The organism is Nonomuraea sp. NPDC003754 (assembly GCF_053605785.1).
The window spans coordinates 1-55,573 of record NZ_JBSGJX010000036.1 but is presented as its reverse complement, the minus strand read 5'-3'; the positions used below and the strand labels follow the sequence as shown (position 1 = coordinate 55,573).

55 protein-coding genes (1 of these 55 cut by a window edge) are annotated in these 55,573 nt (G+C 72.0%); 27 read left to right on the top strand and 28 right to left on the bottom strand.

Translation table 11 applies throughout. The features are described 5' to 3' along the window. On the bottom strand, positions 1-1,016 hold the 5' portion of the coding sequence (locus tag ACWEVS_RS34355; protein WP_452554833.1) for a sensor histidine kinase. Its footprint begins 175 nt before the window's first position; the window shows 1,016 of its 1,191 coding nt (coding positions 1-1,016); its start codon is at positions 1,014-1,016; the stop codon falls past the left edge of the window. 128 nt (positions 1,017-1,144) lie between these two features. On the opposite strand from ACWEVS_RS34355, the gene ACWEVS_RS34350 reads away from it, so the two are divergent. From ACWEVS_RS34350 to ACWEVS_RS34340, 3 genes are all read left to right on the top strand, one after another. Further along, positions 1,145-1,723, top strand: a complete 579-nt coding sequence (locus tag ACWEVS_RS34350; RefSeq protein WP_354906922.1) for a ClpP family protease — start codon at positions 1,145-1,147, stop codon at positions 1,721-1,723. Continuing rightward, a complete protein-coding gene (locus ACWEVS_RS34345; RefSeq protein ID WP_354906923.1) occupies positions 1,720-2,337 on the top strand; it encodes an ATP-dependent Clp protease proteolytic subunit in 618 nt (205 codons plus the stop codon). Before ACWEVS_RS34350 ends, ACWEVS_RS34345 begins: the two co-directional genes overlap by 4 nt. Before the next feature lie 290 nt (positions 2,338-2,627). Next, entirely contained in the window at positions 2,628-3,389 is a 762-nt protein-coding gene (locus ACWEVS_RS34340; protein ID WP_449925267.1) for a TSUP family transporter, read from the top strand. Positions 3,390-3,391: 2 nt separating this feature from the next. Here ACWEVS_RS34340 and ACWEVS_RS34335 read toward each other — a convergent pair whose 3' ends face one another. Next, positions 3,392-4,132, bottom strand: coding sequence for a hypothetical protein (locus ACWEVS_RS34335; protein ID WP_449925270.1), 741 nt, complete (start codon positions 4,130-4,132; stop codon positions 3,392-3,394). Positions 4,133-4,206: 74 nt separating this feature from the next. Between ACWEVS_RS34335 and ACWEVS_RS34330 the strand changes: the two genes are divergently transcribed. From ACWEVS_RS34330 to ACWEVS_RS34300, 7 genes are read left to right on the top strand one after another with little or no spacing between them, the layout of a single operon-like run. Continuing rightward, on the top strand, positions 4,207-5,208 hold the full coding sequence (locus ACWEVS_RS34330) for an AAA family ATPase (RefSeq protein ID WP_354906926.1): 1,002 nt from the start codon (positions 4,207-4,209) through the stop codon (positions 5,206-5,208). Between the two features lie 7 nt (positions 5,209-5,215). Further along, on the top strand, positions 5,216-6,154 hold the full coding sequence (locus ACWEVS_RS34325) for a DUF58 domain-containing protein (RefSeq protein WP_449925273.1): 939 nt from the start codon (positions 5,216-5,218) through the stop codon (positions 6,152-6,154). 40 nt (positions 6,155-6,194) lie between these two features. Beyond that, positions 6,195-7,142 (top strand): VWA domain-containing protein, encoded by a 948-nt coding sequence (locus tag ACWEVS_RS34320; RefSeq protein ID WP_449925276.1) that lies wholly within the window; start codon positions 6,195-6,197, stop codon positions 7,140-7,142. A 20-nt stretch (positions 7,143-7,162) separates the two neighbouring features. Further along, positions 7,163-7,753, top strand: a complete 591-nt coding sequence (locus ACWEVS_RS34315; RefSeq protein WP_449925279.1) for a class I SAM-dependent methyltransferase — start codon at positions 7,163-7,165, stop codon at positions 7,751-7,753. Then, positions 7,750-8,289 (top strand): TrmH family RNA methyltransferase, encoded by a 540-nt coding sequence (locus ACWEVS_RS34310; RefSeq protein WP_449925282.1) that lies wholly within the window; start codon positions 7,750-7,752, stop codon positions 8,287-8,289. Before ACWEVS_RS34315 ends, ACWEVS_RS34310 begins: the two co-directional genes overlap by 4 nt. Before the next feature lie 46 nt (positions 8,290-8,335). Continuing rightward, positions 8,336-9,136 (top strand): glycerophosphodiester phosphodiesterase, encoded by an 801-nt coding sequence (locus ACWEVS_RS34305; protein WP_452417371.1) that lies wholly within the window; start codon positions 8,336-8,338, stop codon positions 9,134-9,136. A gap of 10 nt (positions 9,137-9,146) precedes the next feature. After that, the gene (locus tag ACWEVS_RS34300) at positions 9,147-10,511 is read left to right on the top strand and encodes an MFS transporter (RefSeq protein ID WP_452417370.1); all 1,365 of its coding nucleotides are present in this window, start codon (positions 9,147-9,149) and stop codon (positions 10,509-10,511) included. Positions 10,512-10,548: 37 nt separating this feature from the next. On the opposite strand, the gene ACWEVS_RS34295 is transcribed toward ACWEVS_RS34300, so the two are convergent. Next, the gene (locus tag ACWEVS_RS34295) at positions 10,549-11,091 is read right to left on the bottom strand and encodes a winged helix-turn-helix transcriptional regulator (RefSeq protein ID WP_449925290.1); all 543 of its coding nucleotides are present in this window, start codon (positions 11,089-11,091) and stop codon (positions 10,549-10,551) included. 74 nt (positions 11,092-11,165) lie between these two features. Between ACWEVS_RS34295 and ACWEVS_RS34290 the strand changes: the two genes are divergently transcribed. The 4 genes from ACWEVS_RS34290 to ACWEVS_RS34275 all read left to right on the top strand — a co-directional run bounded on the left by ACWEVS_RS34290 (position 11,166) and on the right by ACWEVS_RS34275 (position 13,678). Continuing rightward, on the top strand, positions 11,166-11,666 hold the full coding sequence (locus tag ACWEVS_RS34290; protein ID WP_354906934.1) for a nuclear transport factor 2 family protein: 501 nt from the start codon (positions 11,166-11,168) through the stop codon (positions 11,664-11,666). Between the two features lie 4 nt (positions 11,667-11,670). Further along, the gene (locus ACWEVS_RS34285; RefSeq protein ID WP_452554830.1) at positions 11,671-11,799 is read left to right on the top strand and encodes a hypothetical protein; all 129 of its coding nucleotides are present in this window, start codon (positions 11,671-11,673) and stop codon (positions 11,797-11,799) included. A 606-nt stretch (positions 11,800-12,405) separates the two neighbouring features. Further along, positions 12,406-13,029, top strand: coding sequence for a hypothetical protein (locus ACWEVS_RS34280; protein WP_449925296.1), 624 nt, complete (start codon positions 12,406-12,408; stop codon positions 13,027-13,029). A 304-nt stretch (positions 13,030-13,333) separates the two neighbouring features. Next, a complete protein-coding gene (locus ACWEVS_RS34275; protein ID WP_183661557.1) occupies positions 13,334-13,678 on the top strand; it encodes an RNA polymerase-binding protein RbpA in 345 nt (114 codons plus the stop codon). A gap of 157 nt (positions 13,679-13,835) precedes the next feature. On the opposite strand, the gene ACWEVS_RS34270 is transcribed toward ACWEVS_RS34275, so the two are convergent. The 4 genes from ACWEVS_RS34270 to ACWEVS_RS34255 all read right to left on the bottom strand — a co-directional run bounded on the left by ACWEVS_RS34270 (position 13,836) and on the right by ACWEVS_RS34255 (position 19,502). Further along, positions 13,836-14,330, bottom strand: coding sequence for an FxsA family protein (locus ACWEVS_RS34270; RefSeq protein WP_449925300.1), 495 nt, complete (start codon positions 14,328-14,330; stop codon positions 13,836-13,838). 151 nt (positions 14,331-14,481) lie between these two features. Beyond that, the gene (locus ACWEVS_RS34265) at positions 14,482-15,225 is read right to left on the bottom strand and encodes a polyprenol monophosphomannose synthase (RefSeq protein WP_449925806.1); all 744 of its coding nucleotides are present in this window, start codon (positions 15,223-15,225) and stop codon (positions 14,482-14,484) included. Then, positions 15,225-16,775 (bottom strand): apolipoprotein N-acyltransferase, encoded by a 1,551-nt coding sequence (lnt, locus tag ACWEVS_RS34260; RefSeq protein ID WP_449925302.1) that lies wholly within the window; start codon positions 16,773-16,775, stop codon positions 15,225-15,227. The genes ACWEVS_RS34265 and lnt overlap by 1 nt, the downstream gene beginning before the upstream one ends. A gap of 498 nt (positions 16,776-17,273) precedes the next feature. Then, the gene (locus tag ACWEVS_RS34255; RefSeq protein WP_452554828.1) at positions 17,274-19,502 is read right to left on the bottom strand and encodes a HelD family protein; all 2,229 of its coding nucleotides are present in this window, start codon (positions 19,500-19,502) and stop codon (positions 17,274-17,276) included. A gap of 189 nt (positions 19,503-19,691) precedes the next feature. Between ACWEVS_RS34255 and ACWEVS_RS34250 the strand changes: the two genes are divergently transcribed. From ACWEVS_RS34250 to ACWEVS_RS34220, 7 genes are read left to right on the top strand one after another with little or no spacing between them, the layout of a single operon-like run. After that, on the top strand, positions 19,692-20,891 hold the full coding sequence (locus ACWEVS_RS34250) for an ROK family transcriptional regulator (RefSeq protein WP_354906941.1): 1,200 nt from the start codon (positions 19,692-19,694) through the stop codon (positions 20,889-20,891). 48 nt (positions 20,892-20,939) lie between these two features. Then, positions 20,940-22,283 (top strand): extracellular solute-binding protein, encoded by a 1,344-nt coding sequence (locus ACWEVS_RS34245; RefSeq protein ID WP_449925308.1) that lies wholly within the window; start codon positions 20,940-20,942, stop codon positions 22,281-22,283. Continuing rightward, the gene (locus tag ACWEVS_RS34240) at positions 22,280-23,200 is read left to right on the top strand and encodes a carbohydrate ABC transporter permease (protein ID WP_449925311.1); all 921 of its coding nucleotides are present in this window, start codon (positions 22,280-22,282) and stop codon (positions 23,198-23,200) included. Before ACWEVS_RS34245 ends, ACWEVS_RS34240 begins: the two co-directional genes overlap by 4 nt. Then, entirely contained in the window at positions 23,197-24,084 is an 888-nt protein-coding gene (locus tag ACWEVS_RS34235; RefSeq protein ID WP_449925314.1) for a carbohydrate ABC transporter permease, read from the top strand. The genes ACWEVS_RS34240 and ACWEVS_RS34235 overlap by 4 nt, the downstream gene beginning before the upstream one ends. Then, positions 24,081-25,340 (top strand): 6-phospho-beta-glucosidase, encoded by a 1,260-nt coding sequence (locus ACWEVS_RS34230; RefSeq protein ID WP_452554826.1) that lies wholly within the window; start codon positions 24,081-24,083, stop codon positions 25,338-25,340. Before ACWEVS_RS34235 ends, ACWEVS_RS34230 begins: the two co-directional genes overlap by 4 nt. Beyond that, entirely contained in the window at positions 25,337-26,308 is a 972-nt protein-coding gene (locus ACWEVS_RS34225; RefSeq protein ID WP_452554824.1) for an N-acetylglucosamine kinase, read from the top strand. The genes ACWEVS_RS34230 and ACWEVS_RS34225 overlap by 4 nt, the downstream gene beginning before the upstream one ends. Positions 26,309-26,352: 44 nt before the next feature. Further along, positions 26,353-27,174 (top strand): PIG-L deacetylase family protein, encoded by an 822-nt coding sequence (locus tag ACWEVS_RS34220; protein WP_449925322.1) that lies wholly within the window; start codon positions 26,353-26,355, stop codon positions 27,172-27,174. Positions 27,175-27,211: 37 nt separating this feature from the next. Here ACWEVS_RS34220 and ACWEVS_RS34215 read toward each other — a convergent pair whose 3' ends face one another. Genes ACWEVS_RS34215 through ACWEVS_RS34200 form a run of 4 tightly spaced genes read right to left on the bottom strand, consistent with a single transcriptional unit; the run spans position 27,212 to position 29,017 of the window. Then, a complete protein-coding gene (locus ACWEVS_RS34215) occupies positions 27,212-27,661 on the bottom strand; it encodes an Lrp/AsnC family transcriptional regulator (protein ID WP_354906948.1) in 450 nt (149 codons plus the stop codon). Positions 27,662-27,685: 24 nt separating this feature from the next. Further along, on the bottom strand, positions 27,686-28,276 hold the full coding sequence (locus ACWEVS_RS34210) for a GTP-binding protein (RefSeq protein ID WP_354906949.1): 591 nt from the start codon (positions 28,274-28,276) through the stop codon (positions 27,686-27,688). Further along, positions 28,257-28,616: a DUF742 domain-containing protein gene (locus tag ACWEVS_RS34205; protein WP_354906950.1), complete on the bottom strand. Its 360-nt coding sequence runs from the start codon at positions 28,614-28,616 to the stop codon at positions 28,257-28,259. Before ACWEVS_RS34205 ends, ACWEVS_RS34210 begins: the two co-directional genes overlap by 20 nt. Then, positions 28,613-29,017: a roadblock/LC7 domain-containing protein gene (locus ACWEVS_RS34200; protein WP_354906951.1), complete on the bottom strand. Its 405-nt coding sequence runs from the start codon at positions 29,015-29,017 to the stop codon at positions 28,613-28,615. Before ACWEVS_RS34200 ends, ACWEVS_RS34205 begins: the two co-directional genes overlap by 4 nt. A 1,532-nt stretch (positions 29,018-30,549) precedes the next feature. Between ACWEVS_RS34200 and ACWEVS_RS34195 the strand changes: the two genes are divergently transcribed. After that, the gene (locus ACWEVS_RS34195; RefSeq protein ID WP_452554822.1) at positions 30,550-31,569 is read left to right on the top strand and encodes a polyprenyl synthetase family protein; all 1,020 of its coding nucleotides are present in this window, start codon (positions 30,550-30,552) and stop codon (positions 31,567-31,569) included. A 164-nt stretch (positions 31,570-31,733) separates the two neighbouring features. Here the strand turns inward: ACWEVS_RS34195 and recQ are convergent, their stop codons facing one another. From recQ to ACWEVS_RS34180, 3 genes are all read right to left on the bottom strand, one after another. Further along, entirely contained in the window at positions 31,734-33,566 is a 1,833-nt protein-coding gene (gene recQ / locus ACWEVS_RS34190) for a DNA helicase RecQ (RefSeq protein WP_452554820.1), read from the bottom strand. 146 nt (positions 33,567-33,712) lie between these two features. Further along, positions 33,713-34,162 carry an N-acetyltransferase family protein gene (locus tag ACWEVS_RS34185; RefSeq protein WP_452554818.1) on the bottom strand — a complete coding sequence of 150 codons (450 nt, stop codon included), beginning with the start codon at positions 34,160-34,162 and terminating at the stop codon, positions 33,713-33,715. Continuing rightward, a complete protein-coding gene (locus ACWEVS_RS34180; protein ID WP_452554816.1) occupies positions 34,159-34,998 on the bottom strand; it encodes a class I SAM-dependent methyltransferase in 840 nt (279 codons plus the stop codon). Before ACWEVS_RS34180 ends, ACWEVS_RS34185 begins: the two co-directional genes overlap by 4 nt. Before the next feature lie 56 nt (positions 34,999-35,054). Between ACWEVS_RS34180 and ACWEVS_RS34175 the strand changes: the two genes are divergently transcribed. Further along, positions 35,055-35,606, top strand: a complete 552-nt coding sequence (locus ACWEVS_RS34175) for a DUF4291 domain-containing protein (RefSeq protein ID WP_452554814.1) — start codon at positions 35,055-35,057, stop codon at positions 35,604-35,606. Here the strand turns inward: ACWEVS_RS34175 and ACWEVS_RS34170 are convergent. Beyond that, entirely contained in the window at positions 35,584-36,738 is a 1,155-nt protein-coding gene (locus ACWEVS_RS34170) for an acyl-CoA dehydrogenase family protein (protein WP_449925340.1), read from the bottom strand. The genes ACWEVS_RS34175 and ACWEVS_RS34170 overlap by 23 nt on opposite strands. A 391-nt stretch (positions 36,739-37,129) precedes the next feature. Continuing rightward, positions 37,130-38,284 carry a M24 family metallopeptidase gene (locus ACWEVS_RS34165; protein WP_452417569.1) on the bottom strand — a complete coding sequence of 385 codons (1,155 nt, stop codon included), beginning with the start codon at positions 38,282-38,284 and terminating at the stop codon, positions 37,130-37,132. A gap of 58 nt (positions 38,285-38,342) precedes the next feature. On the opposite strand from ACWEVS_RS34165, the gene ACWEVS_RS34160 reads away from it, so the two are divergent. Next, entirely contained in the window at positions 38,343-39,236 is an 894-nt protein-coding gene (locus ACWEVS_RS34160) for a 5'-3' exonuclease (RefSeq protein ID WP_354907170.1), read from the top strand. 561 nt (positions 39,237-39,797) lie between these two features. Here the strand turns inward: ACWEVS_RS34160 and ACWEVS_RS34155 are convergent. Both ACWEVS_RS34155 and ACWEVS_RS34150 read right to left on the bottom strand, forming a co-directional pair. Continuing rightward, positions 39,798-40,160 carry a DUF5335 family protein gene (locus tag ACWEVS_RS34155; protein ID WP_449925345.1) on the bottom strand — a complete coding sequence of 121 codons (363 nt, stop codon included), beginning with the start codon at positions 40,158-40,160 and terminating at the stop codon, positions 39,798-39,800. Positions 40,161-40,465: 305 nt separating this feature from the next. Further along, positions 40,466-41,482, bottom strand: a complete 1,017-nt coding sequence (locus tag ACWEVS_RS34150) for a LacI family DNA-binding transcriptional regulator (RefSeq protein ID WP_452554812.1) — start codon at positions 41,480-41,482, stop codon at positions 40,466-40,468. A gap of 117 nt (positions 41,483-41,599) precedes the next feature. On the opposite strand from ACWEVS_RS34150, the gene ACWEVS_RS34145 reads away from it, so the two are divergent. Further along, positions 41,600-43,027 (top strand): RNB domain-containing ribonuclease, encoded by a 1,428-nt coding sequence (locus ACWEVS_RS34145; RefSeq protein ID WP_452554810.1) that lies wholly within the window; start codon positions 41,600-41,602, stop codon positions 43,025-43,027. Positions 43,028-43,437: 410 nt separating this feature from the next. Here ACWEVS_RS34145 and ACWEVS_RS34140 read toward each other — a convergent pair whose 3' ends face one another. The 8 genes from ACWEVS_RS34140 to ACWEVS_RS34105 form a co-directional block, all read right to left on the bottom strand. Then, complete coding sequence (locus ACWEVS_RS34140; RefSeq protein ID WP_354906963.1) at positions 43,438-43,608, bottom strand: hypothetical protein; 171 nt, start codon at positions 43,606-43,608, stop codon at positions 43,438-43,440. Positions 43,609-44,204: 596 nt separating this feature from the next. Beyond that, a complete protein-coding gene (locus ACWEVS_RS34135) occupies positions 44,205-46,934 on the bottom strand; it encodes a DEAD/DEAH box helicase (protein ID WP_354906964.1) in 2,730 nt (909 codons plus the stop codon). Between the two features lie 179 nt (positions 46,935-47,113). Beyond that, complete coding sequence (locus ACWEVS_RS34130; protein WP_452554808.1) at positions 47,114-47,368, bottom strand: hypothetical protein; 255 nt, start codon at positions 47,366-47,368, stop codon at positions 47,114-47,116. Positions 47,369-47,697: 329 nt separating this feature from the next. Continuing rightward, positions 47,698-48,558 carry a diacylglycerol/lipid kinase family protein gene (locus tag ACWEVS_RS34125; protein WP_452554806.1) on the bottom strand — a complete coding sequence of 287 codons (861 nt, stop codon included), beginning with the start codon at positions 48,556-48,558 and terminating at the stop codon, positions 47,698-47,700. Positions 48,559-48,561: 3 nt separating this feature from the next. After that, a complete protein-coding gene (gene tatC / locus ACWEVS_RS34120; protein WP_449925361.1) occupies positions 48,562-49,395 on the bottom strand; it encodes a twin-arginine translocase subunit TatC in 834 nt (277 codons plus the stop codon). Positions 49,396-49,425: 30 nt separating this feature from the next. Then, positions 49,426-49,755 (bottom strand): Sec-independent protein translocase subunit TatA, encoded by a 330-nt coding sequence (gene tatA / locus ACWEVS_RS34115; protein WP_452554804.1) that lies wholly within the window; start codon positions 49,753-49,755, stop codon positions 49,426-49,428. Positions 49,756-50,011: 256 nt separating this feature from the next. Further along, positions 50,012-50,980, bottom strand: coding sequence for a helix-turn-helix transcriptional regulator (locus ACWEVS_RS34110; RefSeq protein WP_449925365.1), 969 nt, complete (start codon positions 50,978-50,980; stop codon positions 50,012-50,014). Further along, a complete protein-coding gene (locus ACWEVS_RS34105) occupies positions 50,977-51,924 on the bottom strand; it encodes a helix-turn-helix transcriptional regulator (RefSeq protein ID WP_449925368.1) in 948 nt (315 codons plus the stop codon). Before ACWEVS_RS34105 ends, ACWEVS_RS34110 begins: the two co-directional genes overlap by 4 nt. A gap of 39 nt (positions 51,925-51,963) precedes the next feature. Between ACWEVS_RS34105 and ACWEVS_RS34100 the strand changes: the two genes are divergently transcribed. After that, a complete protein-coding gene (locus ACWEVS_RS34100) occupies positions 51,964-53,022 on the top strand; it encodes a DUF3866 family protein (RefSeq protein WP_449925371.1) in 1,059 nt (352 codons plus the stop codon). A 58-nt stretch (positions 53,023-53,080) separates the two neighbouring features. Then, positions 53,081-54,250 (top strand): monooxygenase, encoded by a 1,170-nt coding sequence (locus tag ACWEVS_RS34095; RefSeq protein ID WP_452554802.1) that lies wholly within the window; start codon positions 53,081-53,083, stop codon positions 54,248-54,250. Here ACWEVS_RS34095 and ACWEVS_RS34090 read toward each other — a convergent pair. Together ACWEVS_RS34090 and ACWEVS_RS34085 are read right to left on the bottom strand one after the other, a co-directional pair. Beyond that, the gene (locus tag ACWEVS_RS34090) at positions 54,187-54,675 is read right to left on the bottom strand and encodes a DUF3291 domain-containing protein (protein WP_452554800.1); all 489 of its coding nucleotides are present in this window, start codon (positions 54,673-54,675) and stop codon (positions 54,187-54,189) included. The two genes, ACWEVS_RS34095 and ACWEVS_RS34090, sit on opposite strands and share 64 nt — an antisense overlap. Before the next feature lie 13 nt (positions 54,676-54,688). Next, positions 54,689-55,321: a helix-turn-helix transcriptional regulator gene (locus tag ACWEVS_RS34085; protein WP_449925378.1), complete on the bottom strand. Its 633-nt coding sequence runs from the start codon at positions 55,319-55,321 to the stop codon at positions 54,689-54,691. Between the last annotated feature and the right edge of the window lie 252 nt (positions 55,322-55,573).

Here is a 55,573-nt window from a genome sequence, read left to right as displayed (position 1 = left end):
TCGTCGTCCTGGACGGCGGCGGCCAGCCGGACCGCGCCCTGCCCGTGCTTGATGGCGTTGGTCAGCGCCTCCTGGACGATCCGGTAGGCCTCGCGCGAGACCACGGCGGGCACCGAGGACAGGTCGCCCACCTCGCGCCTGACGTCGGCGCCCGAGGCGCGGATCAGCTCGTCGAGGTCGGCGAGCGTGGCCTGCGGGGCGCGGCCCTGCGCGTCCTCGCGCAGCACGCCGAGCACGTGGTCGAGATCCTCCAGCGCGGCCCGCGCCGACTGCTCGATGGCCTCGAGCGCGGTCCTCGCGGTGGCCGGGTCGCGCTCGATGACCCTGCTCGCGGCGGCGGCCTGGAGGGTGACCACGCTCAGCGCGTGGCCGACCGAGTCGTGCAGCTCGCGGGCCAGCCGGTTGCGCTCGGCGAGCCCGCGGGCCTGCTGCTCGGCGACGGCGAGCCGATCGGCGGGCGACGGGCCGAGCAGCCTGGGCGCCAGCCGGGCCAGCAGCGCGCCCGCGCCGGCCACCACGGCGACCAGGACCACCGCGATCGCCACCGCCGCCACGGGCATCCACGCCAGCGGCGCATCGCGGCCGAGCAGTCCGGCGGGGTCACCGGTGAGCGGCGCGGCGAGCAGCCACACCACGAACGGCACGATCGCCAGCGTGATCCCGCTCATCAACCCGCCGACCGCCAGGTGCAGCGTGAACCACAGCGCGGTGCGCCGCCGTTCCCCCCAGGTGCGCCGCCCGCCCGGCAGCGGGTCGACCTTCGCGCCGAGCAGCCCCTCGGCCGCCGACACCTCGAACGCCCGCAGCGGCAGGAACAGCCCGGTCACCGCGACCAGCGGCAGCACCGCCACGTAGACCAGCACGTCGACGGGGAAGAGCAGCTGCGAGGCGTTGCCGCGGCCGCCGACCGTGCCGCTGACCAGCACGCCGAGCATCATGTACGGCATCAGCAGCGCCCCGCCGAGGATCAGGCAGGCCCACCTGCGGGCGACGAGTCTCCATCTCACAGATCGCATTATATGTCGCGGTAATTCACTCCCAGCATAATGCGCTTTTAGCGGAATATGCTCACGGAGAACCGCGACACCACAATTCCGGCTCTCTCGATAACGTCTTATGCGTAACGCGAGAGAAAGGTGGACGCATGACGGAGACCCCTCGCCCGGCCTGGCCGGAGCAGCTTGGCCAGCGGCTGCTGAAGGAACGGATTATCGTCCTCGGCCAGGAGGTCGACGACGATATTTGCAATCGCCTGTGCGGCGAACTGCTTTTGCTGGCGGCTGAAGACCCGGTCAGCGACGTCACTCTTTACATCAATTCGCCCGGCGGTTCGATTTCGGCCGGGATGGCGCTTTACGACATGATGCAGTTCGTCCCCTGCGACGTGGCGACGGTCGCGATGGGGTTCGCCGCCTCCATGGGGCAGTTCCTGCTGAGCGGCGGCGCGCCGGGCAAGCGCTACGCGCTCCCCCACGCCCGGATCGTCATGCACCAGCCGCTCGGCGGCATCGGCGGCACCGCGGCCGACATCCAGATCCAGGCCGAGAACCTGCTCTACACCAAGCGGCTGATGGCCGAGCTGATCGCGCAGCACACCGGCCAGCCGCTGGAGCGCATCCAGGCCGACTCCGACAGGGACCGGTGGTTCACCGCGCAGGAGGCCAAGGAGTACGGCTTCGTCGACCATGTCGTCACGCACGCGGACGGGGTGATCAAGGTATGAACGCGCGCTATGTGCTGCCCTCCTTCACGGAGCGCACCAGCTACGGCATCAAGGAGATGAACCCGTACAACAAGCTGTTCGAGGACCGGATCATCTTCATCGGCACGCCGATCGACGACACCCTGGCCAACGACGTGATGGCGCAGCTGCTGACGCTGGAGTCGCTCGATCCTGACCAGGACATCCAGCTCTACATCAACTCGCCGGGCGGGTCGTTCACCTCGATGAGCGCGATCTACGACACGATGCAGTTCGTCAGGCCGCAGGTCCAGACGGTGTGCATCGGCGAGGCGAGCTCGGCGGCGGCCGTGCTGCTGGCGGCGGGGGCGCCGGGCAAGCGGGCGGCGCTGCCGCACGCGCGCATCCTGCTCCACCAGCCGGCCACCGAGGGGGCCAGCCGCGGGCAGTCGAGCGACCTGGAGATCCACGCGCGGGAGATCCTGCGGATGCGCGACCAGCAGGAGGAGATCCTGGCCAAGCACACGGGGCGGTCGACCCTCGACATCCGCAGGGACATCGAACGCGACCGCTTCATGACGGCCGAGCAGGCCAGGACCTACGGGCTGATCGACGACATCTTCGCCGGCCGCAAGAAGACCCTGACGCCGGCCTGACCCTCCGGCGAACCGCCGGAACGACATCCGGCGGCTCGGCCGGCTTCCCGGCGGGTCGGCCTCCCGGCGGGTCGGCTTGATCGGCCCGCTTGATCGGCCGGCTTGATCGGCCGGCTTGATCGGGGGGACACAGCGGGGCGTTCGCGGGTCACAGCGGGCGCCCACGCCGGTCCCGGCGCTGACGATGGGCTCGCGCCGGGGCCGGACCCGCCCCTACCCCAGCAATTCTGGAAATGTCGTGACATGTAGCCTGCTCTGCGTTCTGTGACGCAAGCGGGGGGAGTGGCGGCGTGTCGCTGGAGCAGGTCATCGTGCTGCTGGTGGCCGCCGCGGGAGCCGGCTGGATCGACGCCGTCGTCGGCGGCGGCGGGCTGCTCCAGCTTCCCGCCCTCATGGTGGCGGGCGTCCCCACCGTCCAGGCGATCGCCACCAACAAGCTGGCCGCCATCTTCGGCACCGCCTCCGCCGCCGTCACCTACGCCCGCACCACCAAGCTCGACCGCGAGGTGGCGGTGCCGGCGGGCGCGCTGGCCGTCCTCAGTGCGGGGCTCGGGGCGACGGCGGCCGCGGCCATCTCCTCTGGCGTCCTGCGCCCGCTGGTGATGGTCGTCCTGCTGGGCGTGGCGGCGTTCGTGACCCTGCGCCCCTCCTTCGGCGCGCTCCCCCAGCCGCACCTGCGCACCCGCGCGCGGGTCGGGGCGGCCATCGTGGCGGCGGGGGTCGTGATCGCCTTCTACGACGGCATCATGGGTCCCGGCACGGGCACCTTCCTGATCATCGCGTTCACCACCATCCTCGGTCTGGACTTCGTGCACGCCTCGGCCACCGCGAAGATCATCAACACCGGCACGAACTTCGGCGCGCTGCTGGTCTTCGGCTTCCAGGGCCACCTGCTGTGGGGGCTGGGGCTGGGGATGGCGGCCTGCAACATCGCCGGCGCCCAGCTCGGCGCCCGCATGGCGCTCAGGCGCGGCGCCGGGTTCGTGCGGGTCGTGCTGCTGTGCGTGGTGGTGGCGATGGTGGCCAGGCTCGCCTGGCAGCAGTTCGCCTGAGCTCAGATCGGGTTGCCCTCGCCGTTCTCGTCGCCGGGCGTCTGCCCTGGCGTGTTGCCGCCCGTGTCGCCGGGAGAGGGGCTCGGTCGCGGGTTCTGCGGCTCCGGCGAAGCCGGCACCGGGGGCGGGCTCGGCACGAACTCCGTCGGCGGCAGCGGCCGCGGCAGCGGCGCGCTGTCGTCGTCCCCGCCGAACAGCAGCAGCGCGATCACCGCGCCCAGCACCACGAGCAGCGCCAGCACCCCGGCCGCGACCAGCACCCTGGCGCGCGTCTCGGTCAGCGGCGCGCGCGGGCGCGGCGGCGCGGGCAGCGCCGGCGCCCTGTCGGCCAGCCAGTAGGGCACGAAGTCGGGCCCGTGCACCTCGCCGATCAGCGTGCCGCCGACCAGCACGGGCTCGAGGAAACGTTCGGCTCCCGGCCGTCCGGGGACGTACGGCACCGCCACCCACGGCGCCTGCCCCAGGTCGGCCGCGACGACGGGCGGCCCGTCGGCCACGGCCCCCCTGTTCCGGGCGCGGGCGACCCAGCCGCGCCGTCCCGAGGCCGCGCGGATCGCCGTCACGAACCGCTCGCGCGCCGAGGGGTCGAGCGCCGCTCCCCTGGTGAGCAGGGCGATCGACACCGCCCGGCCGTCGGCGGCCTGCCCGAGGTAGACCAGACCCGCCGGAGCGGTCGACAGCCGCGCCTGCACGGCGAAGCCCCCGAGGCGCGGCGGGTCACCGTACTGCAGCGGAACGGCCATGCGAGTCATCAAAGCACGTATACCCGGCGCGCCGGGGCGTGCACCCATAAGCCTTGTTTGGTGGAATAGCACTCATGAGCACTGCCGAAGAGCTGTCGACGGGTACCGACGCGGCCGTGCTGCGTCAGACCCTTGAGGAGGTCCGGCGGGTCATCGTCGGCCAGGACCACATGGTCGAACGCCTGGTGGTCGCGCTGCTGGCCCGTGGCCACTGCCTGCTCGAGGGTGTGCCAGGGGTGGCCAAGACGTTGGCCGCCGCCACCCTGGCCACCGTGGTGGGCGGCACGTTCGCCCGCATCCAGTTCACCCCGGACCTGGTGCCCAGCGACATCGTCGGAACCCGCGTCTACCATCCCTCCAGCGAGCAGTTCGACATCGAGCTCGGCCCCGTCTTCGTCAACTTCCTGCTGGCCGACGAGATCAACCGCGCGCCCGCGAAGGTGCAGTCCGCGCTGCTCGAGGTGATGGCCGAGCGCCAGGTCACGCTGGCGGGCATCACGCATCCGCTGCCGAAGCCGTTCATCGTGCTGGCCACCCAGAACCCGATCGAGTCGGAGGGCGTCTACCCGCTGCCCGAGGTGCAGCGCGACCGGTTCCTGTTCAGGGTCAAGGTGCCGCACCCGAGCGCGCAGGAGGAGCTGGAGATCCTGCACCGGATGAGCGTCACCCCTCCGGTGCCCGAGCGGATCCTCGATCCCGAGCGGCTGCTCGCCCTGCAGCACCAGGCCGAGCTGGTCTCGGTGCACCAGCTGGTCGCCGACTACGTGGTGCGCCTGGTCATGGCCACCCGCTCGCCCGCCGAGTACGGCATGCCGGAGCTGGCCGACACCATCGAGGTGGGCGTCAGCCCGCGCGCCACGCTCGGCCTGGTCTCGGCCGGCCGGGCGCTGGCGGTGCTGCGCGGGCGCGACTACCTGCTGCCCGACGACGTGCGCGACGTGGCGGTGGACGTGATGGGCCACCGGCTCATGCTCACCTTCGACGCCCTGGCCGACGGCGTCGACCCCGAGCAGGTGATCAGGCAGATCCTGCACGCCGTACCGCCTCCGCTGGTCGTGTGGAACCAGAACAGGTGACCGCGCCGTGACGAACCAGGCCGAGCAGGCGCTGCGCAGGCTCGAGCTGACGGTCATCAGGAAGCTCGACGGCCTGCTGCACGGCCAGCACGCCGGCCTGCTGCCGGGTCCGGGCAGCGAGGCCGGCGACAGCCGCGTGTACGTGCCGGGCGAGGACGACGTGCGGCGCATGGACTGGGCGGTGACGGCCCGCACGACGATCCCGCACGTGCGCGACCTGATCGCCGACCGGGAGCTGGAGACGTGGGCGCTGGCCGACCTGTCGCCCAGCATGGACTTCGGCACCGCCGGGACCGACAAGCGCGAGCTGGTGGTCGCGGCGATCGGCGCGATCGGGTTCCTGACCAGCCGGATGGGCGACAGGTTCGGGGCGCTGGTGCTGCACGACGACGCGCTGCACCGGATGCCCGCCAGGACGGGCCGCCCCGCCCTGTACGGCCTGCTGCACTCGCTGGCCGGCGCGCCGCGCGGCCGGGCCGTACCGGACGCCCCCGACCTGGCGGAGGGCATCGACGTGCTGGCGGCCATGCGCAGGCGGCACGGGCTGCGGGTGGTGGTCTCCGACTTCCTCGACGCGCACCCGAGCCTCGACCCGGACGCCGAGCGGGTGTGGGAGCGGCCGATGAGACGGCTGGCCGCCCGCCACCAGGTACTCGCGGTCGAGGTGATGGATCCCCGCGAGCTGGAGCTTCCGGACGTCGGCACGGTGGCGTTCACCGACCCGGAGACTGGGCACGTAAGCGACGTACACCTCTCGCCGCGGGTACGCGCCGCCTACGCCGAGGCGGCCGCCCTGCAGCGGGAGGGCACCCGGGCCGCGCTGCGCAGGGCCGGGGTGGCCCACCTGGTGCTGCGCACCGACCGGGACTGGGTCTTCGACATCGCGCAGTTCACGCTGCGCCAGCGGCGCATGGCGCACCTGGCACACCGGAGGGCGGGTACGTGAGCGAGCATCACGCGGCAGGCGGCAGGGAGCAGGAGGGTCCGTGACGTTCCTCGCGCCGGCTTATCTGTGGCTGTTCGCCCTGGTGGCGCTGGTGGTCGCGGCGTACGTGGCCGCGCAGTTCGGCAGGCGCCGCTACACGGTGCGCTTCACCAACCTGGCGCTGCTGTCGCTGGTGGCCCCGCGCGCGCCGGGATGGCGGCGGCACGTGGCCCCGCTGCTGTTCCTGCTCATGATGAGCCTGCTGGTGGTGGGCGCGGCCAGGCCCGCCGACCAGGTCCGGGTGCCGCGCGACCGGGCCACCATCATCGTCGCGCTGGACGTGTCGCTGTCGATGGACGCCAACGACGTGCAGCCCAGCCGCATCGCGGCCGCCAAGGTCGCCGCGCAGTCGTTCGTCCGCGGGCTGCCCGAGCGCTTCAACGTGGGCCTGGTCTCCTTCGCCCGCTCCGCCAACGTGGTCATCTCCCCCACCACCGACCGCCCCGCCGTCGTCACCGCGCTGGCGAACCTGTCCACCAGGCCGGGCACCGCGATCGGCGAGGCGGTCTTCAACTCGCTGGAGTCGATCCGCTCCTTCGACCAGCGCGCGGTCACCGACCCGCCGCCGGCCGCGGTCGTGCTGCTGTCCGACGGCGACAACACCTCGGGCCGCTCGGTGAACGAGGCCATCGACGCCGCCAAGCAGGCCAGGGTGCCGGTCTCCACCATCGCGTACGGCACGCAGGACGGCACCGTCATGATCGACGGGCGGCCGGTGACCGTACCGGTGAACAAGGCGACCCTGCAGTCGCTGTCGGAGGGCACCGCGGGCCGCGCCTACTCCGCCGAGTCGGGCAACGAACTGCGCGAGGTCTACGAGCAGATCGGCACCTCGCTCGGTTTCAAGACCGTCAGCCAGGAGATCAGCCAGTACTTCATCGTCGCGGCGATCGTCGTCGGCCTGCTGGTGGCGGCCGCGGCCATCCTGCTGGGCCATCGCATTCCCTGAGGGCGGTAACGTTTTCCCACGTGGCCCACTACTTCGAGGAGCAGCCGCAGGCGGCGAGCAGACCCGCGTCCGTCGACCTGGTCCTGCCCGACCTGCACCTGCGGCTGGAGACCGACAGGGGCGTCTTCTCCCCCGACCGGATCGACCTCGGCACCCGCATCCTGCTGGAGAGCGTGCCGAAGCCGCCGCAGGAGGGCGACCTGCTCGACCTGGGCTGCGGCTACGGCCCCATCGCGCTGACCATGGCCACCCGCGCGCCGGGGGCGACCGTCTGGGCCGTCGACGTCAACCGCCGCTCGCTGGAGCTCACCCAGCGCAACGCCGAGGCCGCCGGCCTGGCCGGGGTGCGGCCGGCGCACGTCGACGAGGTCCCCGAGGAGCCGCGTTTCGCCGCGATCTGGTCCAACCCGGCCATCCGCATCGGCAAGCAGGCGCTGCACGAGATGCTGACCCGCTGGCTGACCAGGCTGACTCCCGACGGGGTGGCCTACCTCGTGGTGCAGAAGCACCTCGGCTCCGACTCGCTGCAGCGCTGGCTGTCCGAGCAGGGCTGGCAGGCCACCCGCCACACCTCCCGCGCCGCGTACCGAATCCTGAAGGTGACCCGATGAGAAAGCAGCTGCGCCCGACCGACGTCAAGCGGCTCAACCGCACGTGGCGTCGCAGCACGGAGAACCGTCTGTCGATGATCATCGAGTCGGTGACGGGGCCGTTCAACATCGGCTCGATCTTCCGCAGCGCGGCCGCGTTCGGCGTCGACCAGATCTGGCTGGCCGGCAACGCGACCCCGCCCACCAACCCGAAGGCGGGCAAGACCGCGCTCGGCACCGACCGGCTGGTGGCCTGGAAGGACGCCGTGCCCGTGCTCGACGCGGTGCGCGAGGCCAAGGACGGCGGCTACACCGTCGTCGCCATCGAGCTGACCGGCGAGGCGCGGCCGCTGCACAGGACCAACCTCGACCGCGACGTGTGCCTGGTGGTCGGCAGCGAGGACCACGGCTGCTCGCCTGCCCTGCTGGAGGCCGCCGACCTGGCCGCCTACATCCCGCAGGTCGGCAGGGTCGGCTCCTTCAACGTCGGCGTGGCCGCCGCCATCGCGCTGTCGGAGGCGCGCCGGCAGGAATGGAGTAAATTGCCCGAGTCGTAACCAGGGTGACATGACGGGCCGGGCTCACAACCGGCATACTCGCCGTGTGTTCAGCCGTCGCTTCGCCTTCCTTGATCATCCCGGCCCGCTGGCCTTCGCGCACCGCGGCGGCGCCCTCGAGGGGCACGAGAACACCGCCGCGGCCTTCGAGCGGGCGGTCGAGCTCGGCTACACCTACCTGGAGACCGACGCCCACGCCACCTCCGACGGCGTGCTGCTGGCCTTCCACGACCACACCCTCGACCGGGTGACCAGCCATCGGGGGAAGATCGCCGAGCTGCCGTACCGGGTCGTCAGGCACGCCCGCATCGGCGGCGTCCACGACATCCCGCTGATGGAGGACCTGATCGGCTCCTTCCCCGAGGCGCGCTTCAACATCGACGTCAAGGAGGCGGGCACGATCGAGCCGCTGGCCGCGATGGTCAGGCGGACGAACGCCTACGACAGGATCTGCCTGACCTCCTTCTCCGACGAGCGGCTGGCCAGGGCGCGCGCCGCGATGGGCCGCGAGGTCTGCTCGGCGCTCGGCCCCCGCGGCGTGGCCGCCCTGCGCGCCGCGGCCACCACCTCCGGCTACGGCCGCGTGCTGGCCAGGCTGGCCCGCTCCGGCGTGCCCTGCGCGCAGGTGCCGGTCGGCTTCCGCGGGCTGCGCGTCACCACCCGCTCCCTGGTGCGTACGGCGCACGCCCTCGGCATGCAGGTCCACGTGTGGACCATCAACGACACCCTGCGCATGGACCAGCTCCTCGACCTGGGTGTCGACGGCATCATGACCGACAACATCTCCGGCCTGCGCGAGGTCCTCGACCGGCGCGGCCTCTGGCACCCCGGCCAGCTCGCAGCCTAGGAGTTCTCCCTTGGCAGTCCCCTCCTCCCCTGCCGTCTCCGACGACTCCCCCGCCGCCCGCCGCCGAGAGCAGCGCGGCTGGTACTGGTACGACTGGGCGAACTCCGCCTTCCCCACCACCGTGCTGACGGTCTTCCTCGGGCCGTACCTGACCGACATCGCCGAGACGGCGGCGGCCGGCGCGCCGTACGTGGACGTGCTCGGCATGGACGTGCGGCCCAGCGCCTACTACTCCTTCGTGGTCGGGGTGGCGGCGGTGCTGCAGATCGTGCTGATGCCGATCGCGGGCGCGCTGGCCGACCACACGGGGCGCAAGAAGGAGCTGATGGGCTTCTTCGCCATGCTGGGCGCGGCGGCGACGGTCTGCTTCTGGTTCGTCAGCGACGGGCGCTACCTGCTGGGCGGCGCGCTGTTCCTGATCGCCAACGTCGGGTTCGCGTGCGCGTTCGTCATCTACAACTCCTTCCTGCCGGAGATCGCCACGCCCGCCGAGCGCGACCGGGTCTCGGGCATGGGCTGGGGCTTCGGCTACCTGGGGGGCGGGTTGCTGCTGGCCGTCCACCTGGTGCTGTTCCTGCGGGCCGAGTCCTTCGGCCTGGACGGGGCCACCGCGGCGCGCATCGCGCTGAGCTCGGCCGGGCTGTGGTGGGGCGGCTTCACGATCATCCCCTTGCTGCGGCTGCGCAACAGGCGCGGCGAGATCGCCACGGGAGAGACGGCGGGGCAGGCGGTCGTGGGCAGCTTCCGCCAGCTCGGCAGGACCGTGATGGGCCTGCACCGCTACCCGCTCACGCTGGCCTTCCTGGTGGCCTACCTGCTCTACAACGACGGCGTGCAGACCGTCATCTCCTTCTCGGCGACGTACGCCGACAAGGAGCTGGGCCTGGACAAGACCGTGCAGATCGCCGCGATCCTCATGGTGCAGTTCGTGGCGTTCGGCGGCGCCCTGCTGCTCAGCCGCCTGGCGACGCTGCTCGGCGCCAAGCGGGTGGTGCTGGCCGCGCTGGTGGCCTGGACGGCGGTCGTGTGCGTGGCCTACTTCCTGCCCAGGGGCTCGGCCACGGCCTTCTTCGCGCTGGGCTTCGCCATCGCGATCGTCATGGGCGGCACCCAGGCGCTGTCGCGCTCGCTGTTCTCGCACGTGATCCCGCGCGGCAAGGAGGCCGAGTACTACAGCCTCTACGAGATCAGCGACAAGGGCTCGACCTTCCTCGGCTCGTTCACCCTCGGCCTGGCGCTGCAGCTGACCGACAGCTACCGCCTCGGCATCGTCTCGCTGGTCGTCTTCTTCGTGCTCGGCGGCGCGCTGCTGGCGGCCGTCAACCTGCCCCAGGCGATCCGCGCGGCGGGCAACGAGGTGCCCGAGCGGGTCTGAACCCCCGCCCGCCACAACCCTGGTCCGACCTGCCGGACTAGCCGCGCTCCGGCTCGCCGGACGACCTCGGGTCCGGCCCGCCGGGGCGCCGCCGGCCCAGGCCCGCCGGGGTGGCCAGCACCATCGTGCCGGGGCCCTGGGCGGCGCCCGGGCCCGGCAGGACCGTGATCGTCTCGGCGGTCGCCTCGCCGCCGCAGTGGGGGCAGGTGACCACGGGCGTGAACAGCTCCCCGCAGGAGTGGCGCAGCAGCGCGGGCGGACCGCCGGGCGGGGTGGACCACTTGTCTCCCCAGGCCATCAGCGTGACCAGTGCGGGCACGATCTCGCGCCCCGCCTCGCTCAGGTGGTACTCGTGGCGCACCGGCCGTTCCTGGTAGGGCCGTCGCTCGACCACGCCCGCCTCGACCAGCCGCTCCAGCCTGGCGGTCAGCAGGTTGCGGGAGATGCCCAGATCCTGCGCGAGCTCGTCGAACCTGCGCACGCCGAGGAACAGGTCACGCAGGATCAGCGGCGTCCACGGCTCGCCGACGACCCCCACCGCCTGCGCGATCGAGCAGTGCATGTCCCCGAACCTGTTCATGACCCCAGCATAGTCAGTTGCTAAAGTGAACCTTAGCAAGTTCACATTCAGGACTAACCTGACCGGAGGTCACGATGAGCATCGCACTCCCCTACCGGGAAGCAGGAGAGAAGAAGGACCTCGACGCGCTCATGGCCACCCTCGCCCCCGAGGTGGTCTTCCACTCCCCGCTCAGCGCCCGCGCCGGCTTCCACCGCCGCGACGAGGTGCGCGCCCTGTTCGGTGTCGTGTTCTCCGTGATCGACGGGCTCCGCTACCACACCGACGTGGGCGACGACCGGACCCGCATGCTCGCCGCCACCGCCTCGCTCGGCGCGACCACGATGGAGGAGGCGGCCCTACTCAGATTCGGCGACGACGGGCTGATCACCGAGATCACTATGTTCGTCCGGCCACTGCCCGCCCTCACCAGGCTCATGGCCGCGCTCGGGCCTGGACTGGCCAGGGCCAAGGGCAGGAACGGCCTGGCCGCGCTGGTCGGCGCGGCGACGGGGCCGCTGGTGTTCATGACCGAGAGCGGCGACAGGACGCTGGTACCGCTCGTCACCAGGGCGTCGCGGCGCAGGCCACAATGAGGACATGCCGCTGAAGGCCCTTCTCGCCGAGGACATGCACATCCTGCGCGAGGCCCTGGCCGAGCTGCTCTCGCACGAGGACGACCTCGAGGTGGTGGCCGGCGTCGCGCCGCCCTCGGCGACTCCACGGTAAGGGCCACACCGGGCGCGGGCCGCCCGCCGGCCGCCTGCCCCTGCGCCCTGGAGCCGCCTGCGCCGGGATCCGTCTCCGGCCGGATGCCCGGCACCCGGACCGTGGCCGGCGCGCTCCTGGCGAGCTCGACGGCGCCGTCCACGTCGCCGTTCCTGAGCAGGAAGCCGATCGCCGTCAGGTCGTCGCGAAGGCGCCGCCCCAGCTGCCTGTGGACCCGGTCCCGCTCGGCCGCCAGCGCCTGGGCGGCCAGGTCGCCCCTGGCCCCGTGGAGGTGTTCGACCGTGGCCGCCAGCGAGGCCAGCCCGAAGACGATCAGGCCGTTGTCGACGGTCACCGACACGTACCACAGCGCGACCAGGGGGCCGGCGCCCAGCGCGATCCCGGCACCGGCCGCTGCGGCCACCCCCGACGCCAGGAGCCAGCCGTACCGGCCGGGCCAGCAGATTGTGGCACTACTGCATGACGTCTTCATGGGCGACCCTGAGAGCACATCCCCATATGCAGAGCGTCAATCACTGAAGAGAGCACCGCTCTTGACAGCGTCGCTCCCAAACGAGAGCATTGCTCTCACAGGAGAGCACCTCCCCCTTCACCTTTGGAGTCCCCGTGAAGCTCACCCAGGCGGCCTATGCCGTCACCGGCGTTCTCTTCCTCGTGTATCCGGCCGTGCGCCCGTCAGGGGACGACGCCGCGGCCATGTCGGCCACCGCGTGGGTGCTCGGCCACCTGGCGGCCATGATCGGATTCGTCCTGCTCGGCCTGGCCGCGCTCGGCCTGCACCGGATCCTGAAGGACCGCCTCTCCTTCCGGGCCGCGGTGGTGACCTGGACCGGGGCGGGCCTCACGCTCCCCTACTACGGCGCCGAGGACTTCGGCCTCCACGTGATCGCCCGGCGGGCGCTGCGGGACAACACGCCCGCGCTGATGGAACTGGCGGGCGAGTTCCGCTACGACCCGCTGGCGGCGACGATGTTCGCGCTCGGTCTCGCGCTGCTGGGCGTCGGAGCGATCATGACGGCGGTGTCCGTGTGGCGGTCGGGAACGCTGCCCGCGTGGAGCGGCGTGCCGCTGGCCGCGGGGTTCGCGCTGTTCATCCCCCAGTTCTTCGCGCCGCTCTACGCGCTGCGCATCGCGCATGGCGCGCTGATCGCGGTCGGCGGGCTGTGGCTGGCGATCGCGCTGGCCAAGGGCCGTTCCGCGGCGCCCGTCGAGGCGGCCGTGCCGGCCTGAGGCGGCCACGCCGCGACGGCAGGAGGGCGGAGGAGCGAGTACGGCACCGCGCGGATCCGTCCACCGCGTCGCGCGGCGCGTGAGACAGCAGGGGCGACGGTGTCCGACGCGCTTGACGAGGCCAGGGCTACGACAGCCGGGATCGGCGTGCCCACCGACGATCTCGCCGGGCGCCGGTGAAACCCCTCATCGCAAAAAGCGCGATTGGATCACCCCTTGGGTGGGAATCCACTCACGGTATCAAGCGTTAGACACCGTGGGAGACAGACCCCCCCGACGGGGGCCCTGTAGGAGGCATTAAAACATGGGCGAGCGCGCACTTCGTGGCACCAGGCTCGGGGCAACCAGCTACGAGAACGACCGTAACACGGATCTGGCCCCGCGCCAGGAGGTGTCCTACACCTGTTCGAAGGGGCATCGCTTCGAGGTTCCGCTTGCAGCCGAGGCAGAGATCCCCGCGACCTGGGAGTGCCGCATGTGCGGCGCGACCGCGGTCCGCGTGGACGGCGAGCTACCCGAGGCCAAGAAGGCGAAGCCACCGCGGACGCACTGGGACATGCTGCTGGAGCGGCGGTCCATCGAAGACCTGGAAGAGGTGCTCAACGAGAGGCTGGCGATCCTTCGCGCGCAGCGACGCAAGAGCGCCTGACCTCCTCACGGTGACGCTGGAACGCCCCGGACCGCAACGGTCCGGGGCGTTTTCCATGCCCACCGGTTCGTCAGCCAGGGGCCGGCCAGGGCCCGCCGAGTGGCCCCCAGGCCGCCGCACCCACGGCTTGCGGTGGGGCGAGCGGCCCGCGGTGCGGTCAGTCCTCGCGCAGCACCTCGCCGTGCACGACCTTGCCGTCGGGCGTGCCCGTGCCGCCGCCGGCGAAGCCGTCGGTACGCGGGAACGGCACCCCGAGGTTCGCGTACGGCGAAGCGGCCGCCATCGCCTTGACCCGCCGCGCGAAGAACCACGAGCCGAACCGCCGCATCGCCGGCCGCGTGAACGGCAGCACGCACAGGAACCCGAACACGTCGGTGAGGAAGCCGGGCGTCAGCAGCAGCGCGCCGCCGACCAGGATGAGACCGCCGTCGGCCAGCTCCTTGTCGGGCATCCGTCCCGACTGGAGCGACTCCTGCAGGCTGCGCCACGCCCTGCGGCCCTCGCGGCGCACGAGCCAGGCGCCGAACAGGCTGTCGGCGATCAGCAACGCGACCGTGGCCCAGCCACCGATCACCGATCCGACCTGGATGAGCAGCCAGATCTCCAGGACAGGGACGACCAGGAAGGCCAGGAAGAGCAGGAGCCGGACCATCGTTTCCTCATTCGCGCGAGCGGAAGGCGTTCACCTGGTAGTAACGCCCGTCGCCCCGTGGACGTTCCACGGCCACCGAAGGCCCAGGGAAGCCCGGGGGGACTTCAGGGACGCCCCGGGGACTCAGGGGACGCCCCGGGGGGAAACGTCGTCAGCGGTGGCGGCGCAGGCGGGCGGGCAGGCCGGTGACGCCCCAGACGCCGACGCGCCAGAACGCCTCGTACATGACCTTGCCGCTCATCTTGCTGGTGCCGTGGGTCCGCTCGACGAACGTGATCGGCACCTCCACGACCCGCAGCCCGTGCCTGGCCGTCCGGAGGGTGAGGTCGACCTGGAAGCAGTAGCCCTGCGACTCCACGTCGGCCAGCCCGATCTTCTCCAGCGCCGCGGCCCGGTAGGCGCGGAAGCCGGCCGTGGCGTCGCGGACCGGCAGCCCGAGCATGAGCCGCACGTAGACGTTGGCGCCCCTGGACAGCAGCTCGCGGTGGCTCGGCCAGTTGAGCACCTTCCCGCCCGGCACCCAGCGCGACCCGATCACCAGGTCGGCGCCGTCGGCGAGGGCGGCGAGCAGCTTGTGCAGCTCCTCCGGCTGGTGGGAGCCGTCGGCGTCCATCTCGACCAGCACGTCGAAGCCCTGGGCCATGCCCCAGTGGAAGGCGTCGATGTAGGCGGCGCCGAGGCCCTGCTTCTCGGGCCGGTGCAGGACGTGGATGTGGTCGTCGGCGGCGGCCAGCTCGTCGGCGACCTCGGAGGTGCCGTCGGGGCTGTTGTCGTCGGCGATCAGCAGGTGCGCGTCGGGCAGCGCCGTGCGGAGCCGTCCGGCGATCAGGGGGAGGTTCTCCCGCTCGTTGTAGGTGGGGACGACGACGAGCACCCGGCCGAGCGTCTGCTCCATCATCGATCCTCTCCCCTGCGGCGCCAGGCGGCCACGCCGATCGCGACCGCTCCTACTATCAACAGTGCCCACTCAGGTGCGGCGCCCACGCGCGTGGCGATCGTCGCCCGCGTGCGCACGGGAACCTTGACGACGTTCGTGGCGGCGACGCGCTCCTTCGTCTGCCAGGCGACCTTACCGTCAGGAGTGACATATGCGGAGATTCCGGTGGTCGCCGCGGTGACCACCGCCCTGTTGTGCTCGACGGCGCGCAGCTGCGACATGGCCAGCTGCTGGGGCGGCAGGTTCGACAGCGCGTAGGTGGCGTTGTTGGTCTGGACGACGAGCGGGGTGCCGCCGGCCCGGACGGTGTCGCGCACCACCCCGTCGAAGGCGACCTCGTAGCAGTTGACGGCGCCGATGGTCACCGGGCCCATCCGCAGGTCGCCCGGCCTGTCGCCGGCCACGGACTGCCTGCCGACCAGGTTGGCCCGCTCGAACAGGGCCAGGAAGATCTCCTTGAACGGCGTGTACTCGCCGAACGGCACCAGCTGCTGTTTGTCGTAGTAGGCGCCGGGCCCGGTGACCGGGTCCCACACGAGGCTGCGGGTGGCGCGGTTCTCGTCGCCGATCGCCACGACCGCGCCCACGAGGGTCGGCACGCCGACGTCCTTGACGGAGGCGTCGATGATCTGGCGGGCCGTCGCGTCGCGGTAGGGGTCGATGTCGGTGGAGTTCTCCGGCAGGACGACCAGGTCGGGCTTGGGCAGCCGGCCCTCGCGCACGGCCCGCGCGAGCTCGTGCGTGCCGTTGGCGTGGTTGCGCAGCACGATGGCCGGCTCGTCGCCGAGCGCGTACATCCCCTGCCCCGGCACGTTGCCCTGCACGATGCCGATGTTGACGCTCCTGCCCTCGTCGGCGGGGCGCGGGACGGCCGGCCCCAGCAGAGGTACGGCCAGCGCCAGCGCCACGGGCACGACCCGCCTGGCCCGCCCGGCCCGCCCGGCCCGCACGACGGCGCAGGCCAGCAGCGCCCCGCACAGCGCCACCGCGAACGAGACGAGCGGCACGCCGCCCAGCGCGGCGAACCCGGTGAACGGCGTCTCGCCCTGGCTGAAGGCCACCCGCGCCCACGGGAACCCGCCGACGGGGAACAGGCTGCGCGCCCACTCCATGGCCACCCACAGGGCGGCGAACCACAGCGGCCACAGCGGCAGCCGCATCACCAGGGCGGCGGCCGCGGCCATGGCTGCGTAGAAGAGGCTCTCGACGGCCACCAGAGCAAGCCAGGCGTCCAGGCCGATCGGCCTGACCCAGGCCAGCGCCGGCAGCAGGAAGACGAGCGCGGCCACGTAGCCGAGCCAGGCGGCGCGGCGGGGGCGGCAGCCGTACAGGCTGAGGGCGACCAGGCCGATGCCGAGTGGCGCGCACGGCCACCAGCTGAGCGGCGGGAAGGCCAGGAACAACAGCAGGCCGCCGAGAGCCGCCGCGGCGAGCCTGCCCCACAGCAGCCGTCGGGGGGCGCCGTCCGGCCCGGTGGGCGCCGTGACGCCCTGCTTCTCCTGCACCACGGCCGGGGTTCTCCTCGCCAGTCGCATCCTGATGCGGGAAACGCTACCGCCCGAGGCGGCCGACCCCCAAAGGAAGGCACTGGCAGGGTGATCCCGTGGCAGACGGATGCCATGGGATCACCCGCTAGCGGTGTGATCCGAGCACACGGGAGCGGGAAGAGGGCCCGGAAACCCTTCGGACCGGATCCGTCTCGTCGGCGGCGAGCGCGGGGTTCCGTTGTCTACTGGGCGACCGGGCCCGTCCCGGGTCCAACCCCCCGCCCGGTTGGGGTGCCCCGACTCGACGGACCGACGGCCCTGCACCTGGCTGTATGGACGGAGTCACGCTCCGTCACGGACGCAGGGTCCGACGATGTCAGAGACGGCCAACCGGCCAAGTCCCGTGCTGGACTGGGCAGCAAACTACCGACTCCAACTCAGATGTCAACCGTGTCCCGATCAGCGGAAACCTCAAGTTTTCGCAGCTAGGACATGCTCGGCGAGCTCAGTCTAATGCGCTCATCTCCCCGCGAGTCCGCGAAGCGGCTCGGGCAGCGGGCCCTCGTGGACGACGCCGAGGCGCTGGGTGGCCCGCGTGAGCGCCACGTACAGGTCGCTGGCGCCGCGCGGCGACTGGCCGAGGATCTGGCCGGGCTCGGCGACGATCACCGAGTCGAACTCCAGGCCCTTGGCCTCGGTGACGCCGAGCACGGCCACGGCGGCGTCGAGCGCGTCCCTGCCGGTGGCGCCGCCGGCCATCTCGGCCACCTTGTCCAGCAGCGCGTCGGGGGCGAGCACGGCGACCCTGCCGCCGTCGCCGGCCTCCTGGCGCGCCAGCTCGGGCAGGTCGGACAGCGGCGCGGACCACGGCCGCGCGCCGCTGTCCCGCACGGAGGTGGGAGCGCGCAGCGCGGGGTCGATGGTGGCCAGCACCCGCGAGGCGACCTCCATCAGCTCCACGGGGGTGCGGTAGTTGATGGTGAGGGTCTCCTCCCGCCAGCGGCCCGCGACATACGGGTCGAGCACCTGGCCCCACGAGCGGGCGCCGGCGCTGGAGCCGGTCTGGGCGATGTCGCCGACGATGGTCATCGACCTGGTGGGGCAGCGCCGCATGACCGCCCGCCACGCCATCGGCGACAGTTCCTGCGCCTCGTCGACGATCACGTGGCCGTAGGCCCAGGTGCGGTCGGCGGCGGCCCGCTCGGCCGTCGTCAGGTACGGCTGGTCGCCGCGCTGGCGCTCGGCCAGCCGCTCGGCGTCCATGACGTCGGACAGCCCGGTCAGCTCGAGCACCTCGCGCGCGTAGGCGAGCTCGGCCTCCCGCTCGCTCTCCTGGGCGGCGCGGGCGGCGGCCAGCTCCTCCTCCGCCTGCAGGGCGCTGGCGCGCAGCACCTGCTCGTCGATCTCGCCGAGCAGTTCGGCGGCCTCGTCGAGCAGCGGCACGTCCGACTCGGTCCACTCGGTGGACGAGCGGCGCAGCAGGGCGCGTTCCTCACGGCTGAGGCCGGCGGCGGCGTAGTCGAGGCGTTCGGCCGAGCCGTACAGGCCGAGCAGCAGCCGCTGCGGGGTCAGGTAGGGCCACAGCCGGTTGAGCGCGCTCTTGACCACGGGCTCGGTGCGCAGGTCCTCGCGCAGGTCGGCCAGTTCGTCGTCGTCGATGAGGCCCTTGCCGAGCTTCTTGGCCAGCTGCCTGGCCAGCGCGTTGAGGATCGTGCGGACGAACACCGCGCGCGCCTGGTTGTGGCTGCGCCGCGAGCGGATCGCCTTGTTCCTGGCGTTGTCCAGCATGCGCTGGTCGAGGGTGAGCGTCTGGCGGCCGAGAGGCAGCTCGATCGGCTGGCGCGGCACCCGCTGCCGGTCGCGGACGGCACGCGCGATGACCTCGGCCATCCGCACGTCCCCCTTGACGGCGGCGACCTCGGGCCGCTCCCTGGCGGTGGCGCTGACGCCGGGGAAGAGCTCGCCGACCGTCGACAGCAGCACGTCGGTCTCGCCGAGCGAGGGCAGCACCTGCTCGATGTAGCGCAGGAAGGTCAGGCCGGGGCCGAGAATGAGCACGCCGCGCCGTTCGAGCCGCTCGCGGTGGGTGTAGAGCAGGTAGGCGGCCCGGTGCAGGGCGACGACGGTCTTGCCGGTGCCCGGCCCGCCCTGGACCACCAGCACCCCGTTGAGGTCGGCGCGGATGACGCGGTCCTGCTCGGCCTGGATGGTGGCCACGATGTCGCGCATCCGTCCGGTGCGCTTCTCGTCGAGGGCGGCCAGCAGGGCGGCCTCGCCGTTCAGCGTGGCCCGGTCGTCGTCGCTGAGGCCGTCGAGGTCGAGCAGGTCGTCGTCGACGCCGACCACCGTGCGGCCGCGCGTCTGCAGGTGGCGCCGGCGCGTCACGCCCATCGGGGAGGTGGGGGTCGCCCGGTAGAAGGGCTGGGCGACGGGGGCGCGCCAGTCGATCAGCATCCGGTCCTGCTCGTCGTCGCTCAGGCCGAGCTTGCCGATGTAGAGGCGGCCCTCCTCGACGTGGTCGAGCCGGCCGAAGACCAGGCCCCGCTCGACCGCCCACAGCCGGGCCAGCCTGGCGGCGTACATGCCCGCGAAGGAGTCGCGTTCGGACCTGTTCTGCTGGGTGCCGACCGCCCCGGTTGCCAGCACGTCCTTGAGCTGCTGCTGCGTTCGCTCGCGGAGGACGTCCAGACGTCCGTACAGCCGGGAGACGTACTCCTGCTCTCTGGCCACCTCGGTTTGACGAGTCATGGCCGTACCGTTAATGTTGGTAGTAATGGGACGCTCCGGGCCTTTCTTACTGTTGTGGCAACAAATCGCTACCTTATCAGGTCCGTTGAGCCGCTGACATCACGTCTTCATCTCACCGCTTGACTGTATGGCTTCTTCACGTCCATTGTGAGTTAGGAAAGTTTCCTAACTCCAATGGGGTGACAACGCGTGAGCGGTCCGGTTCCTGGAACTCCCAGCCTGTTGCGCGCGATCAACGACCGCGCCGCGCTCCAGGCGTTGCTGGACCGCGGGCCGCTGACCAGGCCCGAGATCGGCACGCTCACCGGGCTGTCCAAGCCGACCGCCTCGCAGCTGCTGTCACGGCTGCAGGAGGCCGGCCTCGTGGTGCTCGACGGCATCAGGGAGGGTCTGCCGGGCCGTACGGCCGAGCTGTACCGGATCAACCCGGCCGCGGCGTACGTGGCCGCGCTCGACGTCGCCCCCGACCGCATCGAGGCCCGCGTCGCCGACATCACCGGTGAGATCGTCGGCTCGCACGTCCTGCCCACCTCCCGCCGCCCCGCCGACAGCCTCATCGACCGGCTGCGCGCCGCCCTCGAGGGGGCCGGCTCGCCGGGACCGCTGCGCAGGGTCGTCATCGGCGTCCAGGCCGCGATCGACCCCACCACGGGCCGCCTCGGCTACGCCACCGCCAAGGACATGCCGGGCTGGCAGATCCCCAACCTGGTGCCGACCCTCAACGCGGGCCTCGGCGTGCCCGTCGACGTGGAGAACAACGTCAACCTGGTGGCCGTGGCCGAGCAGGCCCACGGGGCCGCGCGCGACCACCAGGACTTCGTACTGCTGTGGGCCGACGAGGGCATCGGCTCGGCCGTCGTGCTCGGCGGGCGGATGCACCGCGGGGCGACGGGCGGCGCGGGCGAGGTCGGTTACATGCCCGCCCCCGGCGCGCCGACCGCGCGCGAGGCGGGACACTACGCCAACCACGGCTACCAGGCGCTCACCGGCGGCCCCGCCGTGCTCAGGCTGCTGCGCTCGTACGGCGTGCGCGGCACCGACTTCCGGCAGGCCGTCACGGCGGCGGTGCGCGCGGCCGCCGGCACCGGCAAGAAGGCCGACGACGCCCGCGCGGGCCTGCGCGACATCGCCGCCCGCCTGGCCGTGGGCCTGGCGGCCATCACCAGCGTGCTCGACCCCGGGCTCATCGTGATGACCGGCGGCATCGTGCTGGCCGGCGGCGAGACGCTGCGCGAGCTCATCGAGCACGAGCTGCACGCGCTGACCATCCCCCGCCCCGCCGTACGGCTGTCGAGCGTCGAGGGCAACCCGGTGCTGGCCGGCGCCCTCGACCTCGCCCTCGACACCACACGTGAAGAGGTCTTCAGCTCCACCGTTCCCACCGCATAGAAGCAGCTCCACCGTTCCTACCGCAGAGAAGCAGGGAGGCACCCCCCAGTGCGTTTCGTCCCAGTTGCGGCCGCAGGGCTCACCGCTCTCGCGCTGACCGCGTGTACGGCGGGCAAGGAGGCGCCGCCCTCGCTCGGCGCCCAGCCGAAGCCCTCGGGCGCCGCCTCGCAGGCACTTCCCCCGGCCACCATCGAGCTCTGGCACGGGTTCCAGACCGACGCCGAGGTCAAGGCCTTCGACGAGGCGATCGCCGGCTTCAACAAGAAGTTCCCGCAGATCACCGTCAAGGTCACCAAGGCCGTCCAGGACGACCAGATCACCCAGGCCATCCGCAGCGGCAAGGCGCCCGACGTGGCCGCCTCCTTCACCACCGACAACGTGGCCCTGTGGTGCAAGACCGGCGCCTTCCAGGACCTCACGCCGGTCATCAAGCAGGACGGCATCGACCTGACCGTGCTGCCGGAGGCCTCGCGCTCCTACACCGAGTTCGGGGGCAGGCGCTGCACGATGCCGCTGCTGGCCGACGCCTACGGCCTCTACTACAACAAGGCCCTCATGAAGGGCAACGAGCCGCCCAGGACGCTGTCGGAGCTGACCAGGCTCACCAAGGAGCTGACCGTCAGGAACGCCGACGGCACCATCAAGGTGGCCGGCTTCGTCCCCAGCTTCCAGTACTACGAGAACTCCCCCTCCCACCTCGGCCCGATGGTCGGCGCGAAGTGGTACAACGAGGACGGCACCTCGGCCATCGGCACCGATCCCGCCTGGAAGCAGCTGCTGACCTGGCAGAAGGAACTGGTCGACTGGTACGGCTACGCCAACCTCGAGAAGTTCCGGCGCAGCCTCGGCGACGAGTGGGGCTCGGCTCACCCGTTCTTCAAGGGCCAGGTCGCGATGATCCTCGACGGCGAGTGGCGCAACGCCATGATCGCCAACGACTCCAAGGCCAAGTCGCTCGACTACGGCACGGCCCCGCTGCCCGTCGCCGACGACAAGCCCGAGCTGTACGGCAGCGGCTTCACCGCCGGCACCGTGATCGGCGTGCCGAAGGGCGCCAAGAACCCGCAGCACGCCTGGGAGCTGATCAAGCACCTCACCACCGACACCGACAGTCTGGTGACGCTATCCAACGCGCTGCGCAACGTGCCGACCACCAAGGCGGCGATGGAGTCGCCGCGGCTGGCGGCCGACGCCAACTTCAAGACCTTCCTCGGCATCTTCGCCCACCCGAAGACCAGCACGCTGCCCGCGTCGGTCAACAGCGTCTTCAACCAGGACGCCTTCTCCACCTTCCTGACCAGCTGGGAGAAGGGCGCGGTCACGGACCTCGACGCCGGGCTGAAGGGCGTCGACAAGCGCATCAACGACAAGCTGAAGCTGTCAGGCGGATGAGAGCCAGGCCGAAGCGGCGGGAGGGCCTGCGCGCCCTCCTGTGGCTCTCCCCGTGGATCGCGGGCTTCTCGATCTTCTTCGTCTACCCGCTGATCTCTGTCGTGTACTTCTCCTTCACCGACTACGACCTGTTCACGCTGAAGTGGGCAGGCCTGGACAACTGGCGCTACCTCCTGCAGGACGAGCGGGTGTGGATCTCGGCCAAGAACACGCTGTGGCTGGTCGTCTTCATGGTGCCCGCGCAGGTGCTCTTCTCGCTGGCCGTCGCCCAGTTGCTCACCAAGGTGAAGGCGGGGGCGGGCTTCTTCCGCACCGTCTTCTACCTGCCGACGCTGGTGCCGATGGTGGCGGGCACGGTGGCGTTCGTCTTCCTGCTGAACCCGCTCGGCCCGACGAACCAGATCCTGTCGTGGATCGGGATCAGCGGCCCCGACTGGTTCGGCGACCCGTCGTGGTCCAAGCCGAGCCTCACCATGCTGGCCCTCTGGGGCTGCGGCAACACCATGGTGATCTTCCTGGCGGCGCTGCTCGACGTGCCCAGGCACCTGTACGAGGCGGCGGCGATCGACGGCGCCGGCTCCTGGCGGCAGTTCCGCAGCATCACGCTGCCGACGATCTCGCCGGTGCTGATGTTCTCGGCCGTCACCGCCGTCATCTACGCCCTGCAGTACTTCACGCAGGCGATGATCGCCTCCAGGGTCGCCTCGGGCGCCACCGACTCGGCCGGCAGCACGTTCACCCCCGGCTATCCCGAGCAGTCGCTGCTGACGCTGCCGCAGTGGCTGTTCCACGTGGGCTTCCGCGACTTCAGCATGGGCTACGCCTCGGTGCTCGCGCTGGTGCTGTTCGGCACGTCCATGATCTTCACCCTGATCCTGCTGCGCCAGTTCCGCAAGGCCGAGGAGGTCCTCTCGTGAGCACCACGCTGACCGCCCGGCAGCCGGCCGGGACGATACGGCCGGCGCGGGTGCGGGCCGGCCGGCGCAAGGCGCTGAGCTGGATCGCCACCCACGCGATCGCGGTGGCGCTGGCGGTGATGTTCCTGGGGCCGCTCGTGCTGGTGGGCCTGACCGCGCTGATGAGCGACGAGCAGGCGCTGACCGGCAACCTGTGGCCCGAGTCGTTCGCCTGGTCCAACTTCGCCGACGTCTTCGCCCGCTCGCACCTGCTGGGCTGGACGCTCAACACGCTCATGTACGCCGGGCTCGGGACGCTGTTCATGCTGCTGTCGTCGGTGCCGGTGGCCTACGCGCTGGCCAGGTTCCGCTTCCGCGGCAGGCGGCTGGCCTTCCTGCTGGTGATCGCCACGATGATGCTGCCGCCGCAGGTCGTCGCGGTGCCGATCTACCTGGTGTGGGCCAGGGTCGGGCTCACCGACACGCTGTGGCCGCTCATCCTGCCGATGCTGCTGGGCGACGCCTTCTCCATCTTCCTGCTGCGGCAGTTCCTCATCACGATCCCGCGTGACTACACCGACGCGGCCAGGGTCGACGGCTGCTCGGACCTCCGCACGCTGGTCAGGGTGATCCTGCCCATGGCCAGGCCCGCGATCGCCGCGGTGGCGCTGTTCCAGTTCTTCTACTGCTGGAACGACTACTACGGCCCGCTGCTCTACACCGGCATCAACCAGGACAACTGGACACTGTCTCTCGGCCTGGCGACGTTCAAGGCCTTCCACAGCGTGCAGTGGAACCTGACCATGGCCGCCACCCTCCTGGTGACCATGCCGGTGATCATCGTGTTCTTCTTCGCCCAGAGAGTCTTCATCGAGGGCGTCACATTGACAGGAGTGAAGGGTTGAAACTCGCCGTTGTCGGGGGCGGCTCGACGTACACACCGGAGCTGATCGACGGTTTCGCCCGGCTGCGCGACGAGCTGCCGCTCACCGAGATCGCGCTCGTCGATCCGGACGTCGCCCGCCTGGAGCTGGTCGCGGGGGTCTCGCGCAGGATGCTGGCCCGCGAGGGGCACCCGGCGACGGTGACCGCCACCTCCTCCGTCAGCGAGGGCGTGGCCGGCGCGCAGGCCGTGCTGTTCCAGCTGCGCGTGGGCGGGCAGGCCGCGCGGGAGGTCGACGAGACCCTGCCGCTGCGGTGCGGCTGCGTGGGCCAGGAGACCACCGGCGCGGGCGGCCTGGCCAAGGCGCTGCGCACCGTGCCGGTGGTGCTCGAGCTGGCCGAGCAGGTGCGCCGCCACGCGCCCGAGGCGTGGATCGTCGACTTCACCAATCCCGTCGGGATCGTGACGCGCGCGCTGCTCGACGCCGGGCACCGCGCGATCGGGCTGTGCAACGTCGCCATCGGCTTCCAGCGGCGCTTCGCCGGATACCTCGGCGTCGCGCCTGAGCGGGTGTCGCTCGGTCACGTCGGGCTCAACCACCTGACATGGGAGCGCTCCATCCTGGTCGACGGCGCCGACGTGCTGCCCGCGCTGCTGGCCCGGCACGGGCAGGAGATCGCCGACGACCTCAGGCTGCCGGTCGAGCTGGTGCGCCGGCTGGGCGTGGTGCCCTCCTACTACCTGCGCTACTTCTACGCCCACGACCTGGTGGTCGAGGAGCAACGGGCCAAACCCTCGCGGGCCGCCGAGGTGGCCGCGATGGAGGCCGAGCTGCTCCGGCTGTATGCCGACCCCGCCGTCGACACCAAGCCCGAGCTGCTGGAGCGGCGGGGCGGCGCGTTCTACTCCGAGGCGGCCGTGGCGCTCGTCGCCTCGCTGCTCGGCGACCGGCGCGACGCCCAGGTCGTCAACGTGCGCAACGGGGGGACGCTGCCGTTCCTGCCCGACGAGGCGGTCATCGAGGTGCCCGCCACGATCGGGGCGGCGGGAGCCGTACCGCTGCCGATGCCGGCGGTGGAGCCGCTGTACGCGGGCCTGATCGCGGCCGTGTCGGCCTACGAGAGCCTGGCCCTGGAGGCCGCCCTGCGCGGCGGCGAGGACAGGGTCCGCAACGCGCTGCTGGCCCACCCGCTGGTCGGCCAGGAGGCCGTCGCGGGCGAGCTGACCCGCCTGCTGCTCGAGGCCAACCGGGCGCACCTGCCGTGGGTGGTGTCGTGAGGACCGTGCTCGCGGTCGACGGCGGCAACAGCAAGACGGACGTGGCGCTCGTGGCCGAGGACGGCACCGTCCTGGCCACCGGCCGCGGCGGGGCGTTCCTGCCGCAGAGCGCGGGTGTGAGCGCGGCCGCCGACGTCGTGGAGGAGACCGTACGGCAGGCCCTCGGCCCGTCGCAGGGGCCGCCGTACGCCGATCTGCTGGCCGCCTACCTGGCGGGGGCCGACCTGCCGGCGGAGGAGGAGACGCTGAGCGACGAGTTCGCCGCGCGCTCCTTCGCCGGTGAGGTCGTGGTCGGCAACGACACCTTCGCCCTGCTGCGCGCCGGGGCGTCGGGCCCCTGGGGCGTGGCGGTGGTGTGCGGCGCCGGGATCAACGCGGTGGGCATCTCGCCCACGGGCCAGGTCGCCCGCTTCCCCGCCCTCGGCAAGATCAGCGGCGACTGGGGCGGCGGGCTCGGTCTGGCCGAGGAGGCGCTGTGGTACGCCGCGCGGGCCGAGGACGGCAGGGGCGCGCCCACGGAGCTGGCCTCCCTGGTCAAGGAGCACTACGGCACGTCCACGGTCGAGGAGGTGGTGCTCGGGCTGCACCTCGGCGACCTGGAGCAGCTCAGCCTGCACGGGCTGACGCCGGGGCTGTTCCGGGTGGCCGCGGCCGGCGACGCGATCGCCAGGTCGCTGGTCGAGCGGCAGGCCGAGGAGATCGTGGTGATGGCCGAGGTCTGCCTGCGCCGCCTGGAGCTGCTGGAGACGCCGACGGAGGTGGTGCTCGGCGGCGGCGTGCTGCGCGCGCGTGACCCGATGCTGAGCGAGCTGCTCGACGAGCGGTTCGCGGCGCGGGCGCCGCAGGCCAAGCTCGTGGTCTCCGACCTGCCGCCGATCGTCGGCGCCGCGCTGAACGGGCTGGACCTGCTCGGTGCGGGCGAGGCGGCCAAGGCCCGCCTGCGCGGGCACTACGGCGGCACCCTCTAGGCTAACCGTCTGGAAAGTATCCAGACGGTTTACCCGGAGGCAGCATGTTGCGCACCCTGGTCGTCGGCGCACACCCCGACGAGCCCGAGATCTACGCGGGAGGCACGGCCGCGCTGCTGGCCAGGGCGGGGCACGCGGTGAAGTTCCTGACGCTGACCAACGGCGACGCCGGTCACCACGAGATGGACCGGGCGCCGCTGGCGGCGCGCAGGGCGCAGGAGGCATGGCGCGCCGCCGACGCGCTCGGCGTGATCGCCTACGACGTGTGGGACACCCACGACGGCGAGCTGGAGGCCACCGTCGCGACCCGCGCCAGGGTGATCGCGGCCATCCGCGGCTGGCGCGCCGACGTCGTGATCGCCCTCCACGGCCACGGTCCCGGCCACCCCGACAACCGCGCGGCCGGGCGCCTGGTGGAGGACGCCGTCGCCTTCGTCACCAACAGGAACGTGGCCGCGGGCGGGCCGCCGCTGCCGCGCCCGCCGCTCTGCCTGGTCATGACCGACTACGCCGCGGCCGCCTTCCACCGGCACGAGATCGCCGTGGACGTCGACGAGGTGCTGGAGGCCAAACTGGACGGCTGCCTGGCGCACGCCTCGCAGTTCCTGGAGTACGCGCCATGGCAGCGCGGTTTCGCCGACCAGGCGCCCGCGGCGGGCGACACCGCGGCGGGACGCGCGTTCGTGGCCGAGCACTGGGCGCGGTTCGTGGCCGCCCCGGAGGCGGCGCGCCCCGCGCTGCAGGAGCGCTACGGCGCCGGCCACGCCGCGGCCGTCCGGCACGCCGAGACCTTCGAACGGGCGGCCTACGGGCGGCAGATCGGCGAGGAGGAGCTGCGCAGGCTGCTGCCCGTCTTCGGCGCCTGACCCGCGACGCCCGCTCCCGCGCCGCCCCCGGCGGCCGTCAGGTCTCCTCCAGCTCCGGCGGGCGATGCTCGTACGGCGTGCTGAGCACCACCGTCGTGCGCGTGGAGACGTTCGCGGAGGCGCGGATGTGCTGCAGCAGCTCCTCCAGCGCGATCGGGGAGGCGACGCGCACCTTGAGGATGTAGCTCTCCTCCCCCGCCACGCTGTGGCAGGCCTCGATGGCGCTCAGATGGGCCAGCCGCTCGGGGGCGTCGTCCGGCGCGGCCGGGTCGATCGGTTTGATCGACACGAACGCGGTCAGCGGCAGCCCGATGGCGTCGTGGTCGACCAGCGCGGTGTAGCCGCGCACGACGCCGCGCTTCTCCAGGCGGCGGACCCGCTGGTGCACCGCCGAGACGGACAGTCCGGTCTCCCTGGCCAGGTCGGTGAAGCTCATCCGGCCGTCTCTGGCCAGGAGCGTGACGATCCGGCGGTCGATCTCCTCCATCCGATCAAAAATAGCGGGAGATGGTCACGGCGTGGTCCCGACGGGGGCGCGCAGCTTCATCGCATGCTCGACCAGTGTGATGAGCACCTCGCGGCTGGAGTCGCGCTTGCGGGCGTCGCACAGCACGATCGGGATCGACGGGTCGAGGCCGAGCGCCAGCCGTACCTCGGCCAGCTCGTAGACGGGCGCGCTCTCGAAGCAGTTGACGGCGACCACGAACGGCGTGCCGCGCCGTTCGAAGTAGTCGACGGAGGGGAAGCAGTCGGCCAGGCGGCGGGTGTCGGCCAGGATGACCGCGCCGAGCGCGCCCAGCGCCAGCTCGTCCCACACGAACCAGAACCGCTCCTGCCCCGGCGTGCCGAACAGGTAGAGCATGTAGTCGTCGCCCATGGTGATGCGGCCGAAGTCCATGGCGACGGTCGTGGTGCGCTTGGCCTCCACGCCGAAGGTGTCGTCGACGCCCGTGGAACGGTCGGTGAGCGTCTCCTCGGTGCGCAGCGGCCTGGTCTCGGAGACCGAGCCGACCATGGTCGTCTTGCCCGCACCGAAGCCGCCGGCGATGAGGATCTTGACAGCGGTCGGCAGCCGCCGCCGATCAGAGCGACCGAAGACCATCGAGCACCGCCCTGTACATTCTCTCGTCTTGCATGTCCACCTCGGGTTGAGGATCTTGCACGGTGACGAACCCCTGGTCGAACAGGTCACCCAGCAGGACACGGATCGTGCCCGCCGGCAGGTCGAGGGCGGCGGCGATCTCCGCCACGGAGACCGGCTCGCGGCACAGCCTGGCGATCGACAGGTGCTCGGGGTCGAGGCCCGCGCCCGGCCCCGGCGGTTCGCCTGCCGCGACGGCCAGCGAGATCAGGTCGAAGGAGCCCCTCACGGGTTCGGTACGGCCGCGCGTCACCACATACGGTCTGACGATCTCGGGGTCGACCCACTCCTCCTCCGTCATCGCGCCGCCTCTCCTCTCGCGGGAGAGGTCAGGTACTGGCCGACCCTGGCCACGAGCATGGCCATCTCGTAGGCGACCAGCCCGATGTCGGAGTCCTGCAGGCACAGCACGGCCAGGCACGCGCCCTCGCCTGCGACGGTCACGATGAGATAGCGGGAGCGCCACTCCACGACCGTCTGGCGCACGGCTCCCCCGCCGACGTGCTCGCTGACGCCCTTGGCCAGGCTCTGCAGCCCTGAGGCGACGGCCGACAGGTGCTCGCCCTCGGTTCTGTCCAGGTCCCTCGACGAGGCCATGAGCAGGCCGTCCGAGGAGAGCACGATGGCGTGCTCCACCTCCCCGACGCGGTCCGCCAGATCGTCGAGAAGCCAGTTCAGATCGGTTGTATGGCCTGCTCTCACGCCTCTCCCTCGGTCAGCTTGGCCGCCTGCGTCCGGCCCGGACGGGTACCCGACCGGAACGCGCCCATGATCGCGCGCATTCCGTGGTCGTGCTGCTCCTGCGGTGACATGGCCTCCTCGGTGACGGGCGCGGCGCCTCGAGCCCGGATGCGAGTCGGGGGCGGAACGGCGGCCCGGGGCAGGTGCGCACCGTCGCGCGGCGTGGCGGGGGCGGGGGCGGGGGGGAAGGCGGCGCGCGGAGTGGACAGAGCCTCTGCTCGCGACCGCGCGCCACGCACGTGCGCGAGCGAGACGTTTTTTACCACAGGACGATCACGCACCCGGCGCCTCACCACTCCAGATACCCTAGCAACGCCACATTTTTCACTCAAGCTGCAACAATCTGTAAAAGTCTCAATTACCGCATTTAATGGTATTTAGTAGCGCACCAATTCAAGATCGTATCAGCACGCCGCCCCTCAGGTCGCCCCCTCCCCAGGAGCACCGGGAGCGCTCTCTCTCGCACGTCCCTGGTTCGGCGGCTGTGCCCGGCCACCATCGCGCCGCCTACCGTTGCGGGACCTTCCGGGACGCATCGCCGCCGGCGCTCTCCCCGGTGGTCCCCTGCGCCGGCAGCGGCCATGATGCTCGGCCATCCCGCCCCGAAGCGTTCGGGCCTGCCCAGCAGAGCCGCGGGCACCGCTACCTTCAGCCGGTCCCACACGACCCGGAACAGCACCCCACCCTGGCCCGCCCCACTCGAACCGCGACACCACCCACCGTCAAGCCCTCCCCACTCGAACCGGGACACCACCCACCGTCAGCCCGCCCTACTCGAACCGGGACACCACCCACCGTCAGCCCGCCCACCCCGCCGCCCAGCCCACCCGCACGTGCCCCACCCGACCCGAGCGGCCCACCCTCGACCAGTCCACCGGACCCGAACCCCGTCCCACCCTCAGCCCACCCGACCCGAGACGCCACCCCACCCTCAGCCCGCCCGACCCGAGACGCCGACCACCCTCGACCAGTCCCACCCGACCCCGAGACGCTCTCGACCCGCGACCTGGCGGCGGCGCCTACGTCATCGGGCCCGGCAGCATCGGCCCCGCCCGGCCGGCAAGGTCGCCCCAGTCGGCGCAGCAGCGTCGGCCATGCAACGCAAGCGGGGCATGGCGGGCAGGGTCGGCCCTGCCCTACGAGCTCGTCGCCCCCAGCCGGACATACCCCGACCAAGCGGAAGAGCTCGCACATCGCGCGAACCGCCCCGCGAGATCCCCTCCCCAGGGGCGGCGAGGCCAGAGGTGAACGGGGTGCCATAAGCTGGCACAAACCCAGAGATATCCACCGCGAAGATCCGCCCAGTGATGGTTTCGACCTCCACGTCCGGCAAGGGGCGACGAGCCCTCGAGGGCCGGGCGGCCAGTCGACGTTTTCCGCCCACTTCGCATACTTCATGATTGTTCGCGCGGAGTATCGCATGACTGCCGTTACTTATGGAGGTTGGAGTTTCATGGCGATTGATGGCCTCCTGCCGGTGCATCGGAGGATCCATGGCTGAGTACGCCCTTCCTGCCGAGATCCTCGCCCGCTGCCGGGAGCTGCTGGAACCCGCCATGCGCGCGGCGGTGGCCGACCTGCACCCGTGGGGCGAGCGAATGGCCGCCTTCTCCCTGGGCTGGTCCGACATCGACGGCACACCCATCCGCGGCGACGCGGGCAAGGGGCTGCGACCCGCCTTGGCGATGCTGTGCGCGCAGGCCGCGGGCGGCACGTTGGAGACCGCCGTGCCGGGCGCTGTCGCCGTGGAGCTCGTGCACGCCTTCTCGCTCGTCCATGACGACATCATCGACAGCGACGAGCGCCGCAGGCACAAGCCGGCCGTGTGGAAGGCCTACGGCGTGGGCCCCGCCATCCTGGCCGGTGACGCGCTGCTGGCCCTGGCGATCAGGGCAGTGGCGACCGGCCCGCACGCCGCCGCCACCACGGAATGGCTGTCGGCGGCCCTGGTACGGCTGGTGCACGGGCAGACGCACGACATGGCCTTCGAGGAACGACCGTGGACCGGCCAGGACGCGGTGAGCGTGGCCGAGTACACGGGCATGGCCGCCGACAAGACGGGCTCGCTGCTGGCCTGCGCCGCCGCTCTCGGCGTCACCCTCGCGGGCGCGCCCGAACCGATGGCCCGGCGGATGCACGACATGGGCCTCGAGCTGGGCCTGGCCTTCCAGATGGTGGACGACGTGCTCGGCATCTGGGGCGACCCCGCGCACACCGGCAAACCCGTCTTCGGCGACCTGCGGCGCAGGAAGAAGACGCTGCCCGTGCTGGCCGCGCTCGCCTCGGACTCCACCGCGGGCCGCGAGCTGTCGGCGCTGCTGGCCTGCGGCGCCGACGACGAGGACACGATACGGCTGGCCGCCGACCTCATCGACGCGGCGGGCGGCCGGACGATGACCCTCACCATGGCCGCCGACCACGCCTCGCGGGCGCTCGACATCCTCGACCGTGCCTTCCCCTCGGCCACGGAGCTGCGCGCCCTGTGCACCTCCCTGCTCGACCGCACCCACTGATCCCGCACCGGGCCGCGTGACGCGCACGTCAGGCGGCCCGCCGGTCAGGCAGGCCCAGGGCCCCTTCCCGAGCGAGGTCCACCCGCTCCCCGGCAGGCTCGTCTCCAGCGCGAGCCCGTCTCCAGCGCGAGCCTGTCTCCCCCGCGAGCGCGGACGGCGCGGGGTCACTCGTCTCCGGTCAGGACAGCCAGTACCTGCTCGCCGTACTTGGCCAGCTTGCTCTCCCCCACCCCCGAGACCCCCGCCAGCTCCGCCATCGTCCCCGGGCGGCGGGCGGCGATCTCGCGGAGCGTGGCGTCGTGGAAGATGACGTAGGCGGGCACGCCCTGCTCCTTGGCCGTCGCCCCGCGCCAGGCCCGCAGCAGCTCGAACAGCGGCTGCGCCTCGGCGGGCAGCTCGGCCGCGGCGCTCTGGCGGGCCTGCTTGGCCGCGCGGTCGGCCTTCCTGGCCACCGGGTCGTTCCGCAGCATCACCTGCCGCTCGCCGCGCAGGACCGGCGCGGCGGCGTCGGCGAGGACCAGCGTGCCGTAGTCACCCTCGACGGCCAGCATTCCGAGGGCCAGCACCTGCCGCACCACCCCGCGCCACTGCGTCTCGCTCAGCTCGGTGCCGATGCCGAAGACGGACAGGGAGGCGTGGTCGAACTGCAGCACCTTGTCGGTCTTCCTGCCGAGCAGGATGTCGATCAGCTGGCCGGCCCCGAAACGCTGGTTTCGTTCGCGGCGCAGCCGTACCACGGTCGACAGCAGTTTCTGGGCCGCGACCGTGCCGTCCCAGGTCTCGGGCGGGTTCAGGCAGGTGTCGCAGTTGCCGCACGGCGCGCCGTCCTGCCCGAAGTAGGCCAGCAGGCGCACCCTGCGGCACTCGGCCGTCTCGCACAGGGCCAGCATGGCGTCGAGGTGCGCCGACTGCCGCCGCCGGTGGGCGTCGTCGCCCTCCGAGGTGTCGATCATGCGGCGTTGCTGCACGACGTCCTGCAGGCCGTAGGCCAGCCAGGCCGTGGCGGGCTGCCCGTCACGTCCGGCCCTGCCGGTCTCCTGGTAGTAGCCCTCCACGGACTTGGGCAGGTCGAGATGGGCGACGAAGCGCACGTCGGGCTTGTCGATGCCCATGCCGAAGGCGATGGTCGCCACCATGATCATGCCGTCTTCCCTGAGGAAGCGCGCCTGGTGCGCGGCGCGCGTGCGGGCGTCCAGCCCCGCGTGGTACGGCAGCGCGCTCACGCCGTTCTCCTGCAGGAACGCGGCGATCTTCTCGACCGAGGCGCGCGAGAGGCAGTAGACGATGCCTGACTCGCCCTCGTGCTCGGCCCGGATCAGCTTCAGCAACTGCCGTTTCGGCTCGTTCTTCGGCTCGATCCGGTACTGGATGTTGGGGCGGTCGAAGCTGGCCACGAAGTGGCGCGCCCGCTCCAGGCCCAGCCTGGCGGTGATCTCCTTGTGCGTCTCGGGGGTGGCGGTCGCGGTCAGCGCGATGCGCGGCACGTCAGGCCAGCGCTCGTGCAGCGTGGACAGGGTGAGGTAGTCGGGCCTGAAGTCGTGACCCCACTGCGCCACGCAGTGGGCCTCGTCGATGGCGAACAGCGAGACCGACCCCCTGGCCAGCAGCCGCAGCGTCTGCTCGGAGCGCAACCGCTCGGGCGCGAGGTAGAGCAGGTCGAGCTCGCCCGCCACGAACGCCGCCTCGACCGCGGCCCGCTCGTCCGGCTCCTGGGTGGAGTTGAGAAAGCCCGCCCTGACGCCCGCCGTGGTGAGCGCGTCGACCTGGTCCTGCATGAGCGCGATCAGCGGGGAGACGACCACGCCGGTGCCCTGCCGTACCAGCGCGGGGATCTGGTAGCACAGCGATTTGCCGCCGCCTGTCGGCATCAGGACCAGCGCGTCGCCGCCCGCGACGACGTGGTCGATGATCTCCTGCTGCCCCTCCCGGAAGGAGTCGTAGCCGAAGACGCGCCGCAGCACGTCGGTTGCCTGGGGACCGTGCTCGGGGGAAGTCACCGAGCCACTCTAGGAGAGGTCGCCGACGAAAACGTCCGCCGGAGGAAGGGGCGCCACACCTGGCGCTCCAAGCGGATCCGGAGCACGGCCGCACCCGCTCGCACCGCCGGGCCCCGCCTGCGCGCGGTCACCATGCATGGTCCGTGTCAGAGCGCGCGCTCGAACACCACCAGGTCGATGCCGGGGCCGTCATAGCTGGCGACGGGCCCGGCGGCGGTGAAACCCATGCGCCGGTGGAAGGCGATGGACGCGGCGTTGCCCGGGGAGGTGACCGCCTTCACCCTCCTCCGGCCGTCCGCGCGGGCCAGCGCGAAGAACCGGTCGTAGAGGGTACGGCCGAGCCCGGCGGCCCTGGCCTCCGGCGAGACCCCCACGAAGTGGATGTAGGCCTCCTCCTGCTGGGCCGACGACAGGAAGCCGATCAGGAATCCGGCCAGCTCACCGCCGGGACGCTCGGCCACGAGGCTGGTGCGGTGGAAGTGGTCGAGGAACAACCGGGGCAGCAGCGGCAGGACCTGCCGCCCCCACCAGTCGTCGACCACGGCGGCGATCCGCCCGTAGTCTCCTGGCACGGCCGGACGCAGCTCGACGGTCATCCCGCACTCCCTTCGAAACGGAAGCGCAGGATCCGCCCGACATCCCGCAGCCGGGGGATGCGCGCCAGCACCCACAGCGGCAGCCTGCCCGACAGCAGCGGCAGCCGCTCCAGCCCCGGCATGTCCACACTGCGCACCGCCTCCACGCAGACCAGCCCGTCGTGCCAGCTCTCGATGACGCGGGGGTCGTCCACCCCCCAGTACATGCGCGCCCCGGTCCTCCGTACGGCGGGCACCAGCTTCTGCATCCTGATCCCCATCGTGCCGTAGACGTCGAACAGCAGTTCGCCCGACGGGAAGCGCCCGGTGATCCGCTCGATGAGCCGCCTGCCGTCCTCCTCCCGCAGGTACATCGCCAGCCCCTCGAACACCGCGACGGCGGGCCGGTCGGCGGGCACCCGCTCCAGCCACTCCTGCTCCGTCACCGACGCCGCGAGCTGCGTGTAGTCGCCGCCGGGCGGCGGCAGCAGGCGTTCGCGCAGCTCGATCACCTCGGGAAGGTCGACGTCGAACCACCTGACCGTGGCCGGCCTGGCGACGCGGTGGGCCCTGGTGTCGAGCCCGCACGCCAGGTGCAGGACCGTCGCCTCTTCGTGGTCGGCCAGGAACGCGGCCAGCCAGTCGTCGAGCAGCTTGGCGCGCAGCGCGACGCCCGTCGCGGTCACGGCGTTGATGCCGGTCCTGCGGAAGTCGTAGTCGATGCGGCGCACGGCGGCGACGGCATGCTCGTCACCCAGGACGGGATCGCGCGAACGGGCGTCGAGGGCCCGGCTGTACAGCGTGGCGAGCAAGGTCTCCGGGGTCCCGGTGAGCGTGATCTTCGCGCGCTGCTCCATGCTTGGGACGGTAATCCCGTTGCCGGGAAATGTGCGGGTTCGACATGCTGATCGCCATGAAAGCCCCCTACCGGCAAATACGTGCCGTTTACACAGAGGAGTCGATCACCGTCTACCAGGCCTACGACCCGCCCGTCGCCGTTCCCGCGGTGGCCGCGCAGCGGTTCGTCGCGCCGTTCAAACGCGGACGGATGACCTGGATCAAGCCGTCGTTCCTGTGGATGCTGTACCGCAGCGGCTACGCCACCAAGGACGGCCAGCGCCACGTCCTGGCGATCGAGCTCACCCGCGAGGGGTTCGAGTGGGCGCTGGCGCATTCCTGCCTGTCCGACCGGAGGGACATGCCGGTCCGGATCCAGTGGGACCCCGAGCGCGACCCGCGCCACAATGCGCTGCCGTACCGGTCGATCCAGATCGGCCTGTCGGGCGAGGCGGTCGACCGCTACGTCGGCGAGTGGACGCTGTCGATCACCGACCTGACCGAGCGGGTCCGCGGCCTGCACGCCGAGGTGCGCGCAGGCCGCGAGGTGAGCGGGCTGCTGCCGGCCGAGCGGCCCTACCCGGTGCCCCCGGAGCTGGCGCGGATCATCGGCGCGACTCAGGACTGAGGGAGCGGCTGATGACCAGGCGCTGGATCTGGTTGGTGCCCTCCACGATCTGCAGGACCTTCGCCTCGCGCATGTAGCGCTCGACGGGGAAGTCCTCGACGTAGCCGTAGCCGCCGAACACCTGCACCGCGTCCGTGGTGACCTTCATGCACACGTCGGTGGCGAACAGCTTGGCCATCGCCGCCTTCGTCCCGTACGGCCGGCCCGCGTCACGCAGCCGCGCGGCCTCCAGGTAGAGCGCGCGGGCCGCGGCGATCTGCGTGGCCATGTCGGCCAGCATGAAGCCGACGCCCTGGAAGTCGATGATCCGCGAGCCGAACTGGCGCCGCTCCCCCGCGTAGGCGGTGGCGGCGTCGAAGGCGGCCTGGGCCAGCCCGACCGCGCACGCCGCGATGCCGAGCCGTCCGCCGTCGAGGGCGCCCATGGCGATGCGGAAGCCCTCGCCCTCCGCGCCGACCAGCGCGGACGGCGGCAGCTGCACGCCGTCGAACCGAACCTGCGCGGTCGGCGAGGAACGCATGCCCATCTTGTGCTCGGGCGGGCCGTAGGACAGCCCCTCCAGCCCGGACGGCACGCGCAGGCACGAGATGCCGCGGGCCCCCGGGTCGCCGGTGCGGGCCATGAGCATGTAGAAGTCGGCGACGCCGCCATGGGTGATCCACGCCTTGACGCCGTCGACGGTGTAGCCGTCGGGGCCCGGCACCGCGCGGGTGGTCAGCGCGGCGGCGTCGGAGCCCGAGGCGGGCTCCGACAGGCAGTAGGCGCCGAGCAGCTCGCCGCCGACCATGTCGGGCAGCAGCTCCTCGCGCTGCTCCGGCGTGCCGAAGGAGGCCACGGGGAAGCACGACAGCGTGTGCACCGACACACCGAGGCCGACGGCCAGCCATCCGGCCGCCAGCTCCTCGACCACCTGCAGGTAGACCTCGTACGGCTGCTCGCCGCCGCCGTACTCGGCCGGGTAGGGCAGGCCGAGCAGCCCCGTCGCGCCAAGGGTGGTGAACACCTCGCGCGGGAAACGCCCTGCCGACTCGTCGGCCGCCGCGCGGGGCGCGATCTCCTTGGCGATCAGGTCTCGGGTCAGGTCGATCAGGTCGTGCGCCTCGGGGGTGGGCAGGGCACGCTCAACGGTCATCGCGACACGCTCCAGTGATGGGCTCGGGGTCTCCGATCCCCCGATTCTGTCATCGCCACCGGCCCCGGCCGCCGCACGGGCCCGACCGCCCGCAGGCCCGACCGCCCGCAGGCCCGGCCCAACGCCGCAGCACCGGTCATGACACCGCACGAGCGGTCAGGACACCGAGCGGACCGGACACCGAGCGGACCGGACACCACACGGCCGGGCCGGGCGCCGTACAGACGGGCGGGCGCCGCGCAGGCGGGCCGTCGCCACACAGCCGGACACCATGCAGACGGGCGGGCGCCGCGCGGGCGGACCGGGCGCCGCGCGGGCGGACCGGACACGGGTTGACGCCGCGCGGGCGGACCGGACGCCGCGCGGCGACCGAGCCCGCCCCGGGGCGCCGCTAGACGATCACCAGCTCGCGCGTGGTGTTGTTGAGCCGCGCGCCGCCGTCCTCCGTGCACACGACGATGTCCTCGATCCGCGCGCCGTGCCGCCCCTGCAGGTAGATGCCCGGCTCGACGGAGAAGGCGAACCCCGGCTCCATCGGCTCGGTGTTGCCCGAGACGATGTACGGCTCCTCGTGCGTCTCGATGCCGATGCCGTGCCCGGTCCGGTGGATGAAGTACTCGCCGTAACCGGCCTCGGCGATCACCGACCTGGCCGCCGCGTCGATCGACTCGCAGGTGACGCCGGGCCGTACCGCCGCGCAGGCCGCCTCCTGCGCCTGGCGCAGCACCTCGTAGTAGGCGGCGAAGTCGGCGGGCGGCTCGCCCACGCAGTAGGTGCGGGTGGAGTCGGAGCAGTAGCCGTTGTGCAACTGGCCGCCGATGTCGACCACCACCGGCTCGCCCGCCTGGATGACCCGGTCGGAGACGTCGTGGTGCGGGCTGGCGCCGTTGGGTCCGGAGGCGACGATGACGAAGTCGACGCTGGAGTGGCCCGCGGCCAGGATCGCGTCGTGGATGTCCTTGGCGACCTCGCGTTCGGTACGGCCCGCCTTGAGGAACTGCGGCACCTGCCGGTGGACGGCGTCGATCGCCTCCCCCGCCTCCCGCAGCGCCGCGACCTCGGCCGCCGACTTGCGCATCCGCAGCTCGCGCAGCACGGTGCCGGCCAGCACCTGCTCGGCGGACGGCATGGCGGCGCGGAAACGCAGCGAGGCCATCGCCCACATACGGTCGGCCAGCCCCACCTTGGCGACCTGGCCGAGGCGCGCGGCGACGACGGCATAAGGGTCGTCGGTCTCGTCCCACGCAACGAAGTCGAGCCCGAGCCGCGAGGCGGGCGAGGCCTGCGCCGCGGGCAGCTCCAGGCGCGGCACCATCATGAACGGCTCGCCGCTCGCGGGCACCACCAGGCAGGTCAGCCGTTCCAGCGGCAGCGCCTCGTATCCGCTCACGTACCGCAGGTCAGGGCCGGGCGTGAGCAGCAGAGCGCCGAGGCCCGCCTTGGCGGTGGCCTCCTGGGCGGCGGCGAGGCGGGACACGGGATAAAGGTCTTGGGACGTCACAGGGGCCAATCTACTCTCGTCGCATTCCGCCGGAAGCGCCCACATCGCGCCCCCGCCACCCGCCCGCGAGGCCGCGGAGAGTGCGACCATAGGACCCGTGCTGATGCTTCTCGACACCCCGTCGCTCTACTTCAGGGCCTTCTACGGCATCCCGGAGTCGATGACGGCGCCCGACGGCATGCCCGTCAACGCCGTGCGCGGACTCATCGACATGATCGCCACGCTGGTCCGCACGCACGCGCCCACCGAACTGGCCGCCACCATGGACGCCGACTGGCGGCCCGCCTTCAGGGTGGCGGCCATCCCCTCCTACAAGGCGCACCGGGTCGCCTCCGGCGACGCCGAGGAGGTGCCCGACACGCTGGTGCCGCAGATCCCCGTCATCGAGCAGGTGCTCGACGCGGTCGGCATCGCCAGGCTCGAGTCGGCGGGCTTCGAGGCCGACGACGTCATCGGCACCCTCACCCATCAGGCGGGCGGCGCGGTCGACATCGTGACGGGCGACCGCGACCTGTTCCAGCTCGTCGACGACTCCCGCCCGGTGCGCGTCCTCTACACCGCCAGGGGCGTGCGCAACCTGCAGGTGGTGGACGAGGCGTTCGTCGCCGCCAAGTACGGCATCCCCGGCCGCGGCTACGCCGACTTCGCCACGCTGCGCGGCGACCCCAGCGACGGCCTGCCGGGTGTCGCCGGGGTCGGCGAGAAGACCGCCGCCTCGCTCATCACCCGGTTCGGCTCGCTGGAGGCGATGCTGGCCGCCCTCGACGCCGGCCAGACCGACGGGTTCCCCGCCGGCTGCCGCACCAAGCTGGCCGCCGCCCGCGACTACCTCGGCGTCGCCCCCACCGTGGTCGAGGTCGCCCACACCGCGCCGCTGCCCGAGACCGACCTCGCGCTACCCGCCAAGCCGCGTGACCCCGAGGCGCTGGTACGGCTGGCCGACCGCTACGGCCTCGACTCGCCCCTGAACCGCCTCCTGGACGCCCTGTCCCGCTGACCCACCTCGACACCGGAAGAAGCCGCCGGGCCCGTCCGGGCGAACAGGGCTACTGTCGGTGCCCGGCGTTTCGGGGAAGGCCGCAGGGCCACGCGCACGTGAACGGTGCGGCCATGGCAGCGGATCCGGCGCCCCGCCGCGGGAACGTGCGAGCGCTGGCCAGGCGCGCCGCCTGCCGTACCGAAGGGCGCGCCACGCGGGACAGGGCGGGCCGCTCGCCATGCCCGGAAGGCGGGCACGCCGCCTGCCGTACCAGGGACTCGCGACCGGCCGCTCACCATGCCGGGGCCGGGCGAACCACCTGCCGCGCCAGCACCGGGCAGACCGCTTGCCATACCCAGAGCCAGGCAGACCGCTTGCCGTACCCGGGCCGGGCGCGCGCTTGCCGTACCCACCAGGCATGGCCGCGGGTCGCGCCCTCGGGATGCGGGGCCGCGGCCACCCCGGCATCGGCCGGAGGGCGGCCCGCCGTCCGGAGGCGTCGTGCCGGCCTCAGGAAGGGGCTTCGCAGCGGGACCCGATCGGGGACGGGGATCGCGCCGGCCAAGGTCATGAGGCCGACTAGCTGTGCCCGGCTGACCGGTGGAGGGTGATGATCGTCTGGGTGCCCTCCGCGTCCACGATGTCGAAGGCCCGGGGCGTGTCCGGTCCCAGGGTCGCGGCGAGGATCTTCCGGGGCCGCTTGATGCCGTGCCGGAGGACCACCGGGTTCCGTCCGTCGCGTCCGCCCACCCCGACGGAGAAGATGTCGTCCTTGTCGTCGTACTCCAGGTAGGCGAGCGGCAGCCGCTCGGCCTGCAGGAGGTCGCCGAACGATTCGCTCAGCACCTCGATGGTCACGTCCGAGCCTTCGTACTGCCTGGTCAGGTTGTCCATGAAGGAGTGCCATTCGTCGCGCGGCACCTCGGGTCGCTGCTGGGTCATTTGACGGCTCCCTTCCGACGGGGTTCCGCGATCGCCTCCCATGCTGGCCGGACCCCCGCCCGCGCACATCACCCGATCGGGTAGGGAATCTCGATCGACATCCCGCCGGCCCGCTCCCGTGAGCGCGGCGGCCACCGGTCGGTCAGCTTCGACAAGGTCAACGGCACGATCTGCCTCCGGAACCGGCGCATGCCGCGCGGCCTGGGGGCCCTGGCGTGATGCGATCACCGGCCTCCGCTCGGGAGCACGTCGCCCGGCACCGACGGCCGACCGTTCCTTGTATGACCGGTTGAGGGTAAACCGATTTAGCCACTTCGGGCCGCCGTGCTCTCCCGCACGGTCAGCCGGGGCGTCGGCGTCTTGACGTTCAGCGGGGTGGCAGGATCGGCGATCGTCTCCAGCAGCGTCCGCGCCACCTGCTCACCCAGCGCGAACGTGTCGCGCGAGAGCGCCGTGAGCGCGGGATGCACGATCTGGGCCAGCACCGAGTCGTCGAAGGCCACGATGGAGACCTCCCCAGGCACGGACACGCGCATCTCCGCCGCGACGCCCAGCCCCGCCACCGCCATGACGTCGCTGTCGTAGACGATGGCCGTCGGCCGCTCGCGCCGCGACAGCAGGGCTCTGGTCGCCGCCGCCCCCTGCGCGTCGCTGAAGTCGGTCGGCACGGAGACGACCTCCAGGTCGAGCCGTCGCGCAGCGTCACGCAGCGCCCTGACCCGGCGCTGGGTGTGCCGGAAGGAAGGCAGGCCGGACACGTGGGCGATCCTGGAGTGCCCGAGCGCGGCCAGGTAGTCGGCGATCGACAGCATCGCCTCCCTGTCGTCGGCCCACACGCATGACAGCCCGCCGTGCGGGCCGGGACCGCCGAGCACCACGGCCGGCACCCCCAGTTCGTCGAGCACCTCCAGGCGCGGGTCTCGCACCTGAAGGTCGACCAGGATGAACCCGTCGACGCGTCCCTCGGAGGCCCAACGCCGGTAGACCTCGATCTCGGCCGCGGTGTCCTCCACGACCAGCAGGTGCAGCGCCACCGCGCCCGCCGAGAGCCCCGCCTGCAGGCCCGACAGCAGGTGGGCGAAGAAGGGCTCCACCCCGATGGTCCTGGCGGGTCGCGCGATGACCAGGCCCGCGGCCTCGGCCCGCGCCCCGCCGAGCGCCCTGGCGGCGCTGTGCGGGCGCCAGTTCATCTCCTCGGCCACCCGCAGGATGCGCGCCCTGGTCTCCTCGCTCACGCCGGGCCTGCCGTTGAGCGCGAAGGAGACGGCGCCCTTGGACACCCCGACCCTGCGGGCGATGTCGGCAATCGTCGGTCGCCCCACGGCTCCCCTTCCTCTCGGGCACGGAGTCTAGCCGGAGAAACGTCGTCAAGCTCTGGAACGGTTTAGCCCCAACCGGGCGACGTCCGGCGGATCCCGGCAAAGGGATAAGTTGATCAGGTGAGCACGAACATCCGAGTGTCCGGAGATGTCCACCCACGGCTCGTGGACGGGTTCGAGCGGATCAGGCGCGAGATCCGGCTGCCGGAGGAGTTCCCCCCAGCGGCGCTGGAGGAGGCCGAGCGCGTGGCCGCCGACCCCGCGGCCGCGGCCCGTCAGGACCTCACACACCTGCCGTTCGTCACCATCGACCCGCCGGGCTCCATGGACCTGGACCAGGCCGTCCTCATCGAGGCGCCGGGCCCCGGCTACCGCGTGTGGTACGCCATCGCCGACGTCGGCGCCTTCGTCAGGCCCGGCGGCGCCCTCGACGCCGAGGCCCGCCTGCGCGGCGAGACGGTCTACCTGCCCGACGGCAAGGTGCCGCTGCACCCGCAGATGCTCTCGGAGGGCGCGGCCAGCCTGCTGCCCGGCGTGACCAGGCCCGCCGCCGTGTGGCGGATCGACCTCGACGCCGAGGGCCGCACCGTCGGCGTGGACGTGCAGCGCGCCCTGGTGCGCAGCCGCGAACGGCTCGACTACGACTACGTGCAGGCCGCCGTCGACACCGGCACCGCCGACGGCACGCTGAAGCTGCTGGCCGAGGTCGGCCGCCTGCGGCTGGAGCTGGAACGGGCTCGCGGCGGCGTCACGCTCCCCACACCCGAACAGGAGATCGTCACCGCCGACGGCGGCTACCGCCTGGAGTACCGGGTGCCGCGGCCCTCGGAGGCATGGAACGCGCAGATCTCCCTGCTCACCGGCATGGCCGCGGCCTCGATGATGCTGGACGCGGAGATCGGCGTGCTGCGCGTGCTGCCGCCGCCGCGGCCCGGCGACCTGGCCACGGTCCGCAGGGCCGCCCTCGCGCTCGGCGTGCCGTGGCCCGAGGGCGCCACCTACGGCCAGGTCGTGCACGGCCTCGACCCGAAGGTGCCCGCCCACGCCGCTTTCCTCAACGAGTCGAAGGTGCTGCTGCGCGGCTCCGGCTACGTCGCCTTCGACGGGGAACCGCCCTCGCAGGCCGGGCACGCGGCGGTGGCCGCGCCGTACGCGCACGTCACGGCGCCGCTGCGGCGCCTGGTCGACCGCTACGCGACCGAGGTGTGCCTGGCGATCGCCGCGGGCGAGCCCGTGCCGGACGACATCCAGGCGGCGCTGGGCGGCCTGCCCGAGATCATGTCTGTCACCGGACGCCGGGCCGGCGCGGTCGAGCGGGCCTCGGTCGACCTGGTGGAGGCGTTCGTGCTGCGCGACAGGATCGGGCACAGCTTCGACGCGGTCGTCATCGACGTCGACGAACGCCGCCCCGGCGGGCTGGTGCAGCTGACCGACCCTGCCGTCATCGCCCGCTGCGACGGCACCCCGATGCCGCTCGGCCAGCCGGTACGGGTCCGCCTCACCCAGGCCGACCCCGGCACCCGCGAGGTCCGCTTCACCCTCGCCTGACCCCGCCGCCACGTCACCCGCCTGACCCGGCCCCCTCGCATCCCACCTGACCCCGGGCCGCGTGACCCTCACTGTCCCCGACCCGCGTCACCCTCTGACCCCGGCCCGCGTCGCCCTCGCTCACCCCAGAACTCGCGTGGCCCTCGCTGACCCCACGACCCGCGCCCTCGCTGACTCACATGACCCGCTTCATCCTCGCTGACCCCATGGCTTCATCCTCGCTGACCCCGACCGCGTCCATCCCGCCTGATTCAAGGCCCGCCAGGTCCCGCCCGGCACCGCCAAACCCGCTTCCGCCCAGAGCCCGTCGACGGCCGCACCGCCCCTCCGCGGGGATCCCAGGAACGAGCGAGAGCCGCGCGCGGAGCGGGGGGATCACGCGCGCGGCCCGATCAGGTGCTACCGGTGGCTCACTTCTTGAGTGGGCTCCAGCCCGCGCCGATACCCATGAGGTGCAGGGCGACGCACAGCAGGCCGGCGGTGCCGAGAGTGGCGACGGTGATCACACCGCCGACCGCCACTCCGGCGATCTCGAAGACCAGGGCGAGCACGAACAGCAGGGCAGCGATGAGAGCGAACATCCCAACCTCCAGGCGGGGGAGACCTTCCGACATGGGGATTTCCGCTGTGATCACCCGGAAAACTGGCGCCAAGGTGACCTTAGGTGAACCTACGACCACGTCACCTTGACCGCCCGGTCAGCCGTCCTGCCCGTCCTTCTTCTTCCCTCCGTACGGCACGCCGGGCCGAGGCCACCGGGGTCACCGGTGACCACCCGTCCTTCACGCGTACTCCAGCAGGACTCCGGCGGGCCGCCGTCACGTCAGGCTCGTCGGACGATCGCTTCAGCCCCTGGCCGGCGCCCTCACAGCCCTCTCCCGGACACGCCCTGCGGCTCAGGACGCCACGCCCCTCCCCCACCGCGCGGGTCGTCCATGCTCGTGCCGCCACGGCACACACCCCACGCCCGGTCAGGAGGGCCGGATCCGAGCGGGCGGGTTCGGGCCGGGACACGGTGCCGTCCCAGGCCCACTCAGGCCCGTTCGCCCCGCTCCCGGGCCGGCGATGCGGTCGTCCGTCCAAGCGGCCGGAAAGCCGACGAGTCAAGCGGCCGGAAAGCCGACGAGCCGGGCGGCGGCTGCCTGCCGTACGGGACGGGAGGCAGCCGCGGCCCGGCTCAGGACAGCGACGAATAGGCCACGACGCCGCGGCGCATCGCGTCGATCGCCTTGATCGCGGTCTGCTTGACCTTGCTGCCGGGCGCGGCGGCGTTGCCCAGCTGCCCGAGCAGGTCCATCAGCTGCTTGATCCAGCGCACGAAGTCGCCGGCCGCCAGCTCGTTGCCGTTGACGCCGTCGGCCAGCACCGCGTCGAGGCTGTGGCCCTTGGTCCAGCGGAAGGCCGCCCACGCGAACCCCAGGTCGGGCTCGCGGATGATCGACAGCCCGTTGTCCTGCTCGATGCCCTCCAGCTCGCCCCACAGCCTGATCATCGCCGTCAGCGCGTCCTGTGCCTTGCCCGCGGGGATCTTCGGGCGCCGGGCGTCGTCGGCCGCCCGCGACTCGAACACCAGCGCTGACACGCACGCGGCCAGCTCCGCCGGGTCGAGCTCCTCCCACAGCCCGGACCGCAGGCATTCCGCGGTGAGCAGGTCGAGCTCGGTGTAGAGGCGGCCCAGGCGGCGGCCCTCGCCGGTGACCGTCTCGCCCTCGAGGTAGCCGAGCTGTTCCAGCACCGCGCAGATCCGGTCGAAGGTGCGCGAGATGACGTGCGAGCGGCCCTCGACCCGGCGGCGCAGCCCCTCGGTCTCGCGCAGCAGCTTGTAGTAGCGCTCGGCCCAGCGGGCGTGCTCCTCCCTGTCGGCGCAGCCGTGGCAGGGGTGCTGGCGGATCAGTCGCCGCAGCTCGGTGATCTCCTCGTCCTCGACGGCGTGGTCGCGGGCGCGCGCGGGCTTGCCGAGGTCGCGGTCGCCCATCTTGGCCATCAGTGACGAGACGAGGTTGGCGCGTTCCTTGGGCGCGCGGGCGTTGAAGTTGCGCGGGATGCGGATCTTCTCCACCGGCTCGACCGGCACCGGGAAGTCGGCCGGGTCGAGCTTCTTGACCTGCTTGCCGATCGTGAGCACGAGCGGGTTGGGCCCATGGCCGCGCGGGTTGAGGCCGGGATCGAGGACGATGGCCAGACCGGCCCGGCGCCCGCCGGGCACGCGGATGACGTCGCCCGGCTTCAGCGCCTCCAGCGAGCGCACCGCGGCGGCCCTGCGGGCGGCGCCGCGCTCCTTGGACAGCTCGGTCTCGCGGTCGGACAGGCGGCGGCGCAGCTCGGCGTACTCGGCGAAGTCGCCCAGGTGGCAGTGCATCGCCTCCTGGTAGCCCTCCAGCGCCTCCTCGTGCTTGCGCAGCTGCTTGGCGATCCCGACGACCGCCCGGTCGGCCTGGAACTGCGCGAACGAGGCCTCCAGCAGGGTCTTGGCACGCTCGCGGCCGAACTGGCCGACCAGGTTGACGGCCATGTTGTAGGAGGGCTGGAAGCTGGAGCGCAGCGGGTAGGTGCGGGTGCCGGCCAGGCCGGCGACCGAGATCGGGTCCATGCCGGGCTGCCACACCACGACCGCGTGGCCCTCGACGTCGATGCCGCGCCGCCCCGCGCGGCCGGTTAGCTGGGTGTACTCGCCGGGGGTGAGGTCGGCGTGGGTCTCGCCGTTCCACTTGTCGAGCTTCTCGATCACCACGCTGCGGGCGGGCATGTTGATGCCGAGCGCGAGGGTCTCGGTGGCGAAGACCGCCTTGACCAGGCCGCGGGTGAACAGCTCCTCCACGACCTCCTTGAAGGCCGGCAGCATGCCCGCGTGGTGGGCGGCCAGGCCCCGCTCCAGGCAGTCGCGCCATTCCAGGAAGCCCAGGACCGCCAGGTCCTCGTCGGGCAGGTGGGCGGTGCGCTCGTCGACGATCTGGCGGATCTCGTGGCTCTCGCGCTCGGTGGTGAGCCTGATGCCGGCGTAGAGGCACTGCATGACGGCCGCGTCGCAGCCCGCGCGGGAGAAGATGAACGTGATCGCCGGCAGCAGGCCCTCGGAGTCGAGCTTGTCGATGATCGAGGCCCGGTCGGGCGGGCGGAAGCGCGGCGGCCTGCCGTACCCGCGCCTGCCCCTGCCGCCGGCCAGCCGCTCCTCGTCGCGGGTCAGCCGCATCAGCGTGGGGTTGATCCGCATGAGGTTGTCGCCGTCGTCGGTGGAGAACAGGTCGTAGACCCGGTGACCGACCATCATGTGCTGCCACAGCGGCACCGGGCGGTGCTCGTCGACGATCACGGTGGTGTCGCCGCGCACCTCGCCCAGCCACTGGCCGAACTCCTCGGCGTTGCTGACCGTCGCCGACAGCGCCGCCAGCCTGACCGACTCGGGCAGGTGGATGATGACCTCTTCCCACACCGCGCCGCGGAAGCGGTCGGCCAGGTAGTGGACCTCGTCCATGACCACGAAGCCCAGGCCCGCGAGCGTGGCCGAGCCCGCGTAGAGCATGTTGCGCAGCACCTCGGTGGTCATGACCACGATCGGCGCGTCGCCGTTGACGCTGTTGTCGCCCGTCAGCAGGCCGACCTTGGCGGTGCCGTAGCGCTTGACCAGGTCGTTGTACTTCTGGTTGGACAGCGCCTTGATGGGGGTGGTGTAGAAGCACTTCTGGCCCTGGTCCAGGGCCAGATGGACGGCGAACTCGCCGACGACCGTCTTGCCCGAGCCCGTCGGGGCCGCCACCAGGACGCCGTCTCCCGCCTCCAGCGCCCGGCACGCGTCGAGCTGGAAGGCGTCCAGCTCGAACTCGTAATGCCCCCGAAACGACCTGAGTGCGGCACCGTCGTCCCCGTGCTTTTCACGGAAGGCCGCGTAGCGTTCCGCTGGCGTTGTCATACCGCCAGCCTACCGAAACCGCCATTCCGGTCAGGCCCGGACGTCGAGCCCGGATCTCCCCCAGGATGGCCGGCGCTCTCCTCAGGAGCGGGCGCCGGGTCGGGCATGCCGGTGTCCAGCGCTGAGCCCGGGATCCGTCGCGGCGTTGGACACCCGGGCGAGCGCCTTTGCCGGCGAGATCACAGGCCGATCGTCTTGAGGATCAGCGCCCGCAGCCAGTTCGCCGGCGGCTCGTGCAGCGCCGTACCGGCCCCCGCGACCGCCGCGACCGCCTGGGCGCCGGCCGGCAGTCGGCGCGATGGCGGACCCAGACCATCATCGCGGCCGCCCGTCTGCTGAGCGACGCTCGCGGGCGGCCAAGCCTGCGCGAAGCCGCCCGGGAGATCAATATTCGTCCGGGAGCCGGGAGAGCGGTTTCTTAAGCCCTCGCTCATGAAACGGTCGTGCCGCGTCGCCGGCCGTGACGTCGACGACGGCCAGGTTCTGCGCGAGGACGAGCCGCCGACCGGGTGGGCCGACGTGCGGCGCGAACCCGCCCGTCGTCGAAGCCGCCCAGCCGCCGGTGTTCGAGGGCTGGTCTGGTCGAAGCGTTGATCATGTCGGCGGCGGCCGGTTCGCATCAAGAGGCATCAACCCAGCCAGGCGCCGCCCCGCGCCTGCTACCTGCTACCTGCCTGGTCAGGACACGTTCTACGGTGCCAGCAGGGCTGCTTCCGGCAGTAGCCGGTTGTGCTGCCGGAAGCAGCCAGCCGCGCCCCACTACTCACATCAGGACGCGCAGCGCTCCCGGCGCGACGGCGCAGGTCAGCGGCAGCGAGCCGACACGCTCGCCGTCGGCGTAGGCGACCACGTCGGGCGCCTCCAGCGTGACGCTGCGCGCCCTCAGCATGGTGACGGCCGGATGACCGGCATGGCTGCCGCGGTAGACGCCGGCGAAGGAGCGTACGAACGCGCCCTTGCCCACGGCGCCCAGGATCGTCACGTCGAGCAGGCCGTCGTCGGGTTCGGCCGCCGGGCAGATGCGCATGCCGGCACCGTAGGAGGCGGTGTTGCCCACGGCCACCAGCATCGCCTCCTGCTCGACCACCTCGCCGTCGAGGGTGAGCCGGAACGGGATCGGGCGGAACGAGCGCAGCTCGCCCGCGGCCGCCACCAGGTACTTGGCCCTGCCGGGCGGCCAGCTGAGGGCGTTGGCGCGTTCGTTGACCCTGGAGTCGAAACCGCAGCACACCACGCTGGCGAACCACTCGTCGGGCCCGACGCGGGCGGCGTCGACCGTTCTGGTTCGGCCGCGCAGGATCGCCCTGACGGGGTCGCGGCGGGTGAGGCCGAGCGCTGCGGCGAAGTCGTTGCCGGTCCCGGCCGGGATGATGCCCAGCGGCACGTCGCTGCCGGCCACCGCCTGCACCGCCAGGTGGACCAGGCCGTCGCCGCCGAAGGCGACCAGCGCGTCAGGGCGTTCGGCGACCGCCGTACAGGCGCGTTCCAGGGCGTCGGCGGGGCCGGTGCCGACGATCACGCTCACGTCGGCGCCGCCCGTGCGCAGCCGGCGCACCAGGGGCTCCAGCAGGCGCAGCGTCCTGCCGCCCCGGGCGGCGGGATTCACTAAGAGGGCGAGGTCCACCCGTCAGTCGTCCAGGTTCAGCGGCGCGGCCTCGTCGTCCGACAGCAGCGCGTCCGGGTCCTGCGGCCGGCGCCGTTCCCTCAGGAAGATGAACCCCTCGGCGAGGAAGTAGAGCACCACCATCGGCGCGGCCAGGGCCATCATGGTCAGCGGGTCGCCGCCGGGCGTGATCACGGCGCCGAAGACGAACATGAGGAACACCACCGTACGGCGGTGCTTCTTGACCGTGGCGTGCGACAGCACCCCGATGATGTTGAGGAAGACCAGCAGCAGCGGCAGCTCGAACGACACCCCGAAGATCACCAGCATGATGAGCACGTAGTCGAGGTACTCGTTGATCTGGATGGTGGCGACGGTGTCGCTCGGCATGAAGCCCAGCAGGATGGCCAGGCTGGTGTCCATGATCACGTAGGCGAGCGCGGCACCGCCCAGGAACAGCGGGATCGCCAAGGACAGGAACGCCACGCTGTAGCGCTTCTCGTTGCGGTAGAGCGCGGGAGTGACGAAGGCCCAGATCTGGTAGAGCCAGACGGGCGAGGACACCAGGATGCCCACCATCGCCGCGACCTTCAGCGTGGTGAAGAAGGACTGGAAGATGCCGCCGGTGGTCAGCGTGCAGTGTCCAGGGCGCAGTTGCTGGGCCGCGGCCGTGTCGCAGAACGGTTCCTTGATGAAGGCCCAGACCGGGTCGAACAGGAAGAACCCGATGACCACACCGACGACCAGCGCGAGCATTGCGATGACGAGCCTGTTGCGCAGCTCGCGCAGATGCTCCATGAGAGGCATGCGCCCCTCATCGTCGACGGCGGTCTTGTTGGGCCGTTTGAACAGCACCATTCAGCGGTCCCTGGTGTGGTGGGTGTCGGGTCAGGCGTTCTTGTTGGCGGCGGCCTGCGCGCGCAGCTTGGCGGCCTGCTCCTCGAGCTGGCGGGCCTGCTCCTCAGCCGACAGCGCGGGCGCGGCGGCGGGCAGCTGCTGCGCGGGCTGGGCCGGCGGCTGCGGCTGCGGCTGCGCGGTCGCGGTGGCCTGCGTGGCGGTCTGCTCGTCGTCCTCCTCACGCAGCTTGCTGGTCTCGGCCTTGAAGATGCGCAGCGACTTGCCCACGCCCCGTGCCATCTCCGGCAGCTTCTTGGCCCCGAACAGCAGGACCAGCACCAGGGCAATGATCAGCAGCTCAGGAACTCCGAGGTTCGGCATGAAACATCCTTATTGAGCGAGGTGCAATCTCACCGACGATCGTACGCTGCCGGGAGCCCAGACTCATCCCCTGAGCTCCCGTTCGCCCCATTTCTGGCACCCAATGTTCGCCCTGCGGCCGTGAGCTGGGCATGTGCCCGTCGTATCTCGGCGCTCAGCTCCCGTAAGGCGACCAGCAGGCGGGCACTCACGAACCCGAGTACGGCCAGCCCTGCCGCGCCCGCGGCCACCGCCACGTAGATCCAGCCCGTCCAGGTCATGACGCCTGAGAGTACAGCGACAGCGCCCGATCGGCCTCCTGCTGCACCCTTTCGGCCAGCGCCCGCGGCGAGACGATCCTGCCGGTGTCGCCGAGCCGGAGCGCCAGCTTGAGTGTCCAGTCCTCGTCGCGGGCGCGCAGCGTGACCCGCAACCGGCCCTCTCCCAGCTCCTCGACCCGCTCGCACGGGTAGTACTCGGCCACCCACCGGCCCGCCGCGGTCAGCTCGAGCACGACGAGCTCGTCGGTGGGCGAGGGCCGGAAGACGCCCTGGGTGACGTCGATCGGCTCGGCCCCGGCCGGCGGGTCGGCCGGCACGTCGAGCACCTCGACGCCCAGCATCCGGTCCAGCCTGAACAGCCGCATCGCCTCGGCCCGGTAGCACCAGCCCTCCAGGTAGGTGCGGCCGTCGGCGACCACGAGCCGGGTCGGGTCGACCTCCCGCGGCGTCACCTCGTCACGGCCAGGCACGTAGTAGCGCAGCGACAGCCGCCGCCCGCCGACCAGCGCCTCGCGCACCCTGGCGGCCGCGTCCGGCGCCGACTCCACGTCCACCGCGAACTGGCTGCTGACGGCCGCCGCGCCGGCTCCCGCCGCCTGCTCCAGCTTGGCCGTCACGCGCGACAGCGCGTCGCCGTGGGCGAACTCGACCAGCTCGGGGGTGGCCGCCAGCATCCGCAACGCCACCAGCAGCGCGCTGGCCTCGTCGATGCCCAGGCGCAGCGGCCGGGCGATGGTCTCGGCGTTGTCGATGAGGATCTCGCCGCCGTCCCACGAGACGTCGATCAGATCACCGGGTGTGTGGCCGGGCAGCCCGCACATCCACACCAGCTGCAGGTCGTCGATGAGCTGCTTCTCGCTCAGCCCGAACAGCGCGGCCACCTCGGCCACCTGCGCCCCCTGGTGGGACATCAGGTACGGCACCAGCGCCAGCAGCCTGGGCAGCCGGTCGGCCGTCGAGCTCATGCCAGCACCCCTTTCAGTCGCGCGATCACGGCTTCACGGGCGTCGGGCGGCTCCACCACCAGCACGTCGGCGCCCAGGCTGGCGATCCATCCGGCCAGCCGTTCGGGATCGGCGAAGACCAGCTCCACCGTGTCCCACCCGTCGTCCCCCTCCCGGACGGCGCGGGCGACCTGGCGCAGGCCCTCGCACGCGCCCTGCCGTACCTTGAGGACGGCGGTGCGCTCCTCCATCGCCTCTTCGGGGAAGCCGACCATCGAACGCAGGTCCACCCCCTGGGGCACCTCGACCGTGCCCGGCCTGCCCATCGGGGCCACCGGGCCGCAGATGCGGCTCAGCCTGAACACCCGTGGCGCCTGCCGGTCGCGGTCGAAGCCGGCCACGTACCACTTGCCGCGCCTGCTGATGACCCCCCACGGCTCGATCGTGCGGGTGCGGACCGTCTCGCCGGCCGCCGGCCGGTAGTCGAAGCGGACCACCCGCCGGTCACGCACCGCCTCCCACAGCGAGGGGAAGGACGGGTCGCGCGTCTCGACGCGCAGCTCCAGCGCCTCGCCAGGCCCGGCGTCGGTGGCCACGCCGCCCGCGCGCAGCTTCAGCAGCGCGCCGCTGGCGGCCTCGGCCAGGCTGGCCCGCTGCCACACCCGCGCCGCCAGGCCCAGCACGGCCGCCTCGTCCGGCTCCAGGGTGATGTCCGGCAGCTCGTAGGCCTCGCGCTGGATCCGGTAGCCCGGCTCGTCCTCCCACGGGTCGCGGTGCACCTCGATGGGGATGCCGATCTCGCGCAGCTCGTTCTTGTCGCGTTCGAACATCCGCTGGAAGGCCTCGTCGCCGTCGCGGTCGTAGCCGGGCACGGCGTGGCGGATCTGCTCTGCCGACAACGGCCGGTGCGTCGCGAGCAGGCAGATCACGAGATTGAGCAACCGCTCTGTCTTACGGCGTGACATCTGCCTTTCTCCTCACTCGTTCGACGCTACCCTGCCTCCGTGATCAGATGGCGCAAGGGCGAGGTTGTCGGGATCCGGCGCGAGTGGCCGGGAGCTGTGGAGCTCGAGGTCACCGTTCCCGAGGGGACGTGCAGGGCGCTGGCCTATCCCCCACTGGTGGGACGCCCCGAACCGGGTGACGAGGTGCTGCTCAACACGACCGCCCTCGCGATGGGTCTCGGTACGGGAGGTTACGCCATGGTGGTGGCCGTCCCGAACAGATTGCCGGAAGATCCTGATGGTCCCGGCCATCTGGTGAAGGCCCGCTACACCCCGCTGCAGGCCACCGTGCTCGGCGCCGACGAGCAGGAATCTCCCTTCCACGAGGTGCTTCGCGAGGCCGACTCCCTCGACGGGATGCCGGTCGTCGTGGCCGATCTGCACTCGGCGCTGCCGGCCATCCTGTGCGGGATGTCGCCGCGCCCGCGGGTGGCCTACGTGATGCTGGACGGCGGCGCGCTGCCGGCCTGGTTCTCGATGGCCGCCGCCAGGCTGCGCGAGGTGGGCTGGCTGGCCGGGGTGGTCACCGTCGGCCAGGCCTTCGGCGGCGACGTCGAGGCCGTCACCACCCACACCGGGCTGCTGGCCGCCCGGCACGTCCTGCACGCCGACGTGGCGATCGTCACCCAGGGGCCGGGCAACCTCGGCACCGGCACCCGCTGGGGCTTCTCTGGGGTGTCGGCCGGCGAGGCGGTCAACGCCGCGGCCGTGCTGGGCGGGCGGCCGGTGGCGGCGCTGCGCGTCAGCGAGGGAGACCGGCGCGAGCGGCACCTCGGCGTCTCGCACCATTCGCTGACCGCCTACGGCAGGGTGGCGCTGTCGCCGGCCCAGGTGGTGGTGCCCGAGCTGCCCGGCGAGTTCGGCGAGCGGGTGCGCGACCAGGCCGAGCTGCTGGCCGTACGGCACGAGCTGGTCTCGGTGCCGGTCGACGGGCTGTACGAGGCACTGCTCGCCTCGCCGGTCAGGCTGTCGACGATGGGGCGCGGCCTGGACGAGGACCTGGCCTACTTCCTGGCCTCGGCGGCGGCCGGGCGGCACGCCGTCACCCTTCTGACGTAGCCGCCGGATCATCCCGTGGAGGGAGGACGGCGGGCCGCCGGTCGGCGATCGTGAAGTGATGACGCGAACACGCTTCGTACTCCTCACGATCCTGGCGCTCGTCGCGACGGCCTGCGGCGCGGGCGGCGGTCCGGCCGGCGGCACGACCGGCGGTGCGACCGGAGCGCCGCACGCCGGACAGCACGGCGGCCTGCACGGCACCTCGACGGCCGCGCCCGCCGCCGCGCCCGCCCGGTCCGGCGAGCGGTTCGTCACGCTGGCGATGCCCGAGCCGTACACCCCCAAGCCGCCGAACGGCGGCACCGACGAGTACCGCTGCTTCCTCGTCGACCCGAAAGTGACCGAGCCCGACACCTTCCTGACCGGCACCCGGTTCACCGCGCAGAACGGCGAGGTGGTCCACCACGCGATCCTGTTCAGGGTGGACGCCGGCCAGGTGGCGGCCGTGCGGGCCTACGACGCCAAGCAGGCGGGCCCGGGCTGGGGCTGCTTCGGCGACGCGGGCGTGGGCGACGCCGACTGGATCGGCCACTGGGCGCCCGGCACCAGCGAGGTCCTGCTCGACCCGAAGCTCGGCTACCCGATGGCGGCGGGCAGCGCGCTGATCATGCAGGTCCACTACAGCACGCTGGCCCTGGGCGACCGCCCGGCCGGCAGCGACCGGTCCAGCGTGCGGCTGCGCCTGGCCTCGGGCAAGCTGACGCCGCTGCGCACCCAGCTGTTCATGGCGCCGATCGAGCTGCCCTGCACGCCGCAGGAGAAGGGCGCGCTGTGCGAGCGCGAGGCCGCCATCGCCGACGTGGGCCGCCGCTTCAGCACCGACGCCAAGGAGCTCACCTCGCAGCTGGTCACCTGGTGCTCGGGCGGCAAGCCGGCGCCGGGGCCGACCCAGCACTGCGACATGCCGGTCCAGAAGCCCGCCACCCTGCACGCCCTGGCCGGCCACATGCATCTGCTCGGCCGTTCCATCAAGGTGGAGCTCAATCCCGGCAGGCCTGGCGCCAGGACGCTGCTCGACGTGCCCCGCTACGACTTCGACAACCAGGCGCTGCGACCGCTGGCCGAACCGGTGAAGGTCGGGCCCGGCGACACCATCCGCACCACCTGCACCCATGACGCCTCGCTGCGCGCCCGGCTGCCACTGCTGCGCGACCTGCCGCCGCGCTACGTGGTCTGGGGCGAGGGCACCCAGGACGAGATGTGCCTGGGCATCGCGGTGGCCTCGTAGAAGTCCTTGAACGTGAACGCCTCGGGGTCCGGCCCCTCGGCCCTGAGGCGTCCGAGCCGCTCCATGCCCTCGGTGAGCGTCGGGATCGTGCCCGCGGGGATCCACCACATCACCGAGTACGGCTCGGCCATGCGCAGGAACCACTCCCTGCGGCGCTTGAGCACCGCCATGTGCCGGCTCTTGTAGACGAAGTTCCACAGGGTCTCGCGCGACTCCCACACCGAGAAGTTGATCACCAGGTGGTCGCCGTAGCCGTGCTGGACGGTCAGCGTCGGATCCTCATCGCTCTCCTTGAGCCGCCACACGAAGCCGGGTGCCGCGTCGGACAGCACGTTGATCGGTTCGAGGTTGGCGACGAAGTCGGCGAGCTCGGGCGTGTCGAGGGGCGCGCGCAGGTGCGCGACGTTCAGCTGGGCGAGATGCATGAACCCTACTATGTCAATCCTCATTGGTTTTAGAAAGAGTCACACAGCATTCGCCCGGCCGCGGATCGAGCGCCGCCCTGCCGGAATCCTCGCCGAGCCCCTCCAGCAGCCCCTGGCACAGCGCCAGGTTCATCGAGCACACCAGCAGCGGGTAGTCCTGGGCCAGCGCGTGGAAGGGGCAGTTGCGCTGCCTGACCACGCCGTCCTCGACGTACGGTTCGTAACCGCGCTCCCCCATCGTCTCGACCACGTCGCCCCCGCCCGCCGCGATACGGCGGCCGGCCGCCCGCGCCGCCCGCTCGGCCTGCTCCTCGCCGCCGAGCAGCTCCACCACGTCGGCCAGCACCGAGGCGAGCGAGCCGTAGTCGCGCGGCGGCAGGCTCACCGCCAGCTCGGCCGCCGCCCGCCGGTAGACCTTGGCGGGCCGGCCGCTGCCCGGCCCCTTGCGCTCCTGCGGCCGGAACCCGGCCTCCAGCAGCCCCGCCTCCACCAGCTTGTCCAGGTGGTGGGCGGCCAGCGTCCGCGACACCCCCACCGCCTCGGCCGCCTCGCCGCGCCCCACCTCGCCGCCCCGGGCCGCCACGTAGGCGTACAGGCCGCGGCGGACGGGATCGCTCAACTGGGACAGGGCCTCGAGGTCGCTCACAGCCCGGAGTCTACGAGCCGCCGCACCGGAAGCCGCGCCCGCACCCGGGCCCGAGCCGCGGGCCGAACCTGAGCCCGAAACAGAGCCCGGACCAGGGCCCGAACCCGCGCCCGGCGGCCGGCAGGCGACCAGAACGTCCGGCAGGCGGCCAGGACGTCTAGATGACTGATTCCAAGCCGTACGGCTGAGCGTCAATGGTCGTAGGCGGTGAGGGATCGGGCGGTGGGCCGGCCGGTCTTGTCGTTGTGCCAG

What these genes read in the sequence shown, in the direction of transcription:
- ACWEVS_RS34350 (WP_354906922.1), top strand. Translation starts at nt 1,145, where the DNA reads ATGACGGAGACCCCTCGCCCGGCCTGGCCGGAGCAGCTTGGCCAGCGG.
- ACWEVS_RS34345 (WP_354906923.1), top strand. Translation starts at nt 1,720, where the DNA reads ATGAACGCGCGCTATGTGCTGCCCTCCTTCACGGAGCGCACCAGCTAC.
- ACWEVS_RS34335 (WP_449925270.1), bottom strand. Translation starts at nt 4,132, where the DNA reads ATGGCCGTTCCGCTGCAGTACGGTGACCCGCCGCGCCTCGGGGGCTTC.
- ACWEVS_RS34330 (WP_354906926.1), top strand. Translation starts at nt 4,207, where the DNA reads ATGAGCACTGCCGAAGAGCTGTCGACGGGTACCGACGCGGCCGTGCTG.
- ACWEVS_RS34310 (WP_449925282.1), top strand. Translation starts at nt 7,750, where the DNA reads ATGAGAAAGCAGCTGCGCCCGACCGACGTCAAGCGGCTCAACCGCACG.
- ACWEVS_RS34295 (WP_449925290.1), bottom strand. Translation starts at nt 11,091, where the DNA reads ATGAACAGGTTCGGGGACATGCACTGCTCGATCGCGCAGGCGGTGGGG.
- ACWEVS_RS34290 (WP_354906934.1), top strand. Translation starts at nt 11,166, where the DNA reads ATGAGCATCGCACTCCCCTACCGGGAAGCAGGAGAGAAGAAGGACCTC.
- ACWEVS_RS34285 (WP_452554830.1), top strand. Translation starts at nt 11,671, where the DNA reads ATGCCGCTGAAGGCCCTTCTCGCCGAGGACATGCACATCCTGCGCGAG.
- ACWEVS_RS34275 (WP_183661557.1), top strand. Translation starts at nt 13,334, where the DNA reads ATGGGCGAGCGCGCACTTCGTGGCACCAGGCTCGGGGCAACCAGCTAC.
- ACWEVS_RS34270 (WP_449925300.1), bottom strand. Translation starts at nt 14,330, where the DNA reads ATGGTCCGGCTCCTGCTCTTCCTGGCCTTCCTGGTCGTCCCTGTCCTG.
- ACWEVS_RS34265 (WP_449925806.1), bottom strand. Translation starts at nt 15,225, where the DNA reads ATGGAGCAGACGCTCGGCCGGGTGCTCGTCGTCGTCCCCACCTACAAC.
- ACWEVS_RS34255 (WP_452554828.1), bottom strand. Translation starts at nt 19,502, where the DNA reads ATGACTCGTCAAACCGAGGTGGCCAGAGAGCAGGAGTACGTCTCCCGG.
- ACWEVS_RS34240 (WP_449925311.1), top strand. Translation starts at nt 22,280, where the DNA reads ATGAGAGCCAGGCCGAAGCGGCGGGAGGGCCTGCGCGCCCTCCTGTGG.
- ACWEVS_RS34220 (WP_449925322.1), top strand. Translation starts at nt 26,353, where the DNA reads ATGTTGCGCACCCTGGTCGTCGGCGCACACCCCGACGAGCCCGAGATC.
- ACWEVS_RS34215 (WP_354906948.1), bottom strand. Translation starts at nt 27,661, where the DNA reads ATGGAGGAGATCGACCGCCGGATCGTCACGCTCCTGGCCAGAGACGGC.
- ACWEVS_RS34210 (WP_354906949.1), bottom strand. Translation starts at nt 28,276, where the DNA reads ATGGTCTTCGGTCGCTCTGATCGGCGGCGGCTGCCGACCGCTGTCAAG.
- ACWEVS_RS34205 (WP_354906950.1), bottom strand. Translation starts at nt 28,616, where the DNA reads ATGACGGAGGAGGAGTGGGTCGACCCCGAGATCGTCAGACCGTATGTG.
- ACWEVS_RS34195 (WP_452554822.1), top strand. Translation starts at nt 30,550, where the DNA reads ATGGCTGAGTACGCCCTTCCTGCCGAGATCCTCGCCCGCTGCCGGGAG.
- ACWEVS_RS34185 (WP_452554818.1), bottom strand. Translation starts at nt 34,162, where the DNA reads ATGACCGTCGAGCTGCGTCCGGCCGTGCCAGGAGACTACGGGCGGATC.
- ACWEVS_RS34180 (WP_452554816.1), bottom strand. Translation starts at nt 34,998, where the DNA reads ATGGAGCAGCGCGCGAAGATCACGCTCACCGGGACCCCGGAGACCTTG.
- ACWEVS_RS34175 (WP_452554814.1), top strand. Translation starts at nt 35,055, where the DNA reads ATGAAAGCCCCCTACCGGCAAATACGTGCCGTTTACACAGAGGAGTCG.
- ACWEVS_RS34170 (WP_449925340.1), bottom strand. Translation starts at nt 36,738, where the DNA reads ATGACCGTTGAGCGTGCCCTGCCCACCCCCGAGGCGCACGACCTGATC.
- ACWEVS_RS34165 (WP_452417569.1), bottom strand. Translation starts at nt 38,284, where the DNA reads ATGTGGGCGCTTCCGGCGGAATGCGACGAGAGTAGATTGGCCCCTGTG.
- ACWEVS_RS34160 (WP_354907170.1), top strand. Translation starts at nt 38,343, where the DNA reads ATGCTTCTCGACACCCCGTCGCTCTACTTCAGGGCCTTCTACGGCATC.
- ACWEVS_RS34155 (WP_449925345.1), bottom strand. Translation starts at nt 40,160, where the DNA reads ATGACCCAGCAGCGACCCGAGGTGCCGCGCGACGAATGGCACTCCTTC.
- ACWEVS_RS34140 (WP_354906963.1), bottom strand. Translation starts at nt 43,608, where the DNA reads ATGTTCGCTCTCATCGCTGCCCTGCTGTTCGTGCTCGCCCTGGTCTTC.
- ACWEVS_RS34135 (WP_354906964.1), bottom strand. Translation starts at nt 46,934, where the DNA reads ATGACAACGCCAGCGGAACGCTACGCGGCCTTCCGTGAAAAGCACGGG.
- ACWEVS_RS34130 (WP_452554808.1), bottom strand. Translation starts at nt 47,368, where the DNA reads ATGAGCGAGGGCTTAAGAAACCGCTCTCCCGGCTCCCGGACGAATATT.
- tatC (WP_449925361.1), bottom strand. Translation starts at nt 49,395, where the DNA reads ATGGTGCTGTTCAAACGGCCCAACAAGACCGCCGTCGACGATGAGGGG.
- tatA (WP_452554804.1), bottom strand. Translation starts at nt 49,755, where the DNA reads ATGCCGAACCTCGGAGTTCCTGAGCTGCTGATCATTGCCCTGGTGCTG.
- ACWEVS_RS34110 (WP_449925365.1), bottom strand. Translation starts at nt 50,980, where the DNA reads ATGAGCTCGACGGCCGACCGGCTGCCCAGGCTGCTGGCGCTGGTGCCG.
- ACWEVS_RS34105 (WP_449925368.1), bottom strand. Translation starts at nt 51,924, where the DNA reads ATGTCACGCCGTAAGACAGAGCGGTTGCTCAATCTCGTGATCTGCCTG.
- ACWEVS_RS34095 (WP_452554802.1), top strand. Translation starts at nt 53,081, where the DNA reads ATGACGCGAACACGCTTCGTACTCCTCACGATCCTGGCGCTCGTCGCG.
- ACWEVS_RS34090 (WP_452554800.1), bottom strand. Translation starts at nt 54,675, where the DNA reads ATGCATCTCGCCCAGCTGAACGTCGCGCACCTGCGCGCGCCCCTCGAC.